Annotated in this window: 57 protein-coding genes (1 of these 57 running past the window's edge); 28 read left to right on the top strand and 29 right to left on the bottom strand. The window is 63.9% G+C overall.

All coding sequences use genetic code 11. The annotated features are described in order from the left end of the window. On the bottom strand, positions 1-753 hold the 5' portion of the coding sequence (locus tag J6497_RS16370) for a primosomal protein N' (RefSeq protein WP_225705297.1). Its footprint begins 1,455 nt before the window's first position; 753 of the gene's 2,208 nt are visible here — the first part of the coding sequence; it begins with the start codon at positions 751-753; its stop codon lies beyond the left edge, outside the window. A gap of 131 nt (positions 754-884) precedes the next feature. Here J6497_RS16370 and J6497_RS16365 point away from each other — a divergent pair, with 131 nt between their 5' ends. Then, entirely contained in the window at positions 885-1,856 is a 972-nt protein-coding gene (locus J6497_RS16365; RefSeq protein ID WP_225705296.1) for a tyrosine recombinase XerC, read from the top strand. 142 nt (positions 1,857-1,998) lie between these two features. Further along, positions 1,999-2,589: a DUF4337 domain-containing protein gene (locus tag J6497_RS16360; RefSeq protein ID WP_225705295.1), complete on the top strand. Its 591-nt coding sequence runs from the start codon at positions 1,999-2,001 to the stop codon at positions 2,587-2,589. A gap of 179 nt (positions 2,590-2,768) precedes the next feature. Here the strand turns inward: J6497_RS16360 and J6497_RS16355 are convergent, their stop codons facing one another. The 12 genes from J6497_RS16355 to J6497_RS16300 all read right to left on the bottom strand — a co-directional run bounded on the left by J6497_RS16355 (position 2,769) and on the right by J6497_RS16300 (position 16,793). Then, positions 2,769-3,299 (bottom strand): hypothetical protein, encoded by a 531-nt coding sequence (locus tag J6497_RS16355; RefSeq protein WP_225705294.1) that lies wholly within the window; start codon positions 3,297-3,299, stop codon positions 2,769-2,771. Between the two features lie 74 nt (positions 3,300-3,373). Further along, positions 3,374-4,774, bottom strand: a complete 1,401-nt coding sequence (gene lpdA / locus J6497_RS16350; RefSeq protein ID WP_225705293.1) for a dihydrolipoyl dehydrogenase — start codon at positions 4,772-4,774, stop codon at positions 3,374-3,376. A gap of 36 nt (positions 4,775-4,810) precedes the next feature. Beyond that, on the bottom strand, positions 4,811-5,557 hold the full coding sequence (locus tag J6497_RS16345) for an SDR family oxidoreductase (RefSeq protein WP_225705292.1): 747 nt from the start codon (positions 5,555-5,557) through the stop codon (positions 4,811-4,813). Positions 5,558-5,630: 73 nt separating this feature from the next. Next, positions 5,631-6,896 (bottom strand): 2-oxoglutarate dehydrogenase complex dihydrolipoyllysine-residue succinyltransferase, encoded by a 1,266-nt coding sequence (odhB, locus tag J6497_RS16340; protein WP_225705291.1) that lies wholly within the window; start codon positions 6,894-6,896, stop codon positions 5,631-5,633. 192 nt (positions 6,897-7,088) lie between these two features. Beyond that, the gene (locus tag J6497_RS16335) at positions 7,089-10,046 is read right to left on the bottom strand and encodes a 2-oxoglutarate dehydrogenase E1 component (protein WP_225705290.1); all 2,958 of its coding nucleotides are present in this window, start codon (positions 10,044-10,046) and stop codon (positions 7,089-7,091) included. A 134-nt stretch (positions 10,047-10,180) separates the two neighbouring features. Beyond that, positions 10,181-11,065: a succinate--CoA ligase subunit alpha gene (sucD, locus tag J6497_RS16330; protein ID WP_225705289.1), complete on the bottom strand. Its 885-nt coding sequence runs from the start codon at positions 11,063-11,065 to the stop codon at positions 10,181-10,183. Positions 11,066-11,159: 94 nt separating this feature from the next. Beyond that, on the bottom strand, positions 11,160-11,639 hold the full coding sequence (locus tag J6497_RS16325) for a DUF1579 family protein (protein WP_225705288.1): 480 nt from the start codon (positions 11,637-11,639) through the stop codon (positions 11,160-11,162). A 2-nt stretch (positions 11,640-11,641) separates the two neighbouring features. Then, a complete protein-coding gene (gene sucC / locus J6497_RS16320; RefSeq protein WP_225705287.1) occupies positions 11,642-12,838 on the bottom strand; it encodes an ADP-forming succinate--CoA ligase subunit beta in 1,197 nt (398 codons plus the stop codon). Positions 12,839-12,968: 130 nt separating this feature from the next. Further along, entirely contained in the window at positions 12,969-13,937 is a 969-nt protein-coding gene (gene mdh, locus J6497_RS16315; RefSeq protein ID WP_225705286.1) for a malate dehydrogenase, read from the bottom strand. 160 nt (positions 13,938-14,097) lie between these two features. Then, positions 14,098-15,285: a cell division protein ZapE gene (gene zapE / locus J6497_RS16310; RefSeq protein WP_225705285.1), complete on the bottom strand. Its 1,188-nt coding sequence runs from the start codon at positions 15,283-15,285 to the stop codon at positions 14,098-14,100. Positions 15,286-15,431: 146 nt separating this feature from the next. Further along, entirely contained in the window at positions 15,432-15,968 is a 537-nt protein-coding gene (gene thpR, locus J6497_RS16305; protein WP_225705284.1) for an RNA 2',3'-cyclic phosphodiesterase, read from the bottom strand. A gap of 177 nt (positions 15,969-16,145) precedes the next feature. Then, positions 16,146-16,793 (bottom strand): arylesterase, encoded by a 648-nt coding sequence (locus J6497_RS16300; RefSeq protein WP_225705382.1) that lies wholly within the window; start codon positions 16,791-16,793, stop codon positions 16,146-16,148. A 55-nt stretch (positions 16,794-16,848) separates the two neighbouring features. Between J6497_RS16300 and J6497_RS16295 the strand changes: the two genes are divergently transcribed. From J6497_RS16295 to J6497_RS16280, 4 genes are all read left to right on the top strand, one after another. Further along, positions 16,849-17,568: an ABC transporter ATP-binding protein gene (locus J6497_RS16295; protein WP_225705283.1), complete on the top strand. Its 720-nt coding sequence runs from the start codon at positions 16,849-16,851 to the stop codon at positions 17,566-17,568. Further along, positions 17,565-20,135 (top strand): ABC transporter permease, encoded by a 2,571-nt coding sequence (locus J6497_RS16290; RefSeq protein ID WP_225705282.1) that lies wholly within the window; start codon positions 17,565-17,567, stop codon positions 20,133-20,135. Before J6497_RS16295 ends, J6497_RS16290 begins: the two co-directional genes overlap by 4 nt. Before the next feature lie 239 nt (positions 20,136-20,374). After that, on the top strand, positions 20,375-21,166 hold the full coding sequence (locus J6497_RS16285) for a Bax inhibitor-1/YccA family protein (RefSeq protein ID WP_225705281.1): 792 nt from the start codon (positions 20,375-20,377) through the stop codon (positions 21,164-21,166). A 215-nt stretch (positions 21,167-21,381) separates the two neighbouring features. Continuing rightward, positions 21,382-21,927, top strand: coding sequence for a GNAT family N-acetyltransferase (locus tag J6497_RS16280; protein WP_225705280.1), 546 nt, complete (start codon positions 21,382-21,384; stop codon positions 21,925-21,927). Positions 21,928-21,931: 4 nt separating this feature from the next. Here J6497_RS16280 and J6497_RS16275 read toward each other — a convergent pair whose 3' ends face one another. The 3 genes from J6497_RS16275 to acnA all read right to left on the bottom strand — a co-directional run bounded on the left by J6497_RS16275 (position 21,932) and on the right by acnA (position 26,413). Further along, entirely contained in the window at positions 21,932-22,297 is a 366-nt protein-coding gene (locus J6497_RS16275; protein WP_225705279.1) for a DUF2794 domain-containing protein, read from the bottom strand. Positions 22,298-22,773: 476 nt separating this feature from the next. Further along, positions 22,774-23,532: a DUF1223 domain-containing protein gene (locus J6497_RS16270; protein WP_225705278.1), complete on the bottom strand. Its 759-nt coding sequence runs from the start codon at positions 23,530-23,532 to the stop codon at positions 22,774-22,776. A gap of 160 nt (positions 23,533-23,692) precedes the next feature. Then, positions 23,693-26,413: an aconitate hydratase AcnA gene (acnA, locus tag J6497_RS16265; RefSeq protein ID WP_225705277.1), complete on the bottom strand. Its 2,721-nt coding sequence runs from the start codon at positions 26,411-26,413 to the stop codon at positions 23,693-23,695. Positions 26,414-26,644: 231 nt separating this feature from the next. On the opposite strand from acnA, the gene ccmA reads away from it, so the two are divergent. The 5 genes from ccmA (at position 26,645) to J6497_RS16240 (ending at position 29,613) form a co-directional block, all read left to right on the top strand. Then, positions 26,645-27,247: a heme ABC exporter ATP-binding protein CcmA gene (ccmA, locus tag J6497_RS16260; RefSeq protein WP_225705381.1), complete on the top strand. Its 603-nt coding sequence runs from the start codon at positions 26,645-26,647 to the stop codon at positions 27,245-27,247. Further along, positions 27,244-27,912: a heme exporter protein CcmB gene (gene ccmB / locus J6497_RS16255; RefSeq protein WP_130228364.1), complete on the top strand. Its 669-nt coding sequence runs from the start codon at positions 27,244-27,246 to the stop codon at positions 27,910-27,912. The genes ccmA and ccmB overlap by 4 nt, the downstream gene beginning before the upstream one ends. A 72-nt stretch (positions 27,913-27,984) precedes the next feature. Continuing rightward, a complete protein-coding gene (locus tag J6497_RS16250) occupies positions 27,985-28,716 on the top strand; it encodes a heme ABC transporter permease (RefSeq protein WP_225705276.1) in 732 nt (243 codons plus the stop codon). Next, a complete protein-coding gene (gene ccmD, locus J6497_RS16245; protein ID WP_249793596.1) occupies positions 28,716-28,895 on the top strand; it encodes a heme exporter protein CcmD in 180 nt (59 codons plus the stop codon). Before J6497_RS16250 ends, ccmD begins: the two co-directional genes overlap by 1 nt. A 124-nt stretch (positions 28,896-29,019) precedes the next feature. Next, positions 29,020-29,613 (top strand): DsbE family thiol:disulfide interchange protein, encoded by a 594-nt coding sequence (locus J6497_RS16240; protein WP_225705274.1) that lies wholly within the window; start codon positions 29,020-29,022, stop codon positions 29,611-29,613. A gap of 158 nt (positions 29,614-29,771) precedes the next feature. Here J6497_RS16240 and J6497_RS16235 read toward each other — a convergent pair whose 3' ends face one another. Both J6497_RS16235 and ftsY read right to left on the bottom strand, forming a co-directional pair. Then, complete coding sequence (locus J6497_RS16235; RefSeq protein ID WP_225705273.1) at positions 29,772-30,374, bottom strand: septation protein A; 603 nt, start codon at positions 30,372-30,374, stop codon at positions 29,772-29,774. Continuing rightward, positions 30,374-31,312: a signal recognition particle-docking protein FtsY gene (gene ftsY, locus J6497_RS16230; protein ID WP_225705272.1), complete on the bottom strand. Its 939-nt coding sequence runs from the start codon at positions 31,310-31,312 to the stop codon at positions 30,374-30,376. The genes J6497_RS16235 and ftsY overlap by 1 nt, the downstream gene beginning before the upstream one ends. Before the next feature lie 48 nt (positions 31,313-31,360). Between ftsY and J6497_RS16225 the strand changes: the two genes are divergently transcribed. Further along, positions 31,361-32,062 carry an RluA family pseudouridine synthase gene (locus tag J6497_RS16225; RefSeq protein WP_225705271.1) on the top strand — a complete coding sequence of 234 codons (702 nt, stop codon included), beginning with the start codon at positions 31,361-31,363 and terminating at the stop codon, positions 32,060-32,062. A 125-nt stretch (positions 32,063-32,187) separates the two neighbouring features. On the opposite strand, the gene mtaB is transcribed toward J6497_RS16225, so the two are convergent. Together mtaB and dapF are read right to left on the bottom strand one after the other, a co-directional pair. Then, complete coding sequence (mtaB, locus tag J6497_RS16220) at positions 32,188-33,498, bottom strand: tRNA (N(6)-L-threonylcarbamoyladenosine(37)-C(2))-methylthiotransferase MtaB (protein WP_225705270.1); 1,311 nt, start codon at positions 33,496-33,498, stop codon at positions 32,188-32,190. A gap of 1 nt (position 33,499) precedes the next feature. Continuing rightward, positions 33,500-34,372 (bottom strand): diaminopimelate epimerase, encoded by an 873-nt coding sequence (gene dapF, locus J6497_RS16215; RefSeq protein WP_225705269.1) that lies wholly within the window; start codon positions 34,370-34,372, stop codon positions 33,500-33,502. Between the two features lie 303 nt (positions 34,373-34,675). Here dapF and J6497_RS16210 point away from each other — a divergent pair, with 303 nt between their 5' ends. Both J6497_RS16210 and J6497_RS16205 read left to right on the top strand, forming a co-directional pair. Beyond that, positions 34,676-35,389, top strand: a complete 714-nt coding sequence (locus J6497_RS16210; RefSeq protein WP_225705268.1) for a GyrI-like domain-containing protein — start codon at positions 34,676-34,678, stop codon at positions 35,387-35,389. A gap of 5 nt (positions 35,390-35,394) precedes the next feature. Continuing rightward, a complete protein-coding gene (locus tag J6497_RS16205) occupies positions 35,395-36,099 on the top strand; it encodes an SIMPL domain-containing protein (protein WP_225705267.1) in 705 nt (234 codons plus the stop codon). Positions 36,100-36,130: 31 nt separating this feature from the next. Here J6497_RS16205 and J6497_RS16200 read toward each other — a convergent pair whose 3' ends face one another. Beyond that, complete coding sequence (locus J6497_RS16200) at positions 36,131-37,195, bottom strand: MBL fold metallo-hydrolase (RefSeq protein ID WP_225705266.1); 1,065 nt, start codon at positions 37,193-37,195, stop codon at positions 36,131-36,133. Positions 37,196-37,599: 404 nt separating this feature from the next. Here J6497_RS16200 and ffh point away from each other — a divergent pair, with 404 nt between their 5' ends. From ffh to J6497_RS16160, 8 genes are all read left to right on the top strand, one after another. Then, a complete protein-coding gene (ffh, locus tag J6497_RS16195) occupies positions 37,600-39,147 on the top strand; it encodes a signal recognition particle protein (RefSeq protein ID WP_225705380.1) in 1,548 nt (515 codons plus the stop codon). A gap of 168 nt (positions 39,148-39,315) precedes the next feature. Beyond that, complete coding sequence (gene rpsP / locus J6497_RS16190; RefSeq protein WP_225705265.1) at positions 39,316-39,648, top strand: 30S ribosomal protein S16; 333 nt, start codon at positions 39,316-39,318, stop codon at positions 39,646-39,648. 18 nt (positions 39,649-39,666) lie between these two features. Further along, a complete protein-coding gene (gene rimM, locus J6497_RS16185; protein WP_225705264.1) occupies positions 39,667-40,212 on the top strand; it encodes a ribosome maturation factor RimM in 546 nt (181 codons plus the stop codon). Between the two features lie 109 nt (positions 40,213-40,321). Continuing rightward, complete coding sequence (locus J6497_RS16180) at positions 40,322-41,404, top strand: zinc-binding dehydrogenase (protein ID WP_225705263.1); 1,083 nt, start codon at positions 40,322-40,324, stop codon at positions 41,402-41,404. Between the two features lie 9 nt (positions 41,405-41,413). After that, the gene (gene trmD / locus J6497_RS16175; protein WP_225705262.1) at positions 41,414-42,136 is read left to right on the top strand and encodes a tRNA (guanosine(37)-N1)-methyltransferase TrmD; all 723 of its coding nucleotides are present in this window, start codon (positions 41,414-41,416) and stop codon (positions 42,134-42,136) included. Between the two features lie 107 nt (positions 42,137-42,243). After that, positions 42,244-42,627, top strand: a complete 384-nt coding sequence (gene rplS / locus J6497_RS16170) for a 50S ribosomal protein L19 (RefSeq protein ID WP_225705261.1) — start codon at positions 42,244-42,246, stop codon at positions 42,625-42,627. A 454-nt stretch (positions 42,628-43,081) separates the two neighbouring features. Continuing rightward, positions 43,082-44,488 (top strand): 3-isopropylmalate dehydratase large subunit, encoded by a 1,407-nt coding sequence (leuC, locus tag J6497_RS16165; RefSeq protein WP_225705260.1) that lies wholly within the window; start codon positions 43,082-43,084, stop codon positions 44,486-44,488. Positions 44,489-44,588: 100 nt separating this feature from the next. Continuing rightward, a complete protein-coding gene (locus tag J6497_RS16160) occupies positions 44,589-44,798 on the top strand; it encodes a hypothetical protein (RefSeq protein ID WP_225705259.1) in 210 nt (69 codons plus the stop codon). 114 nt (positions 44,799-44,912) lie between these two features. Here J6497_RS16160 and J6497_RS16155 read toward each other — a convergent pair whose 3' ends face one another. The 4 genes from J6497_RS16155 to J6497_RS16140 form a co-directional block, all read right to left on the bottom strand. Beyond that, positions 44,913-45,527, bottom strand: a complete 615-nt coding sequence (locus tag J6497_RS16155) for a hypothetical protein (protein ID WP_225705258.1) — start codon at positions 45,525-45,527, stop codon at positions 44,913-44,915. A gap of 180 nt (positions 45,528-45,707) precedes the next feature. Further along, the gene (locus J6497_RS16150) at positions 45,708-46,025 is read right to left on the bottom strand and encodes a hypothetical protein (RefSeq protein WP_225705257.1); all 318 of its coding nucleotides are present in this window, start codon (positions 46,023-46,025) and stop codon (positions 45,708-45,710) included. A 146-nt stretch (positions 46,026-46,171) separates the two neighbouring features. Then, positions 46,172-46,393: a hypothetical protein gene (locus J6497_RS16145; protein WP_225705256.1), complete on the bottom strand. Its 222-nt coding sequence runs from the start codon at positions 46,391-46,393 to the stop codon at positions 46,172-46,174. A 236-nt stretch (positions 46,394-46,629) separates the two neighbouring features. Beyond that, a complete protein-coding gene (locus J6497_RS16140; protein WP_225705255.1) occupies positions 46,630-46,953 on the bottom strand; it encodes a hypothetical protein in 324 nt (107 codons plus the stop codon). A 105-nt stretch (positions 46,954-47,058) separates the two neighbouring features. Here J6497_RS16140 and J6497_RS16135 point away from each other — a divergent pair, with 105 nt between their 5' ends. From J6497_RS16135 to J6497_RS16125, 3 genes are all read left to right on the top strand, one after another. Beyond that, positions 47,059-47,457, top strand: coding sequence for a metallopeptidase family protein (locus J6497_RS16135; RefSeq protein WP_225705254.1), 399 nt, complete (start codon positions 47,059-47,061; stop codon positions 47,455-47,457). A gap of 138 nt (positions 47,458-47,595) precedes the next feature. Further along, positions 47,596-48,201, top strand: a complete 606-nt coding sequence (gene leuD / locus J6497_RS16130; RefSeq protein ID WP_225705253.1) for a 3-isopropylmalate dehydratase small subunit — start codon at positions 47,596-47,598, stop codon at positions 48,199-48,201. Between the two features lie 59 nt (positions 48,202-48,260). Further along, positions 48,261-49,046 (top strand): glycosyltransferase family 32 protein, encoded by a 786-nt coding sequence (locus tag J6497_RS16125; RefSeq protein WP_225705252.1) that lies wholly within the window; start codon positions 48,261-48,263, stop codon positions 49,044-49,046. A gap of 3 nt (positions 49,047-49,049) precedes the next feature. Here J6497_RS16125 and J6497_RS16120 read toward each other — a convergent pair whose 3' ends face one another. Next, positions 49,050-49,928, bottom strand: a complete 879-nt coding sequence (locus J6497_RS16120) for an HpcH/HpaI aldolase/citrate lyase family protein (RefSeq protein ID WP_225705251.1) — start codon at positions 49,926-49,928, stop codon at positions 49,050-49,052. 95 nt (positions 49,929-50,023) lie between these two features. Between J6497_RS16120 and J6497_RS16115 the strand changes: the two genes are divergently transcribed. Then, a complete protein-coding gene (locus J6497_RS16115; RefSeq protein ID WP_225705250.1) occupies positions 50,024-50,674 on the top strand; it encodes a carbonic anhydrase in 651 nt (216 codons plus the stop codon). Here J6497_RS16115 and J6497_RS16110 read toward each other — a convergent pair. Beyond that, entirely contained in the window at positions 50,671-51,222 is a 552-nt protein-coding gene (locus tag J6497_RS16110) for a TIGR00645 family protein (protein ID WP_225705249.1), read from the bottom strand. The genes J6497_RS16115 and J6497_RS16110 overlap by 4 nt on opposite strands. Before the next feature lie 40 nt (positions 51,223-51,262). Continuing rightward, positions 51,263-52,297, bottom strand: a complete 1,035-nt coding sequence (locus J6497_RS16105; RefSeq protein WP_225705248.1) for an aspartate-semialdehyde dehydrogenase — start codon at positions 52,295-52,297, stop codon at positions 51,263-51,265. Between the two features lie 363 nt (positions 52,298-52,660). Here J6497_RS16105 and J6497_RS16100 point away from each other — a divergent pair, with 363 nt between their 5' ends. Then, entirely contained in the window at positions 52,661-53,056 is a 396-nt protein-coding gene (locus J6497_RS16100) for a hypothetical protein (protein ID WP_225705247.1), read from the top strand. A 55-nt stretch (positions 53,057-53,111) separates the two neighbouring features. Here the strand turns inward: J6497_RS16100 and leuB are convergent, their stop codons facing one another. After that, positions 53,112-54,224 (bottom strand): 3-isopropylmalate dehydrogenase, encoded by a 1,113-nt coding sequence (gene leuB, locus J6497_RS16095; protein WP_225705246.1) that lies wholly within the window; start codon positions 54,222-54,224, stop codon positions 53,112-53,114. A 138-nt stretch (positions 54,225-54,362) separates the two neighbouring features. Between leuB and J6497_RS16090 the strand changes: the two genes are divergently transcribed. Beyond that, positions 54,363-55,553, top strand: coding sequence for a YbfB/YjiJ family MFS transporter (locus J6497_RS16090; RefSeq protein ID WP_225705245.1), 1,191 nt, complete (start codon positions 54,363-54,365; stop codon positions 55,551-55,553). Positions 55,554-56,165 lie beyond the last annotated feature (612 nt).

Genomic DNA, 56,165 nt, shown 5'->3' with positions numbered 1-56,165 from the left:
CCGGCCGCGGCGGACATTTTCCGCGATCGCCTCGAAATAGACCTCGGTCTTGCCGGATCCAGTGACACCATCGAGCAGGGCCACATGAAAATTGCCGCTGGCCGCCAGCGTCCGCATCGCATCGGCGGCGGCACGCTGCTGGCGCGAGAATTCCGGCTGGGCGTAATCCGGATCGGGCGCCGGCGGCGCTGCCGGCGGCGGCAGCGGCTCGACCGTCAGCGTGCCCTCATCGACGAGGCCGTCGATCACGCCACCGCTCACGCCGGCTTCCCTCGCCGCTTCCGATTTGCCATGCAACAGGCGGTCGGAGAGCACTTCGATCACCCGCTGCCGCGCCAGCGTCATCCGCCGCGGCGGCTCACCGACCAGCCGCACGCCCAGACGCATCCGCTCGGGGCCGAGGTTTTCGCCCATGCGCAGCGTCATCCGCAGCACCATGCCGCGAGCGGACAGCGTGTAATTGGCAACCCAGTCGACGAGCGCGCGCAGCTCCGGTTTTAGCGGCGGCACATCGAGCTTTGCGCTGACCTCCTTCAGCCGGTTATGCAGCCGCGGATCCGGCTTTGCGTTTTCCGCCCACACCACCGCCATCACCTCGCGCGGACCGAGCGGCACCGCAACGACATCGCCGGCCTTGAGCTCCATGCCGCGCGGCACGCGATAGGAATAGGTCTGATCGAGCGCGACCGGGACCAGCACATCGACCATGGAGGTCGGATTGGCAGAGGAAGCGTGGCTGCGCGCGGTGTCCATTCAGGAGATCGTAAGTTCCGATTGCTGGTGAGGTTAGAGCCGCTGGCGCGAGTTAGCGAACGGTAAACGAAAGCGATGCGATATAATGGCTTAAACCATCGCCTCCAAGGCACGTCCATAAGATCAGGTTCATGGCCAAAGCGCTTCCCGCCGTTCCCTCGATCGAACTCGACTGCGCCGACGAAACGGTTACGCAAGAGATGGCGCACTGGCTATCCCATTTGCGCGCCGAGCGACGGCTGTCGCCGAAAACACTGGAGGCCTATGCCCGCGACGTCCGCCAATGCCTCGCCTTCCTCGCCGGGCACTGGGGCGCGCAGGTGACGCTGCAGGCTTTTGCGGCGCTGGAGGCCAGCGATGTCAGGGCGTTCATGGCGATGCGCCGCGCCGAGGATATCGCCGGGCGCTCGCTGATGCGCACCCTGGCGGGCCTGCGCTCGTTCGGCCGCTTCCTCGAACGCGAAGGTAAAGGCAAGGTCGGCGCGCTCTCCGCGATTCGCGCACCCAAGGTTGCAAAGAGCCTGCCGAAGCCGATCCGCGTGGAAGCGGCAAGACGCTTTGCCGATGCCGACGAGCGAGCCGGCGAAGCCCGGGAGACCTGGGTGCTGGTGCGCGACGCCGCCGTGATGGCGTCGCTCTATGGCTCTGGCCTGCGTATCTCCGAAGCGCTCGGCTTGAAACGTCGCGACGTACCGAAGCCCGGCGAAGGCGACGTGCTGGTCGTGACTGGCAAGGGCAACAAGACCCGCATGGTGCCGGTGCTGCAAAACGTGCTGCAGCTGATTGCCGACTACGCGGCGATCTGCCCGCATCCGCTGCCACCCACGGGCCCGATGTTCGTCGGCGCACGCGGCGGCCCCTTGAGCCCGCGCATCATCCAGCTTGCCATGGAGCGGCTGCGCGGCGCGCTCGGCCTTCCCGACAGCGCCACGCCTCATGCGCTGCGGCATTCGTTCGCAACCCATCTGCTCAGCCGCGGCGGCGATTTGCGCGCGATCCAGGAATTGCTCGGCCACGCTTCGCTTTCGACGACGCAAGTCTATACCGGCATCGACTCCGAGCGGTTGCTGGAGGTCTATCGCTCCGCGCATCCGCGGGGGTAATTTCGCTTCTTTGTTGACGTATTTCCTCATGCGGAGCGCGACACTGTGTTCATCCTGACACGTTCGCGTCACATCCGCTTGGCACTTGCGTAGGTGATGTCGTTTCGGCAACCGTGGCAGCGGGTCCTATCGGAGGGGAATCATGAGCGCACATGAGAGTATGGAGCATGCGGAGCACGCTGAGCATGCTTCCAGCGAGAACAAGAAGATCGCGCTGTTGATTGCCGTGATCGCGCTGTTCCTGGCGCTATCCGAAACGCTGGGCAAGGGGGCGCAGACCGAATCCATCAGCAAGAATGTCGAGGCCTCGAACCTGTGGGCATTCTTCCAGGCCAAAAGCATCCGCCGCACCGCGGTGCAGACCACCGCCGAGCAGACCAAGCTGAGCCTCGCCACCATCACTGACGACGCCGCCAGGGCGGCGGTGCAGAAGCAGATCGAGGACTGGCAGAAAACCGCGGCGCGCTATCGCTCCGAGCCCGAGACCGGCGAAGGCACCGAGCAGCTCGCCGAGCGCGCCAAGCATGCCGAGCACGAACGCGACGAGGCGACGGCAAAATACCATCACTTCGAGATCGCCTCCGCCGCCTTCCAGATCGCGATCGTGCTGGCATCGGCAACCATCATCACCGGCATCCTCGCGCTGGCCTGGATTTCAGGCCTGCTGACGCTGGCGGGCATCGTCATCACCGCGCTCGGCCTGTACTCGCCGCATCTGCTGCATTTGCATTGAGTCACTGATTGCCGGACTCTCCTTCACCTCTCCCGAAGGGAGAGGTCGCGCCGCAGGCGCGGGTGAGGGGTTACGGTCCCACGATAGAGCAAATCCCCTCACCCGAATTGCTGCGCAATTCGACCTCTCCCTATGGGAGAGGTGAAACCGAGCCCGTGGCTAGGGTTTGCGACGAGCAATCACCGCGCCTGCTGCACGCTTCTGCGGAAGCGCGCGATCAGCCGCAGCGTTCGCGCCGACCAGCCGCTGCCGTCGCCGCGCAGGATTTCGAGGATACGCCGCTTGATCGGATCGACCAGCGCGGCCGCCTTCGCGCGCATCCTCAGCACAAAATCATAAAGTGCTTCGAACCATCGCATTTCCAGCAGCTTCGGCCGGGTCACGTCGAAGATGAAAGCAGTGACGCCGACGCCGAGAAACTTCGCGAACAGGATGGTGCCAATCGCGCTCAGCCAATGTTCGTGGGCGAGCAGCCAAAGGCCGACGAGCTTCAGCGGAAACAGCGGGATCACAGGCACGATGAACACGATCAGCGTCATCGCCGGCGACAGCGAGTCGATCCGATCCGCAAGCCACTGCTTGAACGTGCGCAGCGGGATCATCGCCACCACACGCGCCACGATCGGCTCGAGGTGATCCCAAAGCCACGCCTCGATCAGGAAGATGATCGCGAGCAGGACCCAGAAAGGCTGAAGCAGGCGGCGCAGCATCTGTTGTCTCGACCCCGGCCAGAGTTTACGTTCGAGCATAATCCTTTACGGATCCTGCTCAGGCCGGGCGTCGATCACATATGGATGGCCCGCTTGCCGACCGCAAGCGCGGCTTCCTTGATCGCTTCGGAGCGGGTCGGATGGGCGTGGCAGGTGCGCGCCAGATCCTCGGCGGAACCACCGAATTCCATGAGAACCGCGGCTTCGTGGATCATTTCGCCGGCCTCGCGACCGATGATGTGCACGCCAAGCACCCGATCGGTCTTCGCATCCGCGAGAATCTTGACGAATCCTTCCGTGGTCTGGTTGACCTTGGAGCGGCCGTTGGCAGTGAATGGAAATTTACCGACGGTGTACGCAAGACCAGCCTGCTTGAGCTCTTCCTCGGTCTTGCCGACCGAAGACACTTCCGGCGTGGTATACACGACGGCTGGGATCACGTCGTAATTCACGTGGCCGGCCTGGCCCGCGATGATCTCCGCGACCGCCACGCCTTCATCTTCGGCCTTGTGCGCCAGCATCGGCCCGGCAACGACATCGCCGATTGCATAGATGCCTTTCACGGTGGTCGCGAAATGCGGGTCGATCTGGACGCGGCCGCGATTGTCGAGCGCGACACCTGCCTCCTTCAATCCGAGACCATCGGTGTACGGCACGCGGCCGATCGAGACCAGCACCACGTCGGCTTCAATCGTCTCCGAGGCCCCGCCCGCGGCAGGCTCAACCTTGGCCAGCAGCGTCTTGCCCGTGGTATCCACGGCGGTCACTTTGGTGCCGAGCTTGAACGCAAAGCCCTGCTTTTCGAGGATGCGCTGGAATTGCTTGGCGATCTCGCCGTCCATGCCGGGCAGGATGCGGTCGAGGAATTCGACCACCATCACCTCTGCGCCGAGGCGCTTCCACACCGAGCCGAGTTCGAGTCCGATCACGCCTGCACCGATGATAAAAAGTCTTTCCGGCACCTTCTCCAGCGACAGCGCGCCGGTTGACGACACGATGCGCCTCTCATCGATTTCGATGCCCTTCAGCGGCGCGATATCGGAGCCGGTCGCAATGACGATGTTCTTGGTCTCGACGGTCTGCGCCTTGCCATCGGCCGAAACCTCGACCTTACCCGCGCCAAGGATCTTGCCAGTGCCCTTCAGCACGTCGATCTTGTTCTTCTTCATCAGGAAGTCGACGCCCCTGACATTGCCGTCGATGCCCTGCTGCTTGAAGTTCATCATCGAGGGCAGATCGAGCTTCGGCGCCGATACGCTGACCCCCATCTTGGCGAAGGAATGCGCGGCTTCCTCGAACATCTCCGACGCATGCAACAGCGCCTTCGACGGCATGCAGCCGACGTTGAGACAGGTGCCGCCGAGTGTCGGGTCCTTCTCGACGACCGCGACCCTCATGCCGAGTTGCGCCGCGCGCACCGCGCAGACATATCCACCGGGCCCGGTGCCGATGACGATGAGATCATAAGAGGCCATGTTGAAAAGTCCTGTAGCTGAAGTTCGTGACAGGTATTAGCGGCCGCCCGAGACATCAAGGATGGCGCTTGTCACGTATGAAGCATCGTCCGACATCAGCCAGACGATGGCGTTGGCGATTTCCTCCGAGGTGCCGACGCGTTTCATCGGTACCATGTGGGCGAGGCGATGGGCGCGATCGGGCTCGCCGCCAGAGGCGTGAATGTCGGTGTCGATCAGGCCCGGCCTAATCGCGGCGACACGACTGCCCTCGGCTGCGACTTCATGGCCGAGGCCGATGGTGAAGGAATCCACCGCGCCTTTCGACGCGGCATAATCGACATAGGTGTTGGGCGAGCCGAGCTTGGCGGCGACCGACGACAGGTTGACGATGACGCCACCCTTGCCGCCGTTACGCGTCGACATCCGCCTCACCGCCTCGCGCGCGCACAGGATGCTGCCGGTGACGTTGACCGCCATCATGCGCTGGATGCGCTCGGCCGACATGTCCTCGACTCGTATCGAGGGTCCGACGATGCCGGCATTATTGACCAGTGCGCCAAGCGTGCCGAACTCATCCGCCGCCTTGAACAGCGCGAGGATATCGGCCTCGCTGCCGACGTCGCATTTCACCGCGATCGACTTGCCGTTGCTGGCTTCGATGTTGGCCAGGACTTCATCGGCCGCCGCCACATTGTTGGCATAGCCCACGACGACCTTGAAGCCGCGCGCCGCCGCAGCGATGGCGGTGGCGCGGCCGATGCCGCGGCTACCGCCGGTGATGACAACGACCTTATCCGTCACATCCGCCCCCTAAACGTTCACGCAACACGGTTTCGGCGGCCGAACAAGTTCAGCCGCCGCGCGAAAGCAAGCTTCAGAGATCCAGCACCAGCCGCGCCGGGTCTTCCAGGCTCTCCTTGACGCGCACCAGGAAGGTCACCGCTTCCTTGCCGTCGATCACGCGATGATCGTAGGACAGCGCCAGGTACATCATCGGGCGGATCTCGACCTTGCCGCCGACCACGACCGGACGCTCCTGGATCTTATGCATGCCGAGGATGCCGGACTGCGGCGCGTTCAGGATCGGCGTCGACATCAGCGAGCCATAGATGCCGCCATTGGTGATGGTGAAGGTGCCGCCCTGCATCTCCTCGATCTTGAGCTGGCCGTCGCGGGCCCTGCGGCCGTAGTCGGCGATCGACTTTTCTATCTCCGCGATCGATTTATAGTCGCAATCGCGCACCACGGGCACGACCAGGCCCTTGTCGGTGCCGACGGCGATGCCGACGTGATAATAGTTCTTGTAGATCAGGTCGGTGCCGTCGATCTCGGCGTTTGCCGCCGGGATCTCCTTCAAGGCCTGCACACAGGCCTTGGTGAAGAAGCCCATGAAGCCGAGCTTGATGCTGTGCTTCTTCTCGAACACGTCCTTGTACTGGGCACGCAGCGCCATGATGTGGCTCATGTCGACCTCATTGAAGGTCGTCAGCATCGCCGCCGTGTTCTGCACGTCCTTCAGCCGCCGCGCGATGGTCTGGCGCAGCCGCGTCATCTTCACGCGCTCTTCGCGCGCAGCATCATCCGCCGGCGACGGCGCACGCACCTGCACGGAAGCCGCCGGCTGATTGACCGGCGTCGGCGCGGAAGCCGCCCGCTCGATCGCCGCCAGCATGTCGCCCTTGGTCACGCGGCCATCCTTGCCGGAGCCCGGCACGGTCGAGGCATCGATCCCGCTCTCAGCCGAGAGCCTTCGCACTGACGGCGCCGCCGGTGCATCCGCAGGCGTTGCCTTTGGCGCTGATGGCGCAGGCGCCGGCGCGGCAGTGGCCGAGGGAGGCGGCGGCGGTGCAGCCGCGGGTTTGGCCGGCGCCGGTGCAGCGGCCGGCTTGGCGGCAGCCCCTGCGGCGCCATCGTTGATCTGGCCGAGCAGCGCGCCGACCGCGACGGTCTCGCCGTCCTTGGCGATGATCTCGCCCAGCGTGCCGGCGGAAGGCGCCGGCACCTCAATCGTGACCTTGTCGGTCTCGAGTTCGACCAAGGGTTCATCGACGGCAACGGCATCGCCGGCCTTCTTGAACCAGCGGCCGATGGTGGCCTCGGTCACGGATTCGCCTAGCGTCGGAACGCGGATTTCAGTCATGGTCTCGTTTCCTTAAAACAACCTGTACGGTCATAAATTCTGGCTGTCATGCTCCGCCCTGTGCGCAGTGACGCACTGGGGCGGGGAATCCAATAACCCGTGGCGGCGGCAATCAGGACCGGCGGCGCGAACTGCTGGACGCCCCGCCCCAGTGCGCGATTGCGCACAAGGCGGGGCATGACGGATTGAATGTTAGTTCAACGCCTCGTCCAGCAGCGCCTTGAGCTGCGCGAGATGCTTCGACATCAACCCGGTGGCGGTCGCCGCGGCCGCTGCGCGGCCCGCGTAGCGTGGGCGCCGGTTCGGCGCGTTGATCTGGTTCAGCACCCATTCGAGATAAGGCTCGATGAAATGCCAGGCGCCCATATTGCGCGGCTCTTCCTGGCACCACACCACCTCGGCACCCTTGAAGCGGCCGAGCTCCTGCACCAGCGCCTTCAGCGGCACCGGGTAGAGCTGCTCGATGCGCAGCAGATAAATGTCGTCGATGCCACGCTTCTCGCGCTCTTCGTAGAGGTCGTAATAGACCTTGCCCGAGCACAGGATGACGCGGCGGATCCTGGCGTCCGGCTGCAGCTTGATCTTCTCGTCAGCCTGCATTTGGGCGTCATCGTAGAGGATGCGGTGGAAGGTCGTACCCTTGGCGAGCTCCTCGAGCCGCGAGACGGCGCGCTTGTGCCGCAGCAGCGACTTCGGCGTCATCATGATCAACGGCTTGCGGATCTCGCGGTGCAGCTGCCGCCGCAGCACGTGGAAATAGTTGGCTGGCGTGGTCGGATAGACCACCTGCATATTGTCCTCGGCGCACATCTGCAGGTACCGCTCAAGCCGTGCCGAGGAGTGTTCCGGCCCTTGGCCTTCATAGCCATGCGGCAGCAGGCAGACGAGGCCGGACATGCGCAGCCATTTGCGCTCACCCGACGAGATGAACTGGTCGAACACCACCTGGGCGCCGTTGGCGAAGTCGCCGAACTGCGCTTCCCAGATCGCCAGTGCATTCGGCTCCGCGAGCGAATAGCCGTATTCGAAGCCGAGCACCGCTTCTTCCGACAACAGCGAGTTGATGACCTCGTAATGGCCCTGGTCGCCGCCGAGATGATTGAACGGCGTGTAGCGGCTCTCGTCCTCCTGATCGATCAGCACTGAGTGGCGCTGCGAGAAGGTGCCGCGCTCCGAATCCTGGCCGGACAGGCGGACGTGATGGCCTTCCTCCAACAGCGAGCAGAACGCCAGCGCCTCGCCGGTCGCCCAGTCGATGCCGGCACCGCTGTCGATTGCCTTCGCACGGTTATCGAGGAAGCGCTGGATGGTGCGGTGGACGCGGAAACCATCCGGCACCTTGGTGATCTTGCGGCCGATGTCCTTGAGCACGGCGACATCGACGCCGGTGACGCCGCGGCGCGCGTCCTCTTCCTGGTCGGCGAACTTGAAGCCGGCCCATTTGCCGTCGAGCCAGTCGGCCTTGTTCGGCTTGTAACTGGCGCCGGCCTCGAACTCGGCATCGAGCCGGGCGCGCCAGTCAGCCTTGGCCTTCTCGACCTCGCCCTCGGTGACGACCCCCTCGGCGATCAGCCGCCTGGCATAGATCTCCAGCGTGGACGGATGCGAAGCGATCTTCTTGTACATCACCGGCTGGGTGAAAGCCGGCTCGTCGCCCTCATTGTGGCCATGCCTGCGGTAGCAGAACATGTCGATGACCACCGGCTTGTGGAATTTCTGCCGGAACTCGATCGCGACCTTGGCCGCGAACACCACCGCTTCCGGATCGTCGCCATTCACATGGAAGATCGGCGCGTCGATCATCTTCGCCACGTCGGACGGATAGGGCGAGGAGCGCGAGTAGCGCGGATAGGTGGTGAAGCCGATCTGGTTGTTGACGATGAAGTGCAGCGAGCCGCCGGTGCGATAACCCTTCAGGTCGGACAGGCTGAAACATTCCGCCACCACACCCTGGCCGGCGAACGCCGCATCGCCATGCATCAGGAGCGGCAGCACCGAAATGCGCATGTCAGGCGGATCGCCATGCTGGTCCTGCTTGGCGCGCACCTTGCCGAGCACGACGGGGTCGACGATCTCGAGATGCGAGGGGTTTGCAGTCAGCGACAGATGAATGCTGTTGCCGTCGAACTCGCGGTCGGACGACGCGCCCAAGTGATACTTGACGTCGCCGGAGCCTTCGACCGCGTCCGGATTGGCCGAGCCGCCCTTGAATTCGTGGAACAGCGCGCGGTGCGGCTTGGCCATCACCTGGGTCAGCACGTTGAGGCGGCCGCGATGCGGCATGCCGACCACGATCTCCTTCACGCCGAGATTGCCGCCGCGCTTGATGATCTGCTCGAGCGCCGGGATCAGCGATTCGCCGCCGTCGAGGCCGAAACGCTTGGTGCCGGTGAACTTGACGTCGCAGAATTTCTCGAAGCCCTCGGTTTCGATCAGCTTGTTGAGGATGGCGCGGCGGCCCTCGCGGGTGAAGCTGATCTCCTTGTCCGGGCCTTCGATGCGCTCCTGGATCCACGCCTTCTGCGCGGCATTGGAGATGTGCATGAACTCGACGCCAAGCGTCTGGCAGTAGGTGCGCTCGCAGATCGCGACGATTTCGCGCAGCGTGCCGTATTCGAGCCCGAGTACATGGTCGAGGAAGATCTTGCGGTCGAAATCGGCTTCCGTGAACCCGTAGGTGCGCGGATCGAGTTCTTCGCGGTCGCGCGGGGCCTCGATGCCGAGCGGGTCGAGCTTGGCGTGGAAATGGCCACGCATGCGGTAAGCGCGGATCAGCATCAGCGCACGGACCGAATCGCGCGTCGCCTGGTTGACGTCAGCAGCCGAGAGCTCAGCACCCTTGGCCCGCGCCTTGGCGGCGATCTTGCTGCTGACGGCCCTCTCGACCTGCGCCCAGTTGCCGTCCAGCGCCGAGGTCAGGTCGTCGCGCGGCGTCACCGGCCAGTTTGGGCGGCTCCAGGATGGCCCGTTGGCGTTCTTCTGGACGTCTGCGGGGGTGTCCTTCAGGCTCTTGAAGAATTCCTGCCAATCGGTGTCGACCGATGCCGGGTCCTGCTCGTAGCGGGCGTAGAGGTCGTCGATGTAGGTGGCGTTGGTACCTTGCAAAAAGGAGGAGAGAGCAAAAGCGGCGTTCGCATCCTGGCGAGACATGATAGCGTCCTGGTGATTTCGGTTCGCGCGCAAGTCATGGCGCAAGCAGCCGGCCCGGAAGGCCGGCCGACTGAGATAGGATGGTTTACCCTATTTAATCCTAAACTTCGCGCCGAAAAGAACCAAGGACCGAATCAAGATTTCAATTTTTCGGCAAGGGTATGTCCGAGCCGTGCAGGCGACGGAGAAACAGTAATTCCCGCCGATTCCATGGCCGCGGTCTTGGAACCGGCATCGCCCTTGCCGCCGGAGATGATCGCGCCCGCATGGCCCATCCGGCGGCCGGGAGGAGCTGTGACGCCGGCGATAAAACCGACCATCGGCTTCTTGCGGCCCCGCTTGGCCTCGTCCTTGATGAACTGGGCAGCGTCCTCCTCTGCCGAGCCGCCGATCTCGCCGATCATGATGATCGACTTGGTCGCCTCGTCCTTGAGGAACATTTCCAGTACATCGATGAACTCGGTACCCTTGACCGGGTCGCCTCCGATGCCGACCGCGGTGGTCTGGCCGAGCCCCTCCTGCGAAGTCTGGAACACGGCCTCATAGGTCAACGTGCCCGAGCGCGAAACGATCCCGACGCTGCCAGGCCGGAAGATGTTGGCCGGCATGATGCCGATCTTGCATTCGCCGGCGGTCATGACGCCCGGGCAATTCGGCCCGATCAACCGCGACTTCGATCCCGACAGCGAGCGCTTGACGCGCACCATGTCCAGCACCGGGATGCCTTCGGTGATGCAGACGATCAGCGGGATCTCCGCATCGATCGCCTCGCAGATCGCGTCCGCCGCACCCGGCGGCGGCACATAGATCACCGACGCATCGGCGCCGGTCTTCTCCCGCGCCTCGCGCACCGTGTCGAACACCGGCAGGCCGAGATGGGTCGAGCCGCCTTTGCCGGGCGAGGTGCCGCCGACCATCTTGGTCCCGTAGGCGATCGCCGCTTCCGAATGGAAGGTGCCGTTCTTGCCGGTGAAACCCTGGCAGATGACCTTGGTGTTCTTGTCGATCAGGATGGACATGTCTTCAGATGCTTTCGCGAAACGCCGGTGACAGGTTTACTTGTTTGAGCATGATTCTCTCGGAAAACCGGCACCCCGCTTTTCCGGTTCATGCTCAGTGGACACGCCGATACACGCCGGTGAGCACGTCGGCCCATCCTTCCGCGTCGGGCGAGAACTGGATTTTCATGGTGTAGCTGTTGTCGTCGACGACTTCGTAGACGTGGCGCGCATTGCCGCGCAGCGAGCCGCGCACGAGCGTCAGCGTCTTGCCGACCCAGCTGCCGGAGGCCGGCGATGGCGGGTAGTAGCCGAGCGAATCGTGCCAGAACAATTTGTAGAGCCGGTCGTCGCGGTCGTAGGTGAACAAGGCATGGGTCGCGAATATCTCCTGGCCGTCGCGCGTCTGGCGGCTGTCCTGGATCAGATAGAGGCCGTTGAGATCGATGCGCGCCACCACATGCGAGGTGGCAGGACCGCCAGCGATCCAGCGCGAGGGATAGACCACCTCCTCGCCGGCCCATTCACCCGCGAATACCCCGAGCTTCTTGTGCTCCGGAAGCGGTGATGGTGCGGCAAGATGGTCCTGGGCCATTGCTAGCCTCCCTTGACGGCATTCACGATTTTCTGCGCGGCGTCATCGAGATTATCAGCAGGCACGACATTGAGACCGCTGTTGTTGATGATCTTCTTGCCCTGCTCGACATTGGTGCCTTCGAGCCGCACCACCAGCGGCACCTTGAGGCCGACCTGCTTGACTGCAGCGACGACACCCTCGGCGATCACATCGCACTTCATGATGCCGCCGAAGATGTTGACGAGGATGCCTTTCACGTTGGGATCCGCGGTAATGATCTTGAACGCCGCGGCCACCTTATCAACGCTGGCGCCGCCGCCGACATCGAGGAAGTTCGCGGGCTCCATGCCGTAGAGCTTGATGATGTCCATGGTCGCCATGGCAAGGCCGGCGCCATTGACCATGCAGCCGATGGTGCCGTCGAGCGCGACATAGTTGAGGTCGTATTTCGATGCCTCGATCTCCTTGGCATCTTCCTCGGTCTCGTCGCGCAGCGCCGCCACCTCGGCATGGCGGAACAAGGCATTGTCGTCGAACGCCACCTTGGCATCGAGCACGCGGAGCTGTCCCTGCCTGGTGACGACAAGCGGATTGATCTCCAGCATCGCCATGTCCTTGGCGGTGAACGCCGTATAAAGCTGGCTCACGAGCTTCTCGGCCTGCTTGGCGAGGTCGCCGGAAAGATTGAGCGCCTTCGCGACGGTGCGGCCGTGATGCGGCATGATGCCGGTGGCCGGATCGACCGAGAAGGTGACGATCTTTTCCGGCGTAGAGTGCGCGACGTCCTCGATGTTGACGCCGCCTTCGGTCGAGACCACGAACGAGACTTCGCTAGTTTCGCGATTGACCAGCACCGAAAGATAAAACTCCTTGTCGATGTCGGAGCCTTCCTCGATGTAGAGGCGGTTGACCTGCTTGCCATGCGGGCCGGTCTGCAGCGTCACCAACGTCGCGCCGAGCATCTGCTTGGCGAAAGCGGCGACTTCAGCCACCGACTTGGCGATCCGCACGCCGCCCTTGTCGCCGGCGGAAGCCTCCTTGAACTTGCCCTTGCCGCGGCCACCAGCGTGAATCTGGCTTTTCACCACCCAGATCGGGCCGGGGAGCGTCTTGGCTGCCACCTCGGCATCCTCAGGCTTCAGCACGGGCACGCCGCGCGAGATCGGCACGCCGAATTCGTGCAGCAGCGCCTTGGCCTGATATTCGTGGATATTCATCGGGACGCTCCCCAAACCCTCTACAACGGCGAGTTCTACAGTTCACCTTGGTAGTTGGCATACCACATACCAATAGAACCGCAACCAAGAAGCGCTTTCGGCCCCGTTTGGGGCCGAAAACTAAACGAAATCAATGACCGAGCAGATCGGGCGCGATCTTCTTGCAGGCGTCAATCAGACCCTGCACCGCGCCGACCGACTTGTCGAAGGCCTCGCGGTCCTTGCCGGCCAGCTCGATTTCGACCACGCGTTCGACTCCCTTGGAACCGATCACCACGGGCACGCCGACATACATGTCCTTCACGCCATATTCGCCATTGAGATAGGCGGCGCAGGGCAGCACGCGCTTCTTGTCCTTCAGATAGCTCTCGGCCATCGCGATCGCGGATGCCGCCGGCGCGTAGAAGGCGGAACCGGTCTTGAGGAGGTTGACGATCTCGGCGCCGCCATTGCGGGTGCGGTCGACGATCTCGTCGATGCGCGCCTGTGAGGTCCAGCCCATCTTGACCAGATCGGGCAGCGGGATGCCGGCAACGGTGGAGTAGCGCACCAGCGGCACCATGGTGTCGCCATGGCCGCCAAGCACGAAGGCGGTGACATCCTCAACACTGACGTTGAACTCATCGGCGAGGAAATAGCGGAAGCGCGCGGAGTCGAGCACGCCGGCCATGCCGACAACTTTCTTGCTCGGCATGCCGGAGGCCTTCTGCAGCGCCCAGACCATCGCGTCGAGCGGATTGGTGATGCAGATGACGAAGGCATCGGGGGCATACTTCTTGATGCCGGCGCCGACCTGCTCCATCACTTTCAGATTGATGCTCAGGAGATCATCGCGGCTCATGCCGGGCTTGCGCGGCACGCCGGCAGTGACGATGCAGACCTTGGCGCCGTCGAGCGCCTCGTAGGAATTGGCGCCAATCAGGCTGGAATCGAAACCGTCGACCGGCGAGGACTGCGCAATATCAAGCGCCTTGCCCTGCGGCACGCCCTCGGCGATGTCGAACAGCACGACGTCACCCAGCTCTTTCAAGCCGACCAGGTGAGCCAGTGTTCCGCCGATCTGGCCGGAGCCAATCAAAGCAATCTTGTCGCGCGCCATGGGAAATCTGTCCTTTGAGCACAAAGAGGAGGATGGATAGCAGACTGGATCGCTGGTTATCCCTTTCGAATGATCGGTTCAAGTCGCGGCCATGCCCAATTGTCGGGCCGGCTCCGCATCCCGATCACAGGCATACCAGCTGCCGTCGGCCTGGAGCATTTCAGGTTTCAACCAGCCCCGTGCTCGAGCCGCTGGCCGTGGAATCCTTTCGCTTCCCGTGCGGGAGCGCCAGATAGGAGGCCGAACTCATTTCGATCAGTCGCGAGGACGTGCGCTTGAACTCGTCGGCCTCGACGCCCTCGGTCGCAAGGTAAAGCGACACCGGGTTCGCTTCGGCGGACGCCATCAGCTTCACGGCATTGTCATAGAGCGTATCAATCAGAGAGATGAAGCGCTTCGCGGCGTTCCGATCGGCCAGATCCATGACCGGAATCCGATCAATCAGAATGGTGTGATAGTCGTGCGCGAGCCGCAGATAATCAGAGGCGGCCAGCGGCTGTTCGCAAATCTCGGCAAAGCTGAAACGCGCAACACCATGCGACGAGCAGGGCACGCGCAGGATGCGTCCCTTGATCGGAATATCGCGCGGCTTGCAGGGCGCTTTGCCGGTCATCCTGGCCCAGGCCGTATTCAGCGCAGCCTCCGCCTCCTCATCGACCGGCACCAGCCACATCTTCCCACCGGCAAGTTTTTCCAGGCGGAAATCGGTGCGCGCATCGAGCCGCAGCACGTCCATGTGCTCGGAGATCTGCGCGATGAAGGGCAGGAACAGCGCGCGGTTGAGGCCGCCCTTGTAGAGATCTTCCGGCGCGACGTTGGAAGTTGCAACTACGACGGTGCCGAGCTCGAACAGTTTCGCGAACAGCCGCCCCAGGATCATCGCGTCCGCAATGTCGGTGACGTGGAATTCGTCGAAGCAGAGCAGCCAAGCCTCATCGAATATCGCCTGCGCGGTGAGCGCGATCACGTCGATATCGGCGATCTCGCCGCGCGCGATCTGCTGCCGGTAGCCGTAGATTCGCTCATGCGCGTCCGCCATGAACTCATGAAAATGGGCGCGGCGCTTGTGCTCGATCGGACACTGCTGGAAGAACAGGTCCATCAGCATGGTCTTGCCGCGGCCGACCTCGCCATGCACGTACAGCCCGTGCGGCGGCCCGTTCTTGTCGCCGCCAAACAACCGTCCAAGCAGGCCCTGTTTGCGCGAGGGCTTGTAGCTTGCAAGGCGGTCCTCGAGCGCGCCGAAGGCGTCGGCGACACGGGCCTGTTCGGGATCGGCCTCGATCGCCCCGGAGTCAACGAGAGCCTGATAATGCGCGCGGAAGGAACTCGGCGAGGTGGACAGCATGCCTCCTTACGGCCCTATGGGACGAAAAATTGCAAGCCGTGAATGGGGCCGGGGCTATGACAAATTCTAACGGCGGTCATGCCCCGGTGGTTGGCCCGGGACATTCTCACGTCGTCATTCGCGTCCTGACCGGAAGCGGGAGGCGGTCACGCGCTCAGCGTGTAGGAATCCTCGATCACATAGGGCCCACCGCCAGTGGAGGCGCGTGAGGAGAACAGCACGAAGCGCGAAGCCAGGAAGGTGCGGCTGGGGAAGTAGCCGCGCACCGAGAGATAGTCGGCGACGTCCTGACTGGAGGCGTCATGCAGCCGCGCCAGCGTGACATGCGGCGTGAATTTGCGCCCTTCCGGATCGAGCCCGATCCGCTGCATCAACCGCTCGTGCTCGGCCTGCAGGTCGATCAGCGGCCTGCTCGGCTCGACGGAGGCAACGACCGCACGCGGCTTGCGTCCGCCGAAACTCGACAGCCCCTGCAGCTTGACCTCGAACGGCTTGCGGTTGATCCGCAGCAGCATCGACGCGATCTCGTTGGCCGAGATGCCGTCGATATCGCCGATGAAGCGCAAGGTGACGTGGTAATTTTCGGGATCGATCCAGCGTGCGCCGGGAAGGCCGCCACGCAAGTCGGAAAGGGTCTGGCCGATCTCGGCCGGGATTTCCAGTCCAGTGAACAGACGCGGCATCGCAAAAATCCTCGATGCGGTAGCTTGAGCTCGAAGAGCCCTCGCTGAGAGCAGACCCGGCAGCGAATCACCGGTGATTATTTCTAGCCGACTTATATGACTCTGCGAAGCATGCGACATTAACAGCTCGTAAACCTACGGAGAACCCGCAAGCCAGACTTGTCCGCTGCTCGTTTTTCAACTCCGCTGCCCGGAGATCGCGCCGACAAATGCCTCCACCGTGGGCAGAATGTTTTTTACGATGATGTCGATGCCGTCGGATGTCGGATGCATGCCGTCGGCCTGGTTGAGCTTGGCGTCCGCCGCGACGCCTTCAAGAAAGAACGGGTAGAGCGGCACGCCGAAAGATTTCGAAAGCTCCGGATAAATAGCATTGAAGCGCGCCGCGTAGTCGCTGCCGTAGTTGGGCGGCGCAACCATGCCACAGATGAGCACCGCGATTCCGCGCGCCTTCAGCCGCGACAGAATGTCGGAGAGCGCGGCACGGGTCACCGCGGGATCGGTGCCGCGCAGCGCGTCGTTGGCGCCGAGTTCGAGGATGACGGCCTCGGTTCCCTCGGGCACCGACCAGTCGAGCCGCTCGCGGCCGCCAGAGGCGGTGTCGCCGGACACCCCGGCATTGGTCATATCGACCTTTATCCCCTTGATCTCCAAAGCTTTTTGCAGCTTCGCGGGGAACGCGGCATTGGCTGGAAGACCAAGCCCGGCGCTCAAGGAATCGCCCAGCACCACCATCTTGACCGGTTTGGCCGCCCCTCCCGTCTGTCCCTCTGCATACGCCGCGCCCGCCGTCATCAAGGCCACAATCAACACAAGTATGTGCACGAACATCGCAATCCGGCCCTCGACCCGCGCGGCGGAAGTGCCATATGACCGAGCCATGGACAGTCTCATCGAACCCTCATCGCTTTCCGGCGTCGCGCCGGACACCATTTCTATTTCCAATGTCAATCTCTCGCTCGGCAGCGGTGCGGCCCGCGTTCATATCCTGAAAGATATCAGCCTTCGTGTGGCATCGGGTGAGGCGATCGGACTGATCGGCCCGTCAGGCTCGGGCAAGTCGACGCTGTTGATGGTAATGGCTGGATTGGAACGCCCTGACAGCGGCGAGGTGGTGGTCAACGGCACGCCCTTCAATACACTGGATGAGGACGCGCTGGCGCGTTTCCGCGGCCGCCAGGTCGGCATCGTCTTTCAGTCGTTCCATCTGATCCCCACCATGACCGCGCTGGAAAATGTCGCCGTGCCGCTTGAACTCGCCGGCAATACCGATGCCGCCGAACGCGCCGCCGCGGAACTGGCATCGGTCGGACTCGGGCACCGGCTGCACCACTATCCGACGCAGCTCTCCGGCGGCGAGCAGCAGCGCGTGGCGCTGGCGCGTGCACTGGCGCCCGATCCAGCGATCCTGGTCGCCGATGAGCCCACCGGAAATCTTGATGAGACGACCGGAAAGCAGATCATCGATCTCTTGTTCACCAAGCATGCCGAGCGCGGCATGACGCTGGTGCTGGTCACCCACGACTCTTCGCTGGCGCAGCGCTGCGACCGCGTGGTGCGGCTACGCTCCGGACGGATCGACGGACAGTCCGCAACATGAGCATTGCCGTCGAGACCGCTACGACAAGCCGCGCACCGTCGCTTGCGCTCCGCTACGCGCTGCGCGAGTTGCGCGGCGGCCTGCGCGGCTTCTATGTCTTCATCGCCTGCATCGCGCTCGGCGTGATGGCCATCGCCGGTGTCGGCTCGGTGGCGGCAAGCCTGAGCGAAGGGCTCACGCGCGAGGGCCGGACGCTGCTCGGCGGCGACGTCAGCTTTTACTTGATGCAGCGCGAGGCCAAGCCAGCCGAAATCGCGTTCCTGCGCACGCATGGCGACGTCTCGGTCGCGGCAACGCTGCGCGCAATGGCGCGCAATGGCGCGGGCACGCTGGCTCTGGTCGAGATCAAGGCCGTCGACGGATCTTATCCTTTGCTCGGCCAACTAACGCTCAATCCGAAGATGCCGGTCCCCGACCTCCTCGCCGAGCGTGACGGCGTGTTCGGCGCTGGCGTCGATTCGACCTTGCTGGCGCGGCTTGACCTGAAGCTCGGTGACCACGTCGCCATTGGCGGTGCCACGTTCCAGATTCGCAGCATGATCGAAGCCGAGCCGGACAAGCTCGTTGGCGGCGTCGGCCTTGGACCCCGCTTTCTCGTCAACGAGGCGGGCTTGCGTGCAACCGGGTTGCTGCAGCCCGGCAGCCTGGTGCGCTGGATCTACCGTGTGAAGCTGCCGGCCAATGCCAATGACGACCGCGCGACCGCCACCTTCATCGATAGCGCGCGCGATGCGCTGCCCGAAGCCGGCTGGGAGATCCGCAGCCGCGACAACGCCTCGCCACAGCTCGAACGCAACATCAACCGCTTCACCCAGTTCCTGACTCTGGTCGGTCTCGCCGCGCTCCTGGTCGGCGGCGTCGGCGTCGCCAACGCCGTCAAAAGTCACATCGATCGCCGGCGCGACGTTATTGCTTCCTTCAAGGCGCTCGGCGCCACAGGCCGCGACGTCTTCGCGATCTATCTGACCCAGGTGATCGTGCTCGCCACCATCGGCTCGGTGATCGGGCTTGTGCTCGGCGCGGCGCTGCCGTTCGTCATTGTCGGCGTATTCGGCAAGCTGCTGCCGCTGCCCGTGGTCCCGGCACTGCATCCCGATGAACTTGCACTGTCGTTCGTCTACGGTCTGTTGACCGCGCTGGCGTTCGGGCTGTGGCCGCTCGGCCGGGTGCACGACGTGCCAGTGGCGGCGCTGTTCCGCGACGCGGTAGCGAGTGAATGGCACTGGCCGCGCTGGAGCTATGTGGCGCTGATGGCAGCGGTGATCGCGCTGCTGATCGCGGTTGCGATCGGACTTTCCTACGACAAGCGCGTCGCCGCCGTGTTCGTCGCCTCCTCCATCGCAGTCTTCGTGCTGCTCCGCTTGATCGCTGCCGGCCTGATGGCGCTGGCGCGGCGTCTGCCGCGCAGCCGCGTCACCATGGTGCGGCTGGCCGTTGCCAACATCCACCGTCCCGGCGCGCTAACGCCATCAGTTGTGCTCTCGCTTGGCCTAGGGCTCGCGGTGCTCGTCACCATTACACAGATCGATGGCAATCTGCGCCGGCAGTTCCTGGCCGCCTTGCCCGATCGCGCACCGTCGTTCTTTTTCATTGATATTCCCTCCACCGAGGCCGACCGGTTCAGCGCCTTCCTCAAGCAGACCACGCCGGACGGCACGGTCGAAGATGTCCCGATGCTGCGTGGGCGCATCGTTGCCGCCCGCGGCGTCAAGGCGGACGAGCTGAAGCCATCGCTCGACGCCGAATGGGTGCTGCAGAGCGACCGCGGCCTGACCTACACCGGCGAGGTTCCCAAAGGCTCGAAGATTGTCGAGGGCGAATGGTGGGGTGCCGACTATCATGGCCCGCCGCTGGTCTCGATGGAGAAGAAGATCGCCGACGGACTGCGGCTCAAAATCGGCGACGAAATCGTCGTCAACGTGCTCGGCCGCGACATTTCGGCGAAGATCGCCAACCTCCGCAACATCGACTGGCAGGGACTTGGCATCAATTTCGTGCTGGTGTTTTCGCCGAACGCCTTCAAGGGCGCCCCGCACAGCCATGTGGCGACCTTGACCGAGGCGCATCCGTCTCCTTCCGACGATGCCCGCATCATCAAGCAGGTCGCCGACGCTTTTCCGATGGTGACGAGCGTTCGGGTCCGCGAGGCGCTGGAGACCATCGGCAGCGTTGTCACCAATCTCGTGCTGGCGATCCGCGGCGCCAGCGCGGTGACGCTGATCTCGGCCATCCTCGTGCTGGGCGGCGCGCTCGCCGCCGGCCATCGCCACCGCGTCTATGACGCCGTGATCCTGAAGACGCTCGGCGCCACCCGCGCCCGCCTGCTGGGTGCCTATGCGCTCGAATACCTGATGATCGGCTTTGCCACCGCGCTATTCGGCGTGTTCGCCGGCTCGATCGCCGCCTGGCTGATCGTCACCCGCCTGATGACGCTGAGCTTCGTCTGGCAGGCCGGCAGCGCCGCGGCGGTCGTGGTCGCGGCACTGATCGTCACGATCGGGCTGGGGCTCGCCGGCACGCTGCTCGCCTTGAACCGGAAGCCTGCCGCAGTGTTGCGGAATTTGTGACAATTTGAAGCGGGGAACGAGGAGCGTTAATGCCGGTTTTGCCTCGAAACGAGGCCCAGAGCGACATTCAGCCGCGCGTGGAAGCTTGCGGCGGTTGTGTTAGTTTCCCACATACAGCTTGGGTCGGATGGACGGTTTGATGACACGGATTTTAATGTCCGCAGGCCGCGCCATCTGAGATAGATTTACAGCCGGCGCCGCAAATCCCTTGCGACCGGAACAACCACGGGAATTCGACAATGTCGGACCTAGACCGTAACTATGCTTCTCCCTTCGGCCGGGCCGCCGGTCGCATTGACACTGCGACGGTCGACGCCGGTCTGCGCGCCTACATGCTGCGCATCTACAACTACATGACCATCGGCCTCGCGATCACGGGCCTCGCCGCGCTCGGCGTCTATATGGCGGCGGTGACGGGGGATCCGTCCGCAGCCGTCGCGAAGTTCGGCAGCGCCTATCTGACGCAGTTCGGTTATGCGATGTTCGTCAGCCCGCTGAAGTGGCTGTTCATCCTGGCGCCGCTGGCGATGGTGTTCGTGATCTCGGCCGGCATCAACCGGCTGCAGCCCGCGACCGCCCAGCTCCTGTTCTGGGTGTTCTCGGCGCTGATGGGCCTGTCGCTGTCGTCGATCTTCCTGGTGTACACGCACACCTCGATCGTGCGGGTGTTCTTCATCACCGCGGCGACCTTCGGTGCGCTCAGCCTCTACGGCTACACCACCAAGCGTGACATGAGCGGCATGGGTTCGTTCCTGTTCATGGGCCTGATCGGCGTCATCATCGCGAGCCTGGTCAACCTGTTCCTGGCAAGCTCGGCCCTGCAGTTCGTCGTTTCGGTGGTCGGCGTGCTGGTGTTCGCGGGCCTTACCGCCTGGGATACCCAGCGGCTGAAGAACGACTATATCTACGGCTACGCCTCGCAGGGTGGCGCGATGGCCGAGCGTGCGGCGATCACCGGCGCACTCTCGCTCTATCTGAACTTCATCAACTTGTTCACGCTGCTGCTGCAGCTCCTTGGACAGCGCGACTAAGCGTCTCCGCTAGAACCATCGATCGAAGCCCCGGCCTCACCGCCGGGGCTTTTGTTTGTGCACTCTGTCCGTCATGCCCGGGCTCGTCCCGGGCATCCACTCCTTTGTAGCCAATGGCGAGAAAGACGTGGATGGCCGGGTCAAGCCCGGCCATGACGGGGCAGGATGGGAACGAAGAGCGTTGATCCCCGCAGGTCCGCTGCTATCTTGCCGCCATGTCCTCAGCCGAGATCAGGCCCGCCACCGAGGCCGACCTTCCCTCCGTCACCGCGATTTACGAGCACGCCGTGCGCTTCGGCACCGCGACGTTCGAGCTGGCCCCGCCCGACCTGGCAGAGATGACGCGCCGCTTTCGGGCGCTGGCAGATGGCGGCTTCCCCTATCTTGTCGCCGTCCTTGACGGACGCGTGGGCGGCTACGCCTACGCCGGCGCCTACCGCCCACGCCCGGCCTATCGCTTCACGGTGGAGAACTCGATCTATCTGGATCCCTCGATCCAGCGCCGCGGCATCGGCGTGCAACTGATGCAGCGACTGATCGCCGAATGCGAGGCCCGCGGCTACCGGCAGATGATCGCGGTGATCGGTGATTCCGCCAACGCCGGCTCGATCGGTGTTCACGCCAGGACTGGTTTCACGCTGATCGGAACCCACCCCAGCGTCGGCCTCAAGTTCGGCCGCTGGCTCGACACGGTGATGATGCAGCGCGCGCTCGGCGACGGCGCGACCACGGTGCCGACCGGGGATCCGGGACGGCGTTAGCTCGCTACACGACCGCCAGCTTGCGGTCGATCACGAGCAACACGCGCTCCAGCTCATGGCCGCGGCGCAGGATCAGGCCGGTCGCCGAGATCACGCTGTACATGCCCTGCTTGCGGGCGAGCCGCGGGTCCTTCTCGATTCGGTAGATCGGGACTTCGGAGGAGCGGCGGAACACCGAGAACACGGCGCGATCCCTCAGGAAATCGATGGCGTAATCACGCCACTCGCCATCGGCGACCATGCGGCCATAGAGATTGAGGATGCGGTTGAGTTCGAAACGATTGAACGTGACGCGGTTCTGTAGTGGGCTTATGGCGGCGGGCCGCGCCGCCGCGCGAAGCCCGCTTGGATCGGTGTCCTCCGATATCATCAAGCGCCTCCTGTCATCCGACTGACATGATTGCGCTAACCAGCCAGCACCGCAAGGGTTCGAGGCTGCCACGCGACGATGTGGGAGAATTTTGCAGAGTCACAGTATCGTTAGAAAGAATCTTATTGCTGCCCCACTTCCGCCCATCGCCCGCCCCGCTGCCTTGCGAGAAGGAAATCCTGCGTTGGCCCGGTCCTTTCGGTTCCGGATTCCTCAGCCCCCAGCCCCCCGGGGTCGTCGGGATCGGGCCTGTTCGCAGGGGAGTTAACTCCCTTTTGACTGGGCCAACGAGAGTTGGTCCTTTTCTTTTTTGGGCTCCACCGCTTCCAGCTTTGTCTCCAAACGCCATTCATAGGCGGCCGACCCGTTGCGCCGCCGAGCGGCCGGCTCTGCGCGAATCCGTAATCCAGATGTGATGGAGCGAGGTTCGAGGCTCGCGTTAAACGCGCAATGACGAAAGGGTCTAAGCTCGATCTTTACCGAAGAGAGGTCATGGCTGCGCCGAGCATCGGGCCCGGCTTGTCGCGATTGCCGTCCTGGACATAGACAACGGCGGCATCGACGCCTTCACGCGAGATGTTCTCGATCGGCACGGTCCAGCTTCCCGCGCTGCCATTCCAATCGCCGACCTTCAGGAAACTACGCACCACGTTGTGGTAGGTGACCTCGCGGCCGCGATTCTCGCCGCGCCCGATCGAGATCGGCACCGCCTTCGAGATCGAGCAGATCCAGACTTCGCCATGCTTGACACGCGGCGCGCTGCTCGCCGCCACCGAGACATTGATCTGCTTGCCGGACAGCGACATGGTTACCGGCACCGACATTACGCCCTCGGTCGCAGTATCCTTCATCGCGGTCTCGATGCCGGCGCGATCGCTGCCGATCACCTTGGCCGATCCATTGACGATGACTTGCGGCGTATAGACGTCGCGGTCGCCGCGCACGTGAGAATAAGCTTTCTGGCGCGCGCTGAAGCGCGAATCGGCCAGCGTGTCCTTCCAGCCGAGATAATCCCAATAGTCGATCGGCATGCTGAGCGCGATGACGCTCGGGTCCTTGGCAAGCTCGCCGATGATCTTGTCGGCGGGCGGGCAGGACGAACAACCTTGCGAGGTGAACAGTTCGACGACCGCACGCGGATCGGCGTGGGCGGGTCGGATGATCGCGATAATGGCGCAAACACTCAGCGCACTGGACCAAAGCGAAAGACGATTATAGGCCATCATCGCTGTCATAGTGAGGACCGATCGTGATGATTTCCATCCGTACTTGTACGGGGCATGAGAGACGACCCTGGAGAGTATGCCCCTGACGTGCGAAAGCGGCCTTTTTCATAGGCCGCCCGCATTTCTCTAGCCATTCACGTAGCAGTGAGACACCGATCACAAATCCGCGCTAGGCTGCGAGTTTGCGCAGCACATAGTGCAGGATGCCGCCGTTGCGATAGTAGTCGAGCTCATCAAGCGTATCGATGCGGCAAAGCAGCGGGACATGCTGCACTGAACCATCGCTGGAGGTGACGTCCGCCGTGAGCATCTGCCGCGGCTTCAGATCGCCCTGCAAGCCGCGAATCGTGACCTTCTCGTCGCCTTTGATGCCGAGCGACTGCCATGACGTGCCCGGCTCGAAGGTGAGTGGAAGCACACCCATGCCGACCAGGTTGGAGCGATGGATGCGCTCGAAGCTCTGGCAGATCACTGCGCGAACACCGAGCAGGCGCGTGCCCTTCGCGGCCCAGTCGCGCGAGGAGCCGTTGCCGTACTCGGCGCCGGCGAACACCACCAGCGGCACGCCTTCCGCCTGGTACTTCATCGCGGCATCGTAGATCGACATCTGCTCGCCGTCGGGCCAGTGCTTGGTATTTCCACCTTCCGGAATGTTGCCGTCGGCGCCCTTGAGCATGAAGTTCTTGATGCGGATATTGGCGAAGGTGCCGCGCATCATGACCTCATGATTGCCGCGCCGCGTACCGTACTGGTTGAAGTCGGCGGGCCGCACCTGGTGCTCGCTCAGGAATTTGCCGGCGGGCGAAGTCAGCTTGATCGAGCCGGCCGGCGAGATGTGGTCGGTCGTGATCTTGTCGCCGAACATGGCGAGGATTCGCGCCTCGACGATATCCGTGATCGGCTCGGGCTCCTTCTTCATGCCCTCGAAATAGGGCGGGTTCTGCACATAGGTCGAGCTCATGTTCCAGCGATAGGTCTCGCTCTCGACCGTCTTGATCTTGCGCCAGTTGGTGTCGCCCTTGAACACGTCGGCGTATTTCCTCTTGAAGATCGACGCGGTGACGAACTTCTTCATGAAGGCGTTGATTTCCTTCGCGGTCGGCCAGATGTCCTTCAGGTAGACCGGCTTGCCGTCCTTGCCCTCGCCGAGCGACTCGACCGCGAGATCCTTGGTCACGGTGCCCGCCAGCGCGTGGGCCACGACAAGCGGCGGCGAGGCGAGATAGTTCGCCTGCACGTCGGGGCTGACGCGGCCCTCGAAGTTGCGGTTGCCCGACAGCACGGCTGCGGCGACGATGCCATTGTCGTTGATCGACTTCGAAATCTCTTCCGGCAGCGGGCCGGAATTGCCGATGCAGGTGGTACAGCCGAAGCCGACCAGGTTGAAGCCGACCTTGTCGAGATCGGCCTGCAGGCCGGAATTGGCGAGATATTCCGCCACCACCTGGCTGCCCGGCGCAAGCGAGGTCTTCACCCACGGCTTCGCCTTCAGGCCCTTGGCAACCGCATTGCGCGCGAGCAGGCCGGCGCCGATCAGGACGCTGGGATTGGAAGTGTTGGTGCAGGAGGTGATCGCGGCGATCACGACGTCGCCATGGCCGAGATCGAAATTGCGGCCCTCGACCGGATAGCGCTTCGCCGCGTCATCGGCCTTCTTGTATTCGCTGGTCAGCGCGGTCGCGAAACCGGTCGCAACCGCCGGCAGCGCAACGCGACCCTCGGGACGCTTAGGACCGGCCATCGACGGCACGACGTCCTTGAGATCGAGAATCAGCTTTTCCGTGAACACCGGATCTGTCGATTTCGCCGTGCGGAACAGACCTTGTGCCTTGGCGTAAGCGGCGACCAGCGCGACGCGGTCCGCCTTGCGGCCGGAGGTCTTCAGGTAATCGATGGTCGCGGCATCCACCGGGAAGAAACCGCAGGTCGCGCCATATTCCGGCGCCATGTTGCCGATCGTCGCCTTGTCCGCGACCGAGAGGTAGTCGAGGCCAGGCCCGAAGAACTCGACGAACTTGCCGACTACGCCCTGCTTGCGCAGCATCTGCGTCACCGTTAGCACCAGGTCGGTCGCAGTGACGCCCTCCTTGAGCTGGCCCTTGAGCTTGAAGCCGACCACTTCGGGCAGCAGCATCGACAAGGGCTGGCCGAGCATGCAGGCTTCCGCCTCGATGCCGCCGACGCCCCAACCGAGCACGGCGAGGCCGTTGACCATGGTGGTGTGCGAATCAGTGCCGACAAGCGAATCGGGATAGGCGACCTCGAAGGTGCCGGTCTTCTTGCCGACCGTCATCTTCTCCTTCTTGGTCCATACCGTCTGGGCCAGATATTCGAGATTGACCTGGTGGCAGATGCCGGTGCCGGGCGGCACCACCGAGAAGTTCGAGAACGCCTTCTGGCCCCATTTCAGGAACTCGTAGCGCTCCTGATTCTGCTTGTATTCCTCGACCACGTTCTTGGCGAAGGCCTTGTTGTCGCCGAAGAAGTTGACGATCACGGAGTGGTCAATAACGAGATCGACCGGCACCAGCGGGTTGATCTTCTCCGCATCGCCGCCGAGATTCTGCATTGCGTTGCGCATCGCCGCGAGATCGACCACGGCGGGGACGCCCGTGAAATCCTGCATCAGCACGCGCGCGGGGCGGAACGCGACTTCGTGCTCGAGCTTGCGCTTCCTCAGCCATTTGCTGACTGCGACGATGTCGTCCTTCTTGACGGTGCGGCCGTCCTCGTTGCGCAGAAGGTTTTCAAGCAGCACCTTCATCGAGTATGGCAGCTTCGAAATGCCCTTCAGACCGTTCTTCTCTGCCGTGGGCAGGCTGTAATAGACGTAGGTCTTGCCACCGACCTTCAGGGTCTTGCGGCATTTGAAGCTGTCGAGCGAGGTCATGCGAGGAAATCCCACTTATTCCGTTATACCCGGTAAGGGTATTTTTCTACCGGCAGCGGCGAGGTCGGCTTCCCGGCTTGCGGGGACCGCTGGTGTGTGCTGCATCAAGTTCCGGGGCTTATAGAATCTTTCTAGAAGCGCCGCCACACCGACAAGCGTGCCGCAGCGTTGCGCCACCCAAAAATTCTCAACGGCTAGCGAAAGATTATTAGAGGGCGTTGACGGGGCATGATGCGGCTCTCCGGAAAAGACTTGCGATGCGTGCGGGGCGGCCGCGAAGTGTTTGCCGGTCTCGGCTTTGCCGCGCCTTCTGGCGAAGCGCTGGCGATCACCGGCCCCAACGGCTCCGGCAAGACCTCTCTGCTGCGCGTGATCGCCGGCCTGCTGGTGCCCTCGGAAGGATCGATCACACTCGATGGCGGCGAGGCTGAACTGACGGTGGCCGAGCAGGCCCACTATCTCGGCCATCGCGACGCGCTGAAGCCGGGCTTAAGCGTGCTCGAAAATCTTTCCTTCTGGCGGGATTTTCTCGGCGGCGAAGCGGACGACGTCGGCCAATGCCTCACGTCGGTCAGCCTCGACCACGCCACGCATCTGCCGGCGGCCTACCTTTCGGCCGGCCAGCGCCGACGGCTGTCGATCGCGCGGCTTTTGGTCGTGCGGCGGCCGGTCTGGCTTTTGGACGAACCGACCTCCGCGCTCGACACCAAAGGCCAGGACGTCTTCGTTGGCCTGATGCGCGATCATCTCACACGCGGCGGTATCGTGATCGCCGCCACCCACACCCCGCTCGGCATCGACGCAACGGAAATGCGCATGAGGGCCGCGCCATGACCGCGCTCTCGGCACTGATTCGGCGCGACATCCGGATTGCGCTCCGCGTCGGCGGCGGTGCGCTGATCGGCGTGTTGTTCTTCCTCACGGTCACTGTGCTGATGCCCTTCGCAGTCGGGCCGGACCTGGCGCTGCTGACCCGGCTGGGACCGGCGATCCTCTGGCTCGGCGCGCTGCTTGCGAGCCTTCTGACCCTCGACCGGCTGTTCATGGCCGACCATGAGGACGGCTCGCTCGATCTCATCGTCATGAGCCGGACACCGCTGGAACTTGCCTGTGCGGCAAAGGCGCTGGCGCATTGGCTCGCCGCCGGGCTGCCGCTGATCGTAGCGACCCCGGTGCTCGGGCTGCTGCTTAATCTGGACGGGACCGCCACTCTGGCGGTGGCATTGACGCTGCTGGCCGGAACACCGGCGCTCACCTTTACCGGCATGATCGGGGCGGCGCTTGCCGTCACGCTGCACCGCGGCGGACTGCTGCTGGCCGTGCTGGTGCTGCCGCTGTCGATTCCGGTGCTGATTTTCGGCGTCGCGGCCTCGCAGGCCGCAATCACGGGCCCGCTGTCGTTCGGAACCCCGTTCTCGATCCTGTGCGCGCTGTCGCTGGTGAGCTTCGTGGTCGGGCCTTTTGCCGCAGCCGCCAGCCTGCGGCACGGGCTGGATTGAGGTCAATCAACTCTTCACGAGAGGTTTTGGGCCAATTGCCTGCGACGCCGGCCGCGACTATCAGAGAAAGCCATGAGCCTGATCGACCTCGCCAACCCCACGAGATTCCTCGCGCTGACCGCGCGCGTGCTGCCGTGGCTGGCGGGCGCGACCGCGATCCTGCTCCTGATCGGGCTCTACCAGTCGGCGATGGCGCCGGACGACTATCAGCAGGGTGCGACGGTCAAGATCATGTTCATCCACGTGCCGAACGCGTGGTTGTCGATGTTCGTCTGGGGCATCATGAGCGTCGCCTCGCTCGGCACGCTGGTATGGCGACATCCGCTCGCCGACGTCGCGGCCAAGACTGCGGCCCCGATCGGCGCCGCCTTCACCTTCCTCGCCCTCGTCACCGGCTCGCTCTGGGGTCGGCCGATGTGGGGCACCTATTGGGAATGGGACGCCCGGCTCACCTCGGTGCTGATCCTGTTCCTGATGTATCTCGGCCTGATTGCGCTGTGGCGCGCGGTGGAGGATCCCTCCCGCGCGGCGCGCGCCGCCGCGGTGCTGACGCTTGTCGGCGCGATCAACATCCCCATCATCAAATTCTCGGTCGACTGGTGGAACACGCTGCACCAGCCGGCATCCGTGATCCGGATGGGCGGACCGACGCTCGACAATGCCTTCCTGATTCCGCTCCTGGTGATGGCGATCGCATTCTCGCTTCTGTTCATCACGCTGCACCTGGCGGCGATGCGGAACGAAATCCTGCGCCGCAGGGTGCGCAGCCTGCAGATGATGCAGGCCAATCAAAAGGCGGCGTGATGGCAGCGCTCGGCCCCTACGCTTCCTTTATCGTGACATCCTATGGGCTGGTGACAGCCGTGGTGGTGTTGCTGATCGTCTGGATCATCGTCGACTATCGCCAGCAGACGGCGCGGCTGCGCGAGCTCGAGGCCAGCGGCGTCGTCAGGCGCTCCGGGCGCGGCGCAGCGGAGATCTAGAGCATGATCCGGAAAAGTGGAAACCGGTTTTCCTCGCGACAAACGCGAAGCATTTGCGCGGAGATCATGCTCAAACAAAGAGACGAGATCATGATCCGATCCCGTCTAATCGGATCATGATCTTATGAGCGAACCTGTTGCCGAAACCGCGCCACGGAGCCGGCGCTGGCTGGTGGTGCTGCCGCTGGTGGTCTTTGCCGCCCTTGCGGCACTGTTCCTGCTGCGACTCTATGGCGGCGATCCCTCGAAGATTCCATCGGCGCTGATCGGCCGGCCGGCGCCGCAGACCGCGCTGCCCGCGCTCGAGGGGCTGGTCAGGGATGGCACGCAGGTGCCCGGGCTCGATCCCACTGCCTTCAAGGGCAAGGTCAGCCTTGTCAATGTCTGGGCGTCCTGGTGCGTGCCATGCCATGACGAAGCGCCGCTTTTGACCGAGCTCGCCAAGGACAATCGCCTGCAGCTCGTCGGCATCAACTACAAGGATGCACCCGACAATGCCCGCCGCTTCCTCGGCCGCTACGGCAATCCTTTCGGCATGGTCGGCGTCGACGCCAACGGCCGCGCCTCGATCGAATGGGGCGTCTATGGCGTGCCGGAGACCTTCATCGTCGGCCGCGAGGGCACCATCGTCTACAAGATGGTCGGGCCGGTAACGCCGCAGAATTTCGAAAGTGTGCTGAAGGTCGAGATCGAGAGGGCGCTGAAAGCCGGGACGTAGTTTTCTCCGTCATTCCGGGGCACGCCAACGGGTCCGCGCAAGGCGCGGCCCGATGACAGGCTCCGCGTGAGCGCCATATCCATTTTGCCACTTGCGCCCGCGGCGCAATGGATTCCGGGCTCGTGCTCCGCACGCCCCGGAATGACGACGGGGAGAGTTCACCCCTTGCTGACGTCCCCTGCCTCCGCCTCGCTTCGTTCCAGCGAGACCGGCTCGAGCTGATAGCGCTTGATCAGCGGCATCTGGGTGACGGCAAACAGCATCGTGAGCGGCACCATGCCGAATACCTTGAAGGTGACCCAGAAATCGGTGCTCTGGGTACGCCAGACGATCTCGTTCACCACCGCCATGGCCAGGAACCACAACGCCCAGCGAAAGGTGAGAATCCGCCAGCCATGCGGGGTGAGATTGAACATCTGGTCGAACATGATCGCGATGAAAGAGCGGCCGAACAGCAGCCCACCACCGAGGATAGCGGCGAACAGCGTGTAGACGATGGTCGGCTTCATCTTGATGAAGGTCTCATCGTGCAAGATCAGCGTCAGCGTGCCGAACACGACGACGACCACCGCCGTGACGATTGCCATCAGCGGCACATGCCGCGTCACGAGGTAAGCTGCAGCTATCGCCACCACCACGGCCACCATGAATACGCCGGTGGCGACGAACAGATTCGATTTGGCATTGACGAAGAAGAAGATGAGCAGCGGGCCAAGCTCGGTCGCGAGCTTGAACAGAGGATGCGGTGCTTTCTTGTCCATTACTCGATCCCTGCGATCGCCTTGGCGAAATCGCGCGCGGCGAAGGGGGCAAGATCATCAACGCCTTCGCCGACGCCGATGAAGTGCACCGGCAATTTGTGCTTCTCCGACAGCGCCACCAGAATGCCGCCCCGCGCGGTGCCGTCGAGCTTCGTCATCACAAGCCCGGTGACCCCAGCAGTACGGTGAAAGGCCTCGACCTGCGACAGCGCATTTTGTCCCACTGTGGCATCGAGTACGAGCAACACCGCGTGCGGCGCCGTGGCATCCACCTTCCGGATCACGCGCACGATCTTTTCGAGCTCGTTCATCAATTCGGATTTGTTCTGCAGCCGGCCGGCGGTATCGATCAGCAGCACGTCGAGCTGCTGCTCCTTCGCCGCGCTCAGCGCATTGAAGGCGAGGCTTGCGGAATCCGAGCCCTGCGCGCCGGCGACGACGGGCGATTTCGTCCGTTCGCCCCAGATCTTGAGCTGCTCGATCGCGGCGGCACGGAAGGTGTCGCCGGCGGCCAGCATCACCTTGCGGCCTTCGGTTGAAAACTTGGCCGCGAGCTTGCCGATGGTCGTGGTCTTGCCGGAGCCGTTGACCCCGACCACGAGGACGACGAATGGCTTTTTCGCCGCGTCGATCTCGAGCGGCTTGGCGACCGGCGCCAGCACTTTCTCGACCTCGGTCGCGACCACGGCCTTGACCTCGTCGGCCGAGATCTCCTTGTCGTAGCGTCCGGCGCCGACGGCGTCTGCGATGCGTACTGCGACATCGGTACCGAGATCGGCGCGCAGCAGCACATCCTCGATCTCATCGAGCATGGCGCGATCGAGCTTGCGCTTGGTGACGAGGCCGGCAACGGCGGCGCCGATCGAACTCGAGGTCCGCTTCAGCCCGTTGGAGAGCCGCTTCCACCAGCTCAGTTTGGGTGCAGTGGTATCGTTCATGGCAAGGGTGTGTTAGCCGTTTCGCCCTGCAAACGAAAGTCTCGACGCGTGAACGATGTTCCACAATTGACGCCGGCGGAAATTGAGGCCCGCGTGCTCCATCGCGATGGTTTGATGCTGGTGATCGACAAACCGGCTGGGATTCCGGTGCATCGCGGCCCCAAGGGCGGCCCAAACCTGGAAGCCTCGTTCGATGCGCTGCGTTTCGGCCTGCCGCGACCGCCGGTGCTGGCCCATCGGCTGGACCGCGACACGTCCGGCTGCCTCGTCCTTGGGCGGCATCGCAAGGCAACCGCCTCGCTAGGCCTGTTGTTCAAGCACGGCAAGATATCAAAGACATATTGGGCCGTGGTCGAGAGCGGACCTGCCGAAGATCAAGGCACGATCGATCTGCCGCTCGGCCGCAAGAACGCCGAGCGCGGCTGGTGGCAGAAGCCGGACCCGGAAGGTCAAAAAGCCGTGACAAACTGGAAGGTGCTCGGCCGCGGCAACGATCTCGCCTGGCTGGCAATGGAACCGGTCACCGGCCGCACCCATCAGTTGCGCGTGCATGCTTCCGCCATGGGCTGGCCGATCGTCGGCGACAATATCTATGGCAACGGACCGCGTTTCGGCGAACCGCGCCTGCACCTGCACTCGCGCGAGCTGCTGATTCCGATCTCGAAGAACAAGGAGCCGATCCGTGTAGTCGCGCCTGCGCCGGCCCATATGCATGAACGGCTGCGGGCGTGCAGCTGGAACGGGGAGTAGGGCATTCTCTCGGGAAAAGAAGACCTTCGCGGTGCTTGTGGGAGAGGGCGGCTTCGCTGTCGGCAACAAACTCGTTAGGGTGAGGGGTTGTCTCCACGAACACCTGTGCCCGTGGAGACAACCCCTCATCCGTCGCGGACTTCGTCCGCGCCACCTTCTCCCACAAGGGGAGGAGGAAGAAGCCGCGCGCCGTCATGGCCGCTGATCGCAAGCGCCCGCACCGTGCCTGGCGTCGCGCCGCTGATCGCGACCGGCAGGAAGTGCTCCGTGCGGCCCTGCTTGTCGCTCTCGATCAGGACCTGGCGCGTCGCACCGACTTCGGCGGCAAGCCGCTTGCGTAACGCCGCTTCGCCCGTCGCGCGCAATCGTTTCGCGCGTTCCTTGATCTCGCCACTGGCCACCTGCGGCATCCGCGCCGCCGGCGTGCCCGGACGCTTGGAATAGGGGAACACGTGCAGGAAGGTCAGATCGCATTCCTCGACCAAAGCTAGCGAGCGCGCAAACATCTCTTCGGTCTCGGTGGGAAAGCCCGCGATGATGTCGGCGCCGAACGCCATGTCCGGCCGCAGTCGCCGCACCTGCGCGCAGAACGCGATCGCGTCCTGCCGCGAGTGCCGCCGCTTCATCCGCTTCAGGATCAGATCGTCGCCGGACTGCAATGACAGATGCAGATGCGGCATCAGCCGAGAATCGTCCGCAATGACATCGAGCAGGTCACGGTCAGCCTCGATGGAGTCGATCGAGGAAATGCGCAAGCGCTTCAACTCCGGCACGTGCTTGAGGATCTGCCGGCTCAATGTGCCGAGCTTGGGCGCGCCCGGCAGGTCGGCTCCATAGCTGGTGAGGTCAACGCCCGTCAGCACGATCTCGACGTGGCCGCGTTCGACCAGCGCACGGACCTGGTCAACCACCGCGCCCATCGGGACCGAACGCGAATTGCCGCGGCCGAACGGGATGATGCAGAAGGTGCAGCGATGATCGCAGCCGTTCTGCACCTGCACGAACACCCGCGGCAGGCCCTTCTGAAAGCCTTCGAGCAGATGCGGCGCCATCTCCTTGACCGCCATGATGTCGGCGACCGCGATCTTCTCGCTCGCCGCTAGTTCAAGGCCCACATCGAACGCGGCGCGCGCATCGCGCCAGGCTGCGCTTCGCGTCTTCTCGTCATTGCCGATGACGCGATCGACCTCGACCATATCAGCGAACATCTGCGCTTGCGTCTGCGCCGCGCAGCCGGTGACGACGATGCGCGCATCGGGACGCTCACGCTTCAACCGGCGGATCGACTGGCGCGCCTGCGCCACCGCCTCATTGGTGACCGCGCAGCTATTGATGACGATGATGTCGGCGAGGCCGGCGTTCTCCGCCTCATGCCGGATCACTTCCGATTCGAACGCATTGAGGCGGCAGCCGAAGGTGACGACGTCGACGGTCATATCAGACGACGCCGGCGAACAGCGCTGGATCGAAGCAGCCTTCATATTCGAAGGTCGCCGTCCCCGTCATCAGCACATGGTCGTCGCGCTCGCGCCATTCGATGCTGAGCTTGCCGCCGGGCAGCGTGATCTCGACGGCACGATTTGCACGCTTCAGCCGCGCCGCTGCGACCGCGGTCGCGCAGGCCGCCGAGCCGCAGGCCTTGGTCAGGCCCGCCCCGCGTTCCCAGGTCCGGATCGTGATGTGATCGCGATCGACGATATGCGCGAGCGTGATGTTGGCGCGCTCCGGGAAAACAGGATGATTTTCCAAAAGCGGCCCGAAGCGGGAAAGGTCATATGCGTTGACGTCCTCGACCCAGAACACCGCGTGCGGATTGCCCATGCTGACGACCGAGGGCGAATGCAGGATCGGCGCATCGATCGGCCCGACCTGCAATTCGATATAGCGGGTGTCGCGAAACTCCTCGGCCAGCGGAATCTCCTGCCAGCCGAATTTTGGCGCGCCCATGTCGATGGTGTAGAGATCCGGCGCCGGCCCCTGCCAGCAATTGATGAGCCGGGCCCGGGTCTCGAAGGTCGCCGCGGTCTGCCCGGTCTTCTCGAACACGCGACGCACCACGCAGCGCATGCCGTTGCCGCAGGCGCCGGCTTCCGAGCCGTCATTATTGTAGATCTTGATGAAGGCTTCCGTTCCCTGCAGCCGCGGCGGCTGCAGCACCATGAGCTGGTCGTAGGGCACGCCAGCCGGGGCAGCCACCGCGCGGGCGTCGTCCGGCTTCACCTGTGCCTTCGAATCGCGCATGTCGACCACGACGATCTCGTTGCCGATGCCGTTCATCTTGGCGAATGCGTGGTTGGCGAGCGCGCTCATGGAATTTCCCAATTTATGCCTGCCTTATATGGCGAATGGAGCCGAATTGGCCAGAGCATGATCCGGACCCGGAATGCAGCGCCCCGCGCAAAGCGGCGGCGATCTCCGAAAAAGATTCCGCTCAAACGAAAGATGTAGCGGAATGATGTCTCAAAGAAACACTATTCATTCCGCACTCGCGGCCGCCCATAGCGCAAGTGTCATGGGACGAAAGCGGAACTTGCGTGTTAGGACTATCGCACCTTGCGGACGTCAGCCGGGACAAAAAGGCGGCCGCTCGGGATGGGGATGGAGAATATCAAGATGATTCGGTTCAACGGTTTCCGCGGCGGCTTGGTCGCGCTGATCCCGGCAGTCGCGATTTTTTTCGGGAGCGCGGCGCTGGCGCAGGCGCCGGCTCCCGCAGCCTCGCCTTCGCCGGCGCCTTCGGCCTCGCCGGTACCGCCTGCACCTGCCGCTTCTCCGGCCCCACCGCCGGCTGAGACCAAATCGCCGGCCGACACCCCTTCAGCCGGCCAGAGCCCAACGCCCCCCGCCCCTGCGCCGGCGCAAACGGCCGATCCCTTCGGCGAGGAGTTCACGCTGGAGCCGAAAAAGGTCGTCACGATGAAGGGCAACGCCACCTGGGACGCGGCCTTCGATGCCCTGGTCGACTCGCTGAAGGCGCTGACGGCGCTGCTTGACAAGCAGAACATCAAGCCGACCGGCAATCCGATGATCGTCTACACCTCGACCGACGACACCGGCTTCACCTTCATCGCGGAAGTCCCCGTCGACCAGGAGGTGAAGAACCTCGGCAAGAACATGAGCATGGGCACTTCGCCCGACGGCAAGGCCCTGAAGTTCGTGCACCGCGGCTCCTACGACAACATGGACAATACCTACGAGGCGATCACCAACCACCTCGACGACAAGAAACTCGAGGCAAAAGACACCTTTATCGAGGAATACACCACCGATCCGCTGAAGACGGCGGAAGACAAGCTGGTGATCAACGTCTACGTGCCGCTGAAGTGAAATCCATGAAACAGTTCGTTGCCCTCGCGGCGCTGGCGCTGGCGCTGGCGGCATCGCCTGCCCTGGCGCAGACCGCTCCGCCTCCTGCGATCTCCGTGAGCGGCGAAGCCACGATCTCGGCCGTTCCCGACCAGGCCGAGATCGACGCCGGCGTGACGTCGGAAGCCAAGACCGCGCGCGAGGCGTCCGACATCAACAACGCCGCAATGAACAAGGTGCTGACGGCGCTGAAAGGCGCCGGCATCGAGGAGAAGGACTACCAGACCTCGCGATTGTCGCTGCAGCCGCAATATCCGCCCGCACCAAGCCGACCCGGACCAGCAACGATCTCCGGCTATCGCGCCACCAACCGCGTAGCCATCAAGGTGCGCGACATCACCAAGATCGCGAGCCTGATCGATGCTCTGGTCGGCGCTGGCGCCAATGAGATCGGCGGTATCGGCTTCATGGTCTCGCAGGCCTCGAAGCTGCTCGATGACGCACGCGAAAAGGCCATCGCCGACGCGCGCCGCAAGGCGGAAATCTACGCTAAGGCGGCCGGCGTAACGCTCGGCGACGCGCTCAGCATTTCGGAAGGCGGGCCACCGCCGACGCCCTTCTTCCGCGGCAAGGTGGCCGCGCCAATGGCCGCAGCAGCGCCCGTTGCGCCGGGCGAGGAGACGCTGTCGGTCACGGTGAACGTGTCCTGGGCGATCAAGCCGAAGGAATAAGCCGTCGTCTCGGCGTTGAGCCGGGACGACGCTAAATCTCAAACACCTGCCCCGGCTTGAGCGCTGCGAATTTGTCTCGCGGCACCTCCGCCTGGTCCAGCGCCTCTCCAAGCGCGATCGCCGGCGCGTCGATGCCTTCATCGGTGAGCTGGAACGTGCCGTGGTGATGCGCCAGTGCCTGGGCGGCGCCGCAATCGGCGAACGCCTTCACCGCATCGGCGGGATTCATATGCTGGTCACGCATGAACCAGCGCGGCTCATAGGCGCCGATCGGCAGGATCGCGAGCCGGAGCGGGCCGTGCGCTTCGGCGACACGGCGAAAATGCCCGCCATCGCCATAGCCGGAATCGCAGACGATGTAGAGTTTGCCGGCCGGCGTCTCCAGCACGAAACTCGCCCACAGCGCCTTGTTGCGGTCGAGCAGCCCACGCGCCGACCAGTGCCGCGTCGGCACCAGCGTCACCGCAAGGCCATGGCCAAGTTCGACACGATCCTGCCAGTCGAACGCTTCGGCTTTGATCGCGCGATCCGCCTCGCACATGGTGACGTCGTTGCCGAGCGGCGTGATCACGCGCGACGAGAATTTGGCGGCAAGCTTCGACAGCGTGGCGACGTCGAGATGGTCGTAATGGCCGTGCGATACCAGCACGACGTCGATCTCAGGCAAAGCTTCGAAGGCGATGCCGGGATCATTGCGCCGCTTCGGTCCCGCCCACGAGAACGGCGAGGCGCGCATCGACCACACCGGGTCGACCAAGATGTTGAGGCTCGCGGTCTGGATCAGCCAGCTCACATGGCCGACAAAGGACAGCCGCACCTTGTCGCCCTCGACCCGCGGCGGCGGCGTATCGGCGTAGGGGCTTGGCACCCAGTCGGGCCAGTCCACACGCTTCCGTTCGCCGCCGAATTGCCAGCGCAGCACCTCGCCGAGCGACTTCGGCGACACGCCGTGCGGATCGAAGAAGCGCAAACCATCGAAATGATCGGAGATGGGGCCATCATAGGTCTTCATGCGGGTAATCCAAACCGACGGCGCGCCGATCACAGCGGCGGCGCCGGCGAACAGTCCAAAAATGCGGCGACGGGTGATGGGCACGGGCGCTCAATCAAGGGATCATGGAACGGACGGTACCGGGAACTATATGGTGGCGCCCGCGCAAATCGACACTGACAGCCAAAACATAAGTATTTTCATGTCGTTACAGGTTCAATTCGGACCACCTCACCCGACTTTTCCTTGACTTTCGGCGCCAGCGGGGGTTTAACGCGGGCACTTTCTCGGAAAGATCGTTCTTTTCGACCCGCCGACCGGCTCGTGAGGCCGGAGGTTAACGCCCGACAGCGCTGTGCGCCCTCGGGCGCGAAAGTGTTTGGAAAAACCCTCATCCTGAGGAGCCGCGAAGCGGTGTCTCGAAGGATGAGGCCACGGTGATCGCACCCTTCGAGACGCGGGCTTCGCCCGCTCCTCAGGGTGAGGACAGCAGCAACAGGACAACGGCATTGTTCGACAATCTGTCGGAAAAGCTTGGTGGCATCCTTGATCGGCTGACGGGGCGCGGTGCGCTCACCGAAAAGGATGTCGACGCCGCGATGCGCGAAGTGCGCCGCGCGCTGCTCGAGGCCGACGTCGCGCTCGAGGTTGTCAGGAGTTTCATCGACCGCGTACGCGAGCAGGCGGTCGGCGCCACCGTCGTCAAGTCGGTCACGCCCGGCCAGATGGTGGTCAAGATCGTCCATGACGAACTGGTCGCCACCCTTGGCTCAGATGGCCAGACCATCGACCTCAACACGGTGCCGCCGGTTCCGATCATGATGGTCGGTCTGCAGGGTTCCGGCAAGACGACCACGACCGCAAAGCTCGCCCGCCGCATGGTCCAGCGCGACAAGCGCAAGGTGCTGATGGCTTCCCTCGACGTCTATCGCCCGGCGGCGATGGAGCAATTGGCCGTGCTCGGCCGCGACCTCGACATTCCGACGCTGCCGATCGTCGCCGGCCAGAAGCCGCCGCAGATCGCGCGGCGCGCGATCGAGGCCGGCAAGCTCGGTGGCTACGACGTCGTGCTGCTCGACACCGCCGGCCGCACCACGCTCGATGAAGAGATGATGACGGAAGCGGCCGAAATCAAAGCGGTCGCTAATCCGCATGAAGTGCTCCTGGTCGCGGACTCCCTGACCGGCCAGGACGCCGTCAACCTCGCACGCTCGTTCGACCAGCGCGTCGGGCTGACCGGCATCGTGCTGACGCGCGTCGACGGCGACGGCCGCGGCGGTGCCGCGCTGTCGATGCGTGCGGTCACGGGCAAGCCGATCAAGCTGATCGGCACCGGCGAAAAGACCGACGCGCTGGAGGACTTCCATCCGAGCCGCATCGCCGGCCGCATCCTCGGCATGGGCGACGTGGTGTCGCTGGTCGAGCGCGCCGCTGCCAACATCGACGCCGAGAAGGCCGCGCGCACCGCCGAGCGGATGCGCAAGGGCCAGTTCGACCTCAACGACATGCGCGAGCAGCTGACGCAGATGGCGAACATGGGCGGCATCAGCGGCCTGATGGGCATGATGCCGGGCATTGCGAAAATGAAGAACCAGATCGCCGCTGCGGGCATCGATGACAAGATCCTTAAGCGCCAGGTCGCGATCATCGATTCGATGACGCGGCAGGAGCGCAAGAGCCCGGACATCCTCAAAGCCAGCCGCAAGAAGCGCATCGCCGCCGGCGCCGGCCAGAACGTCGAGCAGGTGAACAAGCTGCTGAAAATGCACCGGAACATGTCCGACATGATGAAGGCCATGGGTTCGGGCAAGCGCGGACCGCTCGCCGGCATCGCGCAGGCGATGGGTTTTGGCGGCGGCATGAAGCCGCCCTCCCCGGAAGAGATGAAGGCGCTGGCCGAGAAAATGCAGGGCGCGCCCGGCGGCGGCCTGCCGAACCTGCCGAAGGAGCTTCCCGTCGGCCTGCGCCAGGGACTGCCCAATGTGCCGGGACTCACCGGTCTCAGCGGCAAGCCGACGCTGCCGGGCCTCGGCGGCTTCCCGGGGAAGAAGAAATAATGAGGAACCTCTCTCCATTCGTCATTCCGGGGCGATGCGCAGCATCGAGCCCGGAATCCATTTCACCGCCCGCATCCGCGGCCCGATGGATTCCGGGCTCGCTTCGCGCCCCGGAATGACGGGCTAATTCATCAACACCCAAATCAGACCACTTATCAGGAGAACCAAATGTCAGTCGTTATCCGCCTCGCGCGCGCCGGCACCAAGAAGCGTCCGGTCTATCACGTCGTCGTCGCCGACTCGCGCTTTCCCCGCGACGGCCGCTTCATCGAGCGGCTCGGTCACTTCAATCCGCTGCTGCCGAAGGACAACGAGTCGCGGCTGAAGCTCGACATGGACAAGGTGAAGGTCTGGCTCGCCAAGGGCGCGCAGCCGTCGGACCGCGTGTCTCGCTTCCTCGATGCCGCCGGCGTCGTGAAGCGCACGCCGCGCAACAATCCCGAGAAGGCCGTGCCGCGCAAGGAGCGCAAGGCCCAGGCCGAAGCCGCCGCCAAGGCGTAAGCCTTTAAGCGCACGACGGTGTCCGCACCGGTTTGCGTCGCTCGGATCGGCGCTGCGCATGGCGTGCGCGGCGCCGTCAAACTTTGGACCTTCACCGAAGACCCGCTGGCCGTGAAACACTACGGCCCGCTGTTCACCAAGGACGGCGCGCGCCAGTTCGAGGTAACGCATGTCCGTGAAGCGAAGGGCCATCTGGTCGCGACGTTCAAGGGCGTTTCCACACGCGACGAAGCCGAACGGCTGAACGGCCTCGAGCTCTACGTTCCCCGCGAACGATTGCCCGAAACCGACGATGACGAATACTACCACGCTGACCTGATCGGGCTTGCCGCGGTGACAACCGGTGACCAGCCGCTCGGCAAGGTCACAGCAATCCATAATTTCGGCGCCGGCGACATCATCGAGATCGCGCCCCCGCAAGGCGCGACCATGCTGCTGCCGTTCACCAACGCCGTCGTGCCGACCGTCGACCTCGCCGGCAGACGTGTGATCATCGAACTGCCGGGTGAAATCGAGGGCGAGGAACCCTCCCCGAGTCGTCCTCGTGAAGACGGGGACCCATAACCACAGGTGTTTGTTGTTGCATCGGCAGGCGCCTAAACTCCGCACACCATAGACATTGGTGGCCATGGGTCTCGGTGTCAGCCGAGACGACCGATTGGGAATCGTCGCGATGGCAAACATCCACAAAGCCTGGCGCCTGCATGCGCATAACGATCTTCGCCTCGATGAAGTGGAGACACCGGCGCCCGCGCCTGACGGCGTGGTCGTCCGCATCGAAGCCGGCATGGTGCTTTCTTACACGGCCAAGGTGCTGTCAGGCGCGGTGCCCTACAGCCTGCCGCCGATGCCATTCGTGCCCGGCACCAACGCCATTGCGCGCGTGGTCGCAGTTGGCGACCATGTCAGTCATGTCGAAGCCGGCGACCGCGTGTTCCTGAGCCCGCATCTACGCGGCGACGTGCCCGAGCGCGAGCCGCCACAGATCTTGATCGGGCTTACGGCGATGACGACCACGCCGGCCGCGCTGGCGCTGCAGACACGCTGGCGCGACGGCGTCTTTGCCGAGGTCGCGCATTGGCCGGCCTCCTGCGTGACGCCGCTATCGGGGCTTGAGGACAGGCCCGCGACCGAATTGATCGGGCTCGCAAAGCTGATCGTGCCGTTCGGCGGATTGCAGCGCTCGGGCCTGCGCGGCGGACAGACCATCGTCATCAACGGCGCGTCGGGCTATTTCGGCTCGGGCGCGGTGATGCTGGCGGTCGCGATGGGCGCAGGACGCGTGGTCGCGGTCGGGCGCAAGCAGGCGGCGCTGGAGATGCTGCGCGAGAAGCTCGGTCCACGCGTCATTCCGGCTGTGGTCACCGGCGATATCACAGAGGATGTTCCGATCATCCGTCGCGCCGCGGGCGGCGGCGCTGACACAGCGCTCGACCTGCTCGGCAACGCCAACAGCACCTCGACCACACTGTCCTGCCTGCGTGCGCTGAAGCGTGGCGGACGGCTGGTGCTGATGGGCAGCGCGGAGGTGCCGCTTGAGCTCTCGTTCCGCGAAATGCTGGCGAACGATTGGGAAGTGGTCGGACAATTCATGTACGAGCGAACAGCGCCTGGCCAATTGGCAGCGCTGGCGGCAGAGAACCTGCTCGAGCTCCGCCAGATCAACGTCACGGCGTTTACGCTCGCCGACTTCAAGGGCGCGGTGGAAGCCGCCGCACTGATGCAGGGCCTCGACCTCACGGCCGTGGTGCCGTAACGGAACCCGATGACCGCTCAGACCATATGGCGCGCCACCGTGCTGACCCTGTTCCCGGAGATGTTTCCGGGACCGCTGGGCGTCAGCCTGGCGGGGCGGGCGCTCGCCTCCCGCCTGTGGACTCTGGAGACGCGGGACATCCGGGATTGCGCGACCGACAAGCATCGCAGCGTCGATGACACCCCTGCCGGCGGCGGGCCTGGCATGGTGCTCCGTGCCGACATCCTGGCTGCCGCCATCGATGCCACTGATATCACGCCGGGCCGGCCGCGGCTGCTGATGAGCCCGCGGGGTCGGCCATTGACCCAGTCGCTGGTTGCGGAACTCGCGGCCGGACCAGGTCCGCTTATCGTCTGCGGACGTTTCGAGGGGGTTGACGAGCGGGCGATCGAGGCCCGCGGGCTCCAGGAGGTCTCGATTGGGGACTATGTACTGTCTGGCGGGGAAATCGCCGCCATGGCCCTGATTGATGCCTGCGTGCGGCTATTGCCGGGGGTGATGGGCAAGCAGGCCTCGGGGATGGATGAGAGTTTCTCCGAAGGACTACTGGAATACCCCCAATATACCCGCCCGCAGGAATTCGAGGGCCGCCAGATTCCGGAAATCCTCACGTCCGGCGATCACGCCAAGGTTGCGGCCTGGCGGCGCGCCCAATCCGAAGCCCTGACCCGGGCCAGGCGGCCGGATTTGTGGGCTGCGCGGCACGGCACAAAAAGCACGACAGACGGGTGACAAAGCCCGTGCTTTGCCTTATACGGGCGCCCAAATCCGTAATCAGGATAGACGGGATTCTTGCGCAGCCCGCGCCGGTGCTGGGCGCGCCGCCGATGGAGATTTCAATGAACCTCATCCAGCAGCTCGAAAAAGAGCAGTACGACAAGCTTGCCGCGACCAAGCAGATTCCGGAATTCGCCCCCGGCGACACCGTGATCGTCAATGTCAAGGTGGTCGAAGGCGAGCGCACCCGCGTGCAGGCCTATGAGGGCGTCTGCATCGGCCGTTCCGGCTCCGGCCTCAACGAGAGCTTCACGGTGCGCAAGATCTCCTATGGCGAGGGCGTGGAGCGTGTCTTCCCGGTGATGTCGCCGATGATCGATTCGATCAAGGTGGTGCGCCGCGGCAAGGTGCGTCGCGCCAAGCTCTATTATCTGCGCGGCCTGCGCGGCAAGTCGGCCCGCATCGTCGAGAAGAAGCAGGACCGGCCCACCGCCGTCAACGAGTAAGCCTCCTCCGCCAAAACGCGGATGTAACGGAAGCGCGGGGCCGGTCCCCGCGCTTTTTCATTGCGGCATACTTAGCTATTGGTGGCCGATTTGCCTAACTCGTCATGCGCGGGCTTGACCCGCGCATCCATCGAGAAAGGCATTTTGCTCAAGACTAATGGATTGCCGGGTCAAGCCCGGCAATGACGGTGGGGTGCCCCGCGCATCGATTGATTGTCGCCGCGGCAGGCCCTGTGTTAGAAATTTGAAATGGTTCTAGATCAGACCAGCATCGAGCCCATCAAGCGCATCGTGATCGATGATCGCTCGCGTTTGCCTGGCCGGTTCTTCGGGCGTTTTGCGACCTCGGCAACGTCAGAGCTTACGCGCGCAGCTTGATGCTGCGCCGGCCTTTCGTTTGCCCCGGCGCGTAACGCGCCGATCCGCTACCACAACATTGCTGGAGCTCACGCTCATGTCTAAACCGACCACCCTGTACGACAAGATCTGGAACGACCATCTGGTGCACGAGGCCGAAGACGGCACCTGCCTGCTCTATATCGACCGCCATCTGGTGCACGAGGTCACCTCGCCGCAGGCGTTCGAAGGTCTGCGCGCCACCGGCCGCCAGGTGCGCGCACCCCAGAAGACGCTGGCCGTCGTCGATCACAACGTGCCGACCACCGACCGCACCAAGCCCAACCCCGATCCTGAGAGCATCGAGCAGATCAAGGCGCTCGCCGAGAACGCCAAGGAATTCGGCATCGAATATTACAACGAGTTCGACAAGCGCCAGGGCATCGTCCACGTCATCGGGCCCGAGCAGGGTTTCACCCTGCCCGGCACCACCATCGTCTGCGGCGACAGCCACACCTCGACCCATGGCGCGTTCGGCGCGCTCGCGCACGGCATCGGCACGTCCGAAGTCGAGCATGTGCTGGCGACGCAGACGCTGATCCAGAAGAAGGCGAAGAACATGCGCGTCACTGTCGACGGCAAATTGCCCGAAGGCGTGACCGGCAAGGATATTATTTTGGCCATCATCGGCGAGATCGGCACCGCCGGCGGCACCGGCTACGTGCTGGAATATGCCGGCGAGGCAATCCGCGCGCTGTCGATGGAAGGCCGCATGACCGTCTGCAACATGTCGATCGAGGGTGGCGCGCGCGCCGGTCTGGTGGCGCCCGACGAGAAGGCGTTCGACTTCCTGCGCGGCCGCCCCAAGGCGCCGACGGCCGAGGCCTGGGATGCCGCGATGCGCTACTGGGAGACGCTGCGTTCCGATGATGGCGCGCATTTCGACCACGAGATCCGGCTGGACGCGGCAAAGCTGCCGCCGATCGTGACCTGGGGCACCTCGCCGGAGGACGTCATCTCGGTCACTGGTTTCGTGCCGGATCCCGACAAGATCGAGGACGAGGCCAAGCGTCTCTCCAAGCATCGCGCGCTGAAATATATGGGCCTGACGGCGGGCACGAAGATCATCGACATCAAGCTCGACCGTGTTTTCATCGGCTCCTGCACCAACGGCCGCATCGAGGATCTGCGCGCCGCCGCCAAGATCGCCGAGGGCAAGCACGTCAATGCCAACGTCAACGCGATGATCGTGCCGGGCTCCGGCATCGTGAAGGAGCAGGCGGAGGCAGAAGGTCTCGACAAGATCTTCATCAAGGCCGGCTTCGAATGGCGCGAGCCGGGCTGCTCGATGTGCCTGGCCATGAACCCCGACAAGCTGAAGCCGGAAGAGCGCTGCGCCTCCACCTCGAACCGCAACTTCGAGGGACGCCAGGGCTTCAAGGGCCGCACCCACCTGGTGTCGCCGGCGATGGCGGCTGCCGCGGCAATCGCCGGGCACTTCGTCGACGTGAGGGAGTGGCGGTAAACCGCCTTTCGCTCAACTCCATCGATCCGGGGAAACGCCTCGTTAAGCAGCGGGGCGCAGACTGCCTCCTTGCGAATGCACCCTTCGCCAGGAGCCAGCCATGGCCGACAAGCGCGAATATGTCGATATAATCAGCGAGGCGACGCGCCAGAATCGGCGCCGAACCGTGCCGCGCGTGGTCGACCCTGCACCCGTCGTGAAGGCGACGTCGCGTCTCAGCCATTGGCCGCCGGATCGCTGGGCGCAATGGCGGATGGAGACTCTGACGCCATGGAAGCTGAGGTCCTGGAAGTTCAGAGACTGGGACTAACTTCGTAGCCCGGGTGGAGCGGAACGCGCAACCCGGAACACCTGCATCAGCATTGAGGGCGGTCCCGGGTTACGCTTGCGCTTCACCCGGGCTACGCACTGAGACCACTCAGCCCTACCAGTATGCACGCCAATAGTGGTGGCGATACCACCAGGGGCGACAGATCCGGCGGGGGCCGTAATACGTCCAGACGATCCGGCAACGGCGTGGGTAATAGTGGCGCGGATAGTAGTACGGCCGCGCATAGAAGAACCGGCGATGGAAATGACGCCGGTGGAAGAAGGGGCGGTGGTAGGCGTGGCGATAGCCGCCGCCGTAGTAGCGACGGAAGCCGCCGTAACGGTAGCCGCCACGGAAAGCCGGTGCTGCGCGAAAACCGCGATGAAAGGCCACGCCGCCGCCGCGAAAGCCACCGCCGCGATGGAAACCGATACCGCCACCGCGAAAGCCGCCAGCCCGGAAGCCGCCACCGTGGAAACCACCGCCGCGGAATCCACCGCCACCGCGGAATCCACCACCACCGCGAAAGCCGCCGCCACCGCCGCCACGGCCGCGAAACTGCACTTCGGTGGCGAGCCCTTCAGCCGCCGCCTTCGTCGCCGGCGCGGCACCCGGGCTGGCCAGTGACAGCGCCTCGGCGCGCTGCGTCACGGTCGCCAACACGAACGCCGCGGCAGCCGCAAGGCCGACGCGGCCGATCACGCCGCGCGCGAATTGTCGTCTGCTCATTCGGATAACCTCCCTGAAGCGCGCAACGACAATTGCATCGCCTAGACGGCGTGTGTCGTCGCGTGCGTGTTCGGTCGCTCCCATCACGACGTTAGGGATAGCGAACTGAACGCACCATGAATGCGAGAGGCGCCAGGAAAGGATTGCAATCGACCGTCTGTTTGGGAGGCGCTCAACGCCTCACCACACGAGCGGACCGTACCGGAAGCCGTACGCATAAGGTGCGTAGTACGGATAGGGTTGCGGATAGGGTCGGTAGTAGTCAGGCCGTCCGTAGTAGTAGGCAGGATAGGGTCGATAGTAAAAGCCGGCGTATGACCCGTAACCGTGGTGGCGGTAATGGCGCCGATGGTAGCGGCGCGCGCTGAAATCGGTGGCCCCTGCATCAGCCTTTTGCGTGACGGACCGCTGCGGCGATGCCGCGGCCGTCGTCACTGACGCCGGCGATGCCAATACCATGACACCTGCAACCAGGGCTGCACCGGTCCAACCCTTCATGAGACGGCTCCTTCAGCAATCGAGCGGGCAATAACGGCAGCGATCATGCCTGTTTCCTGGCTGAAATGGAAACTTTCTTGGCTGAAATGAAAAACAGGCCCGTTGCTCACGGGCCTGTGCGCTCTGCGTTGAAATGCCGCGCGCCGTCAACGGCGCCAGTGGCGGCGAGGATGCCAGTGACGGCGAGGATGCCAGCGGCGGGAGTGCCAGCGCACCTTTGTCGTCTCCGACATCTGCTTTGGGGCATCCTGAACCGCGGCAGCAGCACCGGGGCTATGCAGCGAGACCGCGTGAGCGCGCTCACCTGGCATGGCAAGCGCAAGCAGTGAACCGGCGGCAACGAGCCCCAGAAGTTTTGTCACCTTCATTTTTTGTCTCCAACGTCCTCGGATGTCACGTCTGCAACCATGGACCCGAACCGAATCAGTCTCAGGCTGCCGCGACGCAGATCGCGAGCAGAAGCGGACGACGTGAATGTGGAGGGAATAAACCTGCGCCGCGCACGTGAACGCCGGACTGCGCGTTTCAGTTCCCTGAGAAAGTCAGCATTTCTGACTGTCTGTCCGGAGGACTGGTCGTTGGCGTCGGCACCGAACGCTGGAAGCTAGCCGGGACGCCAGTAGCAGTTCATGCGCGGCGTGATCACGGTGCCGCTCGGCCGGTACTCTTGCACATAAGTGGCCGTGCAATTGCGCACGGCGTTGGGACCGGGATTGTAACGCGGGATGACGTCCGGTTCCCAATGGTCGGGACGGTAGATCGGAATCCGCCGCAGCGGCCGCCGACGTTGCGCGGAGATATCAGAGATCGCGGGTGCAGCCGCCTGCACCGCCGGCCTCGGCGATGCCGTTTGCGCCTGCGCGCTTGCGACTGGCAGTGAGAATCCCGCCAAAGCCGCCAATAGCGTTCCCATCACGATCCGCTGCATCACGCCCACCCAAAATCCCGTTCGATGGCGGTTACGGTCTCCGATTGCCGCGATAAGGTCAACAGCGCTGGCGCCCCGTGCGAAACTCGCGCTAAACAGGCGGCCATGTGGAGCACAGCCAAAGCGCCATCACTCGCGGAAATGGAGGCCATGGCGCATGACATTTTCGGGCGCCTGCCCAAACCCTTTCGCAGTCTTTGCGAAGGCGTGATCATCCGCGTCGACGATTTTCCGAGCGACGAGGTCATGGACGAGATGGGCTGCGAAAGCGAATTCGACCTGCTGGGCCTGTTCCAGGGCGTGGGTCTCCCGCACCAGAGCCATGGCGATATCCCGCGCCTGCCCAACATGATCTGGCTCTACCGCCGGCCGATCCTCGACTACTGGGCCGAGCACGAGGAGCCGCTCGGCCACATTGTCCGGCACGTCCTTGTCCATGAGATCGGCCACCATTTCGGTCTCTCGGACGCTGACATGGAGGCAATCGAGGCGGCCGCAGGCTAAAGCGTTTTCGAGCGAAGTGGCCCCGGTTCGCGTGAAGAAAACGCGTCAGACAAGGGCCCATGCGTAAATTGGCCTTTTTCCCCGGGGGTCTTTCGGGATAAATACCCGCCACCCCATCTCAACCGGGAGGTGCGATCGATGGAAAAGTTCACCAGGCTGGAGGGCGTTGCGGCGCCGCTGAAGATCATCAATGTCGACACCGACATGATCATCCCCAAGCAGTACCTCAAGACCATCAAGCGCACCGGCCTTGGCAAGGGGCTTTTCTCGGAGCAGCGCTACAAGGACGATGGCAGCGAGAATCCTGATTTCGTGCTCAACCAGCCCGCCTATCGCAACGCCAAGATCCTTGTCGCCGGCGACAATTTCGGCTGCGGCTCGAGCCGCGAGCACGCGCCCTGGGCGCTGCTCGACTTTGGCATCCGCTGCGTCATCTCGACCTCGTTCGGCGACATCTTCTACAATAACTGCTTCAAGAACGGCATCTTGCCGATCCGCGTTGCCCAAGAAGACCTCGACAAGCTGTTCGACGACGCTGAGCGCGGCGCCAATGCGACGCTGACGATCGACCTGGCGAACCAGGAAATCCGCGGTCCCGACGGCGGCACCGTGAAGTTCGAGATCGACCCGTTCCGCAAGCACTGCCTGATCAACGGCCTCGACGACATCGGGCTGACGATGGAGAAGAAGTCGTCGATCGACGACTACGAGGCAAAGGCCAGCCGCGAGCGCGCCTGGGCCTGATTTCTACTGAGAGAGCTTCGATTCCAATGCCGAGGCTCTCTCGCTGACAGGGACGGCGCATGCGTCCGGACGTCGTCACCTTCTGGCATGGTCCGCTCGACCGGCTGCGGCTGACCTGCCTGCGTTCGCAGGTCGCCGCCGGCCACAAGATCACCGTCTACAGTTTCGATCCGTTGCCCCGCCTGCCCGACGGTGTCGGCAATGCCGAGGCTGAAGCGATCCTGCCGCATGCGTTCTCAGAGAAGCTGCGGCCACCGCAACCGGATGGAAGCTGGAGCGGCTGGACCATGCTGCAGTTCAGCGACTTTTTTCGCATGCGGCTGATGGCCGAACGTGCCGGCCTTTGGCTCGATGCCGACGTGCTGCTGCTGAAGCCGATCGAGATCGATCCGGCCAAACCCTACTTTGCGTGGGAACGACCGCGCCAGCTCGGCAACTCCGTGCTTTATCTGCCGCCGGACGATTCGATCGTGCGCGCTTTCGAAGAGTTGATGAAGCAGGAGGAGCTGACGCCTGAGTGGCTCGCGCTCCGTCATCGCGTCGTCTTTGCGCTGCGGCGCCTGCGCGGCGTCTCCGATCGCCTCTCCGACATCCGTATCTCGCTCTACGGCCCGCCGGCACTCACCGCCCTCGCCCGTCGCGCAGGTGAGTTGCAATACGCGCTGCCGAAGCAGTCGTTCTATGCCGTGCATGCCGAGCCGAAATTGTTCTTCGAGCCGCGCGATTTCTCGAAATTGCTCGGCAACCCCGACGTCATCGGCCTGCACATCTCGCCGAAGGGCCGCGGCGGCGAAGCGCCGATCCCGGGCAGCCTCTATGCGTGGGCGTCCGAGAGATTTGGCTGAAGGTCAATTCTTCATCGCCGCGATCGCATCCGCAATCGCGATCGTGCGCCGCGCCATCTCGGCGTGGAGCCGCTCCACCATGCGACCGTCGATCTGGATCGCGCCGCGCGAGGCATTCTCCGACTGCTCGAACGCGGCGATGATCTTGCGCGCTTCCGCGACTTCTTCCGCCGGCGGGGTGAAGATCGCATTGCAGGCTTCGATCTGGCCCGGATGGATCAGCGTCTTGCCGTCGAAGCCGAGATCACGCGCTTGTGCGCATTCGGCGGCAAAGCCGTCGACATTGGCGAAGTCGCTATAGGGGCCGTCGAGGATTTCCAAGCCATGCGCACGCGTCGCCAGAATGCAATGCGTGATCATCGGGATCATGATCGCACGGCCGGGCTGCATCTTGATCCGCGTCTCCCGCGAAATGTCGTTCGGGCCGAACACGAAGCCGGCAAGCCGGGTTTCGGAGTCCTTTGAGGCCGCAGCGAGTTCCTCGGCATGCAGCACTGCACGCGCGGTCTCGATCATGGCCCAGACCCGGATCGAGGCGTGGGCGTTGATGTCGCTCAGGCGATCGGCAATCGCATTGAGGTCGGCGACGCTGGAAACCTTGGGAACCAGGATGCCGTCGGGCTGCGCCTTGCCGGCCATGCCGATGTCGTCGACCCACCACGGCGTATCGAGGCCGTTGATCCGGATCAGCACCTCGCGCTTGCCGAAGCCCTTGGCCGCCACAGCGGCCGCGATCTGGTCGCGCGCCAGGCCCTTGGCATCCGGCGCCACCGAATCCTCAAGGTCGAGGATGATGCCGTCCGCCGGCAGGTTGCGCGCTTTTTCCAGCGCCCGCGCATTGGATCCGGGCATGAACAACGGGCTGCGGCGCGGACGGGTCATGGTCGTTTCCTTTCGGTCAGTTCCTTCCGCCCTATCATTTCGGCCATCGGTCCGAAAGCCTTGTTCCGGCGATCGGCTTGTGGTTAGGCAAAGCCATGGAGCTCTTCCCGCAACATCTGCTCGACGGCTACCGGGCTTTCGCCACGCAGCGCCTGCCCACCGAACAGTCGCGCTACCGCGAATTGTCCGAGCGCGGCCAGTCACCCGAGGTGATGGTGATCGGCTGCTGCGATTCCCGCGTCTCACCGGAAGTGATCTTCGACGCAGGCCCGGGTGAATTGTTCGTGGTGCGCAACGTCGCCAACCTGGTTCCGGTCTACCAGCCCGACAGCGGCGCCCATGGCGTCTCGGCGGCGCTGGAATATGCCGTCAGCGTGCTCAAGGTGAAGCACATTGTCGTGCTCGGCCACGCCCAATGCGGCGGCATCCGCGCGTTTATCGACAAGATCCAGCCGCTGTCGCCCGGCGACTTCATCGGCAAATGGATGCAGATGTTCATCAAGCCCGGCGAGGTGGTCGAGCAGCGTGAGCACGAGACGATGCAGGATTTCACCATCCGGATCGAGAAGGCCGCGGTGTTCCGCTCGCTCGAGAACCTGATGACGTTCCCATTCGTGCGCGAGCGGGTGCAGAAGGGCGAGATGCACCTGCACGGCGCCTATTTCGGCGTTGCCGAAGGCTCGCTGTTCGTGCTCGACCGGGCGACGAAGGAGTTCCTCAGCGTGCGCGACGCCTTGCAGCGCTAATCCGCCCCGTGACCGGCGCCCCAGCGGTCCGACAGCGCCAGGATCAGCGTCGAGAACACGAACACCAGGTGGATGCCGACCAGCCATCCCATCTTCTGCGCGTCGAAGATCGCATCGATGTTCATGAAGGCCTTCAGCACCTGGATCGCCGAGATCGCCACGATCGAGGAGAGCAGCTTCTGCTTCAGCCCGCCGAAATCGACCTTGGTCATCCATTCCGGCCAGTCCGGATGACCGGCGGGATCGATCCGGGACACGAAGTTCTCGTAGCCCGAAAACACCACGATCAGGATCAGATTGCCGGTCAGCGACACGTCGATCAGACTGAGCACGCCGAGAATGATGTCGGATTCCTTGGCGTGCGGCACGTGCAGGATGAACTCCCACAATAGCGCGACGAACTTGTAGAGCAGCACGGCGAGGCTGACGACGAGGCCGAAATAGAACGGCGCCATCAGCCAGCGGCTGTTGAAGATCAGGCTTTCGAAGCCGTCTTCGATGCGCTTCACCCTGGGATCAGGTCGGTAAGGAGCCGGCTCGTCGGTCATCGCTTCCGGCTCCTCCCCATTCACCACCTGCCGCGGCCGCTCAAGCCGCCTTCTTCTTGGCGGTGAGCAGCTTGCGGTTGATCAGGCATTCGGCAATCTGGACCGCATTCAGCGCGGCGCCCTTGCGCAAATTGTCCGACACGCACCACAGCACGAGCCCGTTCTCCACTGTCGCGTCCTCGCGGATGCGGCTGATATAGGTCGCGTCCTCGCCCGCCGCCTCATAGGGCGTGACGTAACCACCGGGCTCCTGCTTGTCGATGACGAGGCAGCCCGGCGCATTACGGAGAATGTTGCGCGCCTCATCTGCGGAGATCGGGTTCTCGAACTCAATATTGACCGCTTCCGAATGGCCAACGAAGACCGGCACGCGCACGCAGGTCGCGGAGAGCTTGATCTTGGGATCAAGAATCTTCTTGGTCTCCGCCATCATCTTCCACTCTTCCTTGGTGTAGCCATCCTCCATGAACACGTCGATATGGGGGATGACATTGAAGGCGATGCGCTTCGGGAATTTCTTGTTGACCAATTCGTCGTTGGTGTAGACGGCCTTGGTCTGCGAGAACAGTTCGTCCATCGCGTCCTTGCCGGCGCCCGAGACCGACTGATAGGTCGAGACCACGACGCGCTTGATCGTCGCCTTGTCGTGCAGAGGCTTCAGCGCAACCACGAGTTGCGCGGTCGAGCAGTTCGGGTTGGCGATGATGTTCTTCTTGGTGAAGCCTGTCGCGGCATCTGCATTCACCTCCGGCACGATCAGCGGCACATCCGGATCCATGCGCCAGGCCGACGAATTGTCGATCACGACGGCACCGGCGGCGCCGATCTTCGGCGACCATTCCTTCGACACCGCGCCGCCCGCCGACATCAGGCAGATGTCGATGTCGGAGAAATCGTAATGCTCGAGCGCTTTGACCTTCAGGGTCCGGTCGCCATAGGACACGTCGACGCCGACGCTGCGGCGCGAGGCCAGCGCCACCACCTCGTCAGCCGGGAATTTGCGCTCGTCCAGGATGCCGAGCATTTCCCGCCCGACATTACCGGTCGCACCCACCACCGCGACTTTGTAACCCATCATTCACTCTCCGAGGAAAAATGCTCGCCTGCCGCATCCGGCGGATCAAGGAAGCGCAGCGCTTCTATGCGAGAAACGCCGTTAAGACAACGTTAGACGTGGCGCTTTGCCGGTCCGGCCGCCTGTTCAGGTGAGATCATGTAGTCACGCCGGCGCCGGGCGCCACCGGCTGCGGGCGCTCGCGGATAATGGCGACATCGCGGCAAGGCACTGGTTTTCATGAAACTTTTGCGCTTGGCGCGGCATTATTGCACGCGGGTGTGGCGCATTTGACCTAGTGGCGGCAGTTGCGCCAAGGCTACAATGTGGCCAAATCAGATGGGCGATCTGCCAGCCCCGCGCGGGCACAGTGACGAGGATGAAATGACTGCCAAATTTCCTGCTGCGACCAGGCTCGCGGTATTTCTTGCTACCGCCGCTGCCGTGGTCGGTCTCCTCGCCAGCCCGGCCGACGCCCAGAGCCGGCGTCAGCACCAGCTCCGTTACGACCGCGACGGCCGGGTCACTTACGGAGCGCAGGGGCCCAACCGTTCCTACCAGCAGGGTCCACGCACCCGCGTCTTCGTGACCACCCGTTCCTGGCTCGATGCCGGCACCGAGGTGCTGCCAGGCGACCGCAAGTTCTCGGACTACGCCTTCCCGCCGACGATCGGCTATCCGTCGTTCGGCCGCGAGAACCTCAACCGGCCGATCGACCGCCAGCCGCTCAACCCGCCGTCGGATCTGGGCGGCGAGCCGACCAGGTTCCCGCTGTATTGAGCTGACCCCACATTGGTCGTCCCCGCGAAGGCGGGGATGACACCGGTGCTGCGGCCTAAGCGTGCAGCTTCTGCAATTCCTTCTGGATCGCTTCGCCCATCTGGGTGGTTGAGGCTGATGTCGTGCCTTCGGACTTGATGTCTGCGGTACGCAAGCCGCTCGCGAGCACCACGGCGATCGCGGCATCGAGCTTGTCGGCCAGCGCGCCCATGTCGAAGGAATAACGCAGCGCCATCCCGAACGAGGCGATCATCGCGATCGGGTTGGCGAGGCCTTGGCCAGCGAGATCGGGCGCCGAGCCGTGGACCGGCTCGTACAGCGCCTTGCGCTTCCTGGTTTTGGCATCGATCTCGCCGAGCGAGGCCGACGGCAGCATGCCGAGCGAGCCGGTCAGCATCGCCGCGATGTCCGACAGCATGTCGCCGAACAGATTGTCGGTGACGATGACGTCGAACTGCTTCGGCCACTTCACCAGCATCATGCCGCCGGCATCGGCGAGCTGATGCTCCAGCGTCACGTCGGGATATTCGCGCTTGTGCACCTGGGTGACGACCTCGTTCCAGAGCACGCCCGACTTCATGACGTTGCGCTTTTCCATCGACGTCACTTTGTTGCGACGCTTCCTGGCAAGATCGAAGGCGACGCGGGCGATGCGCTCGATCTCGTAGGTGTCGTAGACCTGGGTGTCGATGGCGCGCTTCTGGCCGTTGCCGAGATCGGTGATGGTCTTCGGCTCGCCGAAATAGACCCCGCCAGTGAGCTCGCGCACGATCATGATGTCGAGCCCCTCGACCGCCTCGCGCTTCAGGCTGGAGGCGTCGGCGAGCGCCGGATAGCACACCGCGGGCCGCAGGTTGGCGAACAGTCCGAGATCCTTGCGCAGCCGCAACAGGCCGGCCTCGGGCCTGACCTCATAGGAAACGCTGTCCCATTTCGGACCGCCGACCGCGCCGAAGATCACGGCGTCGGCGGCTTTCGCCTTGGCCATGTCGCCTTCCGAAATCGAGACCTTGTGCGCGTCATAGGCGGCGCCGCCGACCAGCCCCTCCTCGGTCTCGAAGCTCGCGATCCCTTGGGCGTTCAACCAGCCGATCAGGCGCTTCACCTCCGCCATCACTTCGGGGCCGATGCCGTCGCCGGGCAGGAGCAGGAGCTTTTGGGTCGCCATGGGTGTTCGCCTTGAGAATAAGGAAATCCGCGCGGAGTGCTAAAACGCTGTTGCGCGGTTGGCAAGACACCATTCCCGCCGCGCACCCTGTGCAGACGCGGCAAGGCCTGCCACAATGTGGTCCTGCCGGAGTTCTCAGTGAAAGCCCCCGAACTTCCCACATCCTACGCGCACCCCGCGCGGCTGATCCTGGTCCTGTCGCTGGCGCCAACCGCCGGGCTCGGCATCGGCCGCTTCGCCTATTCGCTGGTGCTGCCCGATATGCGCGACGCGCTGGCGTGGTCCTATTCCGCGGCAGGCTTCATGAACACCATCAATGCGGCGGGCTATCTGATCGGCGCGCTGCTCGCCGCGCGGCTGATCCGGCGCTTCGGGCTGGTGGCGTCGGTGCGCTGGGGCACGCTGGCCTGCGTGGTGTCGCTGGCGCTGTGCGCGCTCACCGGCAACTTCGTGGTGCTGAGCTTCGCGCGACTGCTCGCCGGCGTCGGGGCCGCGGCCGGCTTCGTCGGCGGCGGCGCGCTGGCGGCGATGATCGCGCAGACGCGGCCCGAGCGCGCCAATTTCCTGCTCAGCCTGTTCTACGCCGGCCCCGGCAGCGGCATCCTGCTGTCGGGACTGGTGGCGCCGTTCGTGCTGCAATGGTTCGGCCCGGGCTCGTGGTGGATCGTGTGGTGGGCGATGACGCTGCTTGCCGTCGTCATGATCGTCCCGCTGTGGCTCGCGTCCTTTCCTTCCGATGCCATGACCAAGCAGGAGGCCTCGAGGAAATTCGCGATCGCACCGGTTGCGATCTATCTGGCCGGCTATTTCCTGTTCGGTGCGGGCTACATCGCCTACATGACCTTCATGATCGCCTATGTGCGCGATGCCGGCGGCGGCGCGCTCGCGCAGAGCGCGTTCTGGAGCCTGATCGGGCTCTCCGCCTTCGTGACACCGTGGGTGTGGCGCGGCGTGCTCGGGCTGAACCGTGGCGGGCTTGCCACCACGATCATCCTGGGCGTCAACGCGATCGGCGCCAGCATGCCGATCTTCGGACATTCGCCGCTGTTGCTCGCCGTCTCCGCGCTGGTGTTTGGCGTCGCCTTCTTCGCGGTGGTGGGGTCGACCACCGCGTTCGTGCGCTTCAACTATCCGCCGGAGTCCTGGCCGACCGCGATCGCCGCGCTGACAATTTCATTCGGCATCGGCCAGACCATCGGTCCGATTGTCGTTGGCGCCATCACCGACGCGGTCGGCAGCCTGTCGTTCGCGCTGAACATATCGGCCGCGATGCTGGCGCTCGGCGCGATCCTGTCGGCGTTCCAGCGCAAGCTGGAGGTGAAGGCGTAGGACGATCGCGATTTCTCCAGCGTCGTCATTGCGAGCGCAGCGAAGCAATCCATGCCTCCGGAAGTGGCGAGATGGATTGCTTCGCTGCGCTTGCAATGACGGGTGAGTTCTGAGTCAAATTTCAAACAGCAGCCCCGTAGGATGGGCAGAGCGAAGCGAAACCCATCGGCTTCGGTCACAAGCGGCGCGAATGATGGGTTTCGCTTCGCTCTACCCATCCTACGTCTGATTCAAACAGCGGATGTGAGTTCGCATTCTCGCGGCGCGTTGCGCCCGAGCTTTGCATCGTCTTCACCCTCTCATCGAAGTGAGGGCGCAGGGAAAGCCGGGTGCCGGTTGCACCCGTGGGCCCCGTGCAACAAAAAGCTCGGGGGTAGGACCACAGGTCAACCGAAGCAACTCCGGCTTTCCCTGCGCAGTGGTTTACGGCTTACTTCGTGCTCTTCCCGGTGACCGGGCTTTCTTGCCACCGTCGCCTCTCGCGCAAACTTGCTTCGCGCAAAAAACTTAGCGCCAGCGTCGGGGCGCCAGAACCACACGACTTCGCCGTCCACGGATAGTCACGCTCGTCAGTCGCAACACCCGCGTCCACCGCATCTCACCGCACGTTCG

Source organism: Bradyrhizobium cenepequi (genome assembly GCF_020329485.1).
Lineage (GTDB): Bacteria > Pseudomonadota > Alphaproteobacteria > Rhizobiales > Xanthobacteraceae > Bradyrhizobium > Bradyrhizobium cenepequi.
Note: the sequence above shows the minus strand (reverse complement) of the source record. Positions and strands in the feature narration are given on the sequence as shown.

Bases quoted from the DNA above. Each gene is read 5' to 3' on its own strand.
- dapF (WP_225705269.1), bottom strand. From the start codon at position 34,372: ATGAGCGCGCTCGCCAACCACGCATTCGCCAAGATGAACGGCATCGGC.
- mtaB (WP_225705270.1), bottom strand. From the start codon at position 33,498: ATGACCGTCGACGTCGTCACCTTCGGCTGCCGCCTCAATGCGTTCGAA.
- acnA (WP_225705277.1), bottom strand. From the start codon at position 26,413: ATGACCTCGCTCGACAGCTTCAAATGCCGCAAGACCCTGAAGGTCGGT.
- J6497_RS16335 (WP_225705290.1), bottom strand. From the start codon at position 10,046: ATGTCTCGCCAGGATGCGAACGCCGCTTTTGCTCTCTCCTCCTTTTTG.
- J6497_RS16115 (WP_225705250.1), top strand. From the start codon at position 50,024: ATGGAGCTCTTCCCGCAACATCTGCTCGACGGCTACCGGGCTTTCGCC.
- J6497_RS16275 (WP_225705279.1), bottom strand. From the start codon at position 22,297: ATGATATCGGAGGACACCGATCCAAGCGGGCTTCGCGCGGCGGCGCGG.
- J6497_RS16145 (WP_225705256.1), bottom strand. From the start codon at position 46,393: ATGAAGGTGACAAAACTTCTGGGGCTCGTTGCCGCCGGTTCACTGCTT.
- thpR (WP_225705284.1), bottom strand. From the start codon at position 15,968: ATGCCGCGTCTGTTCACTGGACTGGAAATCCCGGCCGAGATCGGCCAG.
- J6497_RS16250 (WP_225705276.1), top strand. From the start codon at position 27,985: ATGAGCCTGATCGACCTCGCCAACCCCACGAGATTCCTCGCGCTGACC.
- sucC (WP_225705287.1), bottom strand. From the start codon at position 12,838: ATGAATATCCACGAATATCAGGCCAAGGCGCTGCTGCACGAATTCGGC.
- lpdA (WP_225705293.1), bottom strand. From the start codon at position 4,774: ATGGCCTCTTATGATCTCATCGTCATCGGCACCGGGCCCGGTGGATAT.
- J6497_RS16160 (WP_225705259.1), top strand. From the start codon at position 44,589: ATGGCCGACAAGCGCGAATATGTCGATATAATCAGCGAGGCGACGCGC.
- J6497_RS16135 (WP_225705254.1), top strand. From the start codon at position 47,059: ATGTGGAGCACAGCCAAAGCGCCATCACTCGCGGAAATGGAGGCCATG.
- J6497_RS16210 (WP_225705268.1), top strand. From the start codon at position 34,676: ATGATTCGGTTCAACGGTTTCCGCGGCGGCTTGGTCGCGCTGATCCCG.
- J6497_RS16365 (WP_225705296.1), top strand. From the start codon at position 885: ATGGCCAAAGCGCTTCCCGCCGTTCCCTCGATCGAACTCGACTGCGCC.
- sucD (WP_225705289.1), bottom strand. From the start codon at position 11,065: ATGTCCATCCTGATCGACAAGAACACCAAGGTCATCTGCCAGGGTTTC.
- J6497_RS16325 (WP_225705288.1), bottom strand. From the start codon at position 11,639: ATGGCCCAGGACCATCTTGCCGCACCATCACCGCTTCCGGAGCACAAG.
- rplS (WP_225705261.1), top strand. From the start codon at position 42,244: ATGAACCTCATCCAGCAGCTCGAAAAAGAGCAGTACGACAAGCTTGCC.
- J6497_RS16120 (WP_225705251.1), bottom strand. From the start codon at position 49,928: ATGACCCGTCCGCGCCGCAGCCCGTTGTTCATGCCCGGATCCAATGCG.
- J6497_RS16180 (WP_225705263.1), top strand. From the start codon at position 40,322: ATGGCAAACATCCACAAAGCCTGGCGCCTGCATGCGCATAACGATCTT.
- odhB (WP_225705291.1), bottom strand. From the start codon at position 6,896: ATGACTGAAATCCGCGTTCCGACGCTAGGCGAATCCGTGACCGAGGCC.
- J6497_RS16270 (WP_225705278.1), bottom strand. From the start codon at position 23,532: ATGACAGCGATGATGGCCTATAATCGTCTTTCGCTTTGGTCCAGTGCG.
- J6497_RS16110 (WP_225705249.1), bottom strand. From the start codon at position 51,222: ATGACCGACGAGCCGGCTCCTTACCGACCTGATCCCAGGGTGAAGCGC.
- J6497_RS16155 (WP_225705258.1), bottom strand. From the start codon at position 45,527: ATGAGCAGACGACAATTCGCGCGCGGCGTGATCGGCCGCGTCGGCCTT.
- leuB (WP_225705246.1), bottom strand. From the start codon at position 54,224: ATGGCGACCCAAAAGCTCCTGCTCCTGCCCGGCGACGGCATCGGCCCC.
- mdh (WP_225705286.1), bottom strand. From the start codon at position 13,937: ATGGCGCGCGACAAGATTGCTTTGATTGGCTCCGGCCAGATCGGCGGA.
- ftsY (WP_225705272.1), bottom strand. From the start codon at position 31,312: ATGAACGATACCACTGCACCCAAACTGAGCTGGTGGAAGCGGCTCTCC.
- ccmA (WP_225705381.1), top strand. From the start codon at position 26,645: ATGCGGCTCTCCGGAAAAGACTTGCGATGCGTGCGGGGCGGCCGCGAA.
- J6497_RS16140 (WP_225705255.1), bottom strand. From the start codon at position 46,953: ATGCAGCGGATCGTGATGGGAACGCTATTGGCGGCTTTGGCGGGATTC.
- leuC (WP_225705260.1), top strand. From the start codon at position 43,082: ATGTCTAAACCGACCACCCTGTACGACAAGATCTGGAACGACCATCTG.
- zapE (WP_225705285.1), bottom strand. From the start codon at position 15,285: ATGCTGTCCACCTCGCCGAGTTCCTTCCGCGCGCATTATCAGGCTCTC.
- J6497_RS16360 (WP_225705295.1), top strand. From the start codon at position 1,999: ATGAGCGCACATGAGAGTATGGAGCATGCGGAGCACGCTGAGCATGCT.
- trmD (WP_225705262.1), top strand. From the start codon at position 41,414: ATGACCGCTCAGACCATATGGCGCGCCACCGTGCTGACCCTGTTCCCG.
- J6497_RS16125 (WP_225705252.1), top strand. From the start codon at position 48,261: ATGCGTCCGGACGTCGTCACCTTCTGGCATGGTCCGCTCGACCGGCTG.
- ccmB (WP_130228364.1), top strand. From the start codon at position 27,244: ATGACCGCGCTCTCGGCACTGATTCGGCGCGACATCCGGATTGCGCTC.
- J6497_RS16285 (WP_225705281.1), top strand. From the start codon at position 20,375: ATGTCGGACCTAGACCGTAACTATGCTTCTCCCTTCGGCCGGGCCGCC.
- J6497_RS16290 (WP_225705282.1), top strand. From the start codon at position 17,565: ATGAGCATTGCCGTCGAGACCGCTACGACAAGCCGCGCACCGTCGCTT.
- J6497_RS16355 (WP_225705294.1), bottom strand. From the start codon at position 3,299: ATGCTGCGCCGCCTGCTTCAGCCTTTCTGGGTCCTGCTCGCGATCATC.
- J6497_RS16295 (WP_225705283.1), top strand. From the start codon at position 16,849: ATGGACAGTCTCATCGAACCCTCATCGCTTTCCGGCGTCGCGCCGGAC.
- J6497_RS16205 (WP_225705267.1), top strand. From the start codon at position 35,395: ATGAAACAGTTCGTTGCCCTCGCGGCGCTGGCGCTGGCGCTGGCGGCA.
- ccmD (WP_249793596.1), top strand. From the start codon at position 28,716: ATGGCAGCGCTCGGCCCCTACGCTTCCTTTATCGTGACATCCTATGGG.
- leuD (WP_225705253.1), top strand. From the start codon at position 47,596: ATGGAAAAGTTCACCAGGCTGGAGGGCGTTGCGGCGCCGCTGAAGATC.
- rpsP (WP_225705265.1), top strand. From the start codon at position 39,316: ATGTCAGTCGTTATCCGCCTCGCGCGCGCCGGCACCAAGAAGCGTCCG.
- J6497_RS16100 (WP_225705247.1), top strand. From the start codon at position 52,661: ATGACTGCCAAATTTCCTGCTGCGACCAGGCTCGCGGTATTTCTTGCT.
- J6497_RS16105 (WP_225705248.1), bottom strand. From the start codon at position 52,297: ATGGGTTACAAAGTCGCGGTGGTGGGTGCGACCGGTAATGTCGGGCGG.
- J6497_RS16280 (WP_225705280.1), top strand. From the start codon at position 21,382: ATGTCCTCAGCCGAGATCAGGCCCGCCACCGAGGCCGACCTTCCCTCC.
- J6497_RS16235 (WP_225705273.1), bottom strand. From the start codon at position 30,374: ATGGACAAGAAAGCACCGCATCCTCTGTTCAAGCTCGCGACCGAGCTT.
- J6497_RS16240 (WP_225705274.1), top strand. From the start codon at position 29,020: ATGAGCGAACCTGTTGCCGAAACCGCGCCACGGAGCCGGCGCTGGCTG.
- J6497_RS16150 (WP_225705257.1), bottom strand. From the start codon at position 46,025: ATGAAGGGTTGGACCGGTGCAGCCCTGGTTGCAGGTGTCATGGTATTG.